Here is a 57,167-nt window from a genome sequence, read left to right on the forward strand (position 1 = left end):
GGCTCCAACTGCTCCTCGTGCTGCTCGACCAGCCGAACGTCCTGATCCTTGACGAGCCGACCAACGACATGGACACCGACATGCTCGCCGTCATCGAGGATCTGCTCGACTCGTGGCCCGGCACCCTGCTCGTCGTGAGCCACGACCGGTACTTCCTCGAGCGCGTCACCGACCAGCAGTTCGCGATCCTCGGTCAGCATCTCAGACACCTCCCCGGCGGCGTCGACGAGTACCTGCGCCTGCGCGCACGCGAGGACAAGACTGCACCGGATGCCCCGGCCGCCGCACCGGCGAACGACGCGCTCTCGGGCGCCGAGCTCCGCAATGCGCAGAAGGAACTCGCGTCCGTCGAGCGCCGCCTTGCCAAGCTGCAGGACCAGACCACGGCCGCGCGCACGGCACTCGCTGACCACGACCAGTCCGACTACGTGGGACTCGCGACCAAGATGGAGCACATCACTGCGCTCGAGGCCGAAGCCGAGGAACTCGAGGGCCGCTGGTTCGAGCTCACGGAACAGCTGGGCTAGCCCACCAGGGCGCCCAGCCGGCTGCTCAGCCGATGACGCGCGCGCCGTGCACCGGGCCGGTCACCCGATGCGCGTGCAACCCGGCCGCCGAGAGCGCGATCTGCAGGCCGAGGGCTCCGTCGTGGTCCTCCGCGAGGAACGCCACAGTCGGCCCCGACCCCGACACGAGACCGGCGAGCGCACCGGCGCGCTCCCCCGTCTCCAGCACCTTCGCCAGCTGAGGCGCGAGGTGAATGGCAGCCGCCTGCAGATCGTTCGTCAGGACCTCGGCGAGCAGATGGGGGTCGCCGGCGCGCAACGCCTGCAGCACTGCGGGTTCGACGACGGGCGTCCGTCTGGTGCCGAGTTCCGCACGGTGTCGCTCGCGGTGACGATCGAGCTCCGCATAGACCTCGGGCGTCGACAGCTCGATGTCAGGCAGCGCGAGCACCCATTCGAAGGTTCCGTGCGCGAGTGCCGGCGAGAGCTCCTCGCCGCGGCCAGTCCCGATCGCAGTGCCACCGGCCAACGCGAACGGCACGTCGGCGCCGAGATGCGCGGCGAGCTCGTGCAGCTCATCGCGCGGGACCGCCGTGCCCCAGAGAGCGTCGCACGCCACGAGCGCGGCCGCGGCATCCGCCGACCCGCCGCCCATGCCACCCGCGATCGGGACATGCTTCTCGATCTCGAGTCGCACCCCGCCCGCATAGCCGGTGTGCGTGGCGAGGATCCGTGCCGCCCTGAGCGCCAGGTTCGTCTCATCGGTCCGCAGACCGCTCGTGTCGATCGGGCCGCGGAACGACACCGTGAAGTCGGCCGCCTCCGTGGCGTACAGCTCCTCGTAGAGGCTCACTGCCTGGTATGCAGTCGCGACCTCGTGATAGCCGTCGCCCAGCACCTCGCCGACACCCAGGAACACGTTGATCTTGCCGGGTGCGCGCACGTGCACGCGACCCGCACGCGTCTCGCCGCCTATCTCGACCGCCTCGGTCATGGCAGTTGCCCCGCGACCCGCACGAACGCGTCGATGTCGAGCTCTTCACCCCGCGCCGTCGGCGAAACCCCCGCTGCCTCGAGCGCCGCCGCGGCGGCCGCCGAACCGCCGAACACACCGGACAACGACTGCCGCAACATCTTGCGGCGCTGCTGGAACGCACCGTCGACGACCGAGAAGACCCGACGCCGCAGAGCCTCGTCACCGGGTGCCTCGCCCTTCTCGAACGCCACGAGAATCGAGTCGACGTTCGGCACCGGCCAGAACACCTGACGGCTGACGTTCCCCGCCGTGCGGAAGGTGCCGTACCACGCCGCCTTGACGCTCGGCGCGCCGTAGACCTTCGACCCCGGCGGCGCCGCGATGCGCTCCCCCACCTCGGCCTGCACCATGACAACGCCCGAGCGCAATGACGGCACGCGCTGAAGCAGATGCAGCAGCACCGGCACCGACACGTTGTACGGCAGGTTGGCGACGAGACGCGTCGGGTCGCCGGGCAGCGATTCGACCGCGAGGGCGTCCTGGTGAATGACGGTGAGGCGACCGGCAGCCGCCGCACCGAGCTGCGCTTCGACCGTGCCGGGTAGCTGGGAGGCGAGACGACCATCGATCTCGATGGCGACGACGGATGCCTCGGCCTCGAGCACCCCGAGCGTGAGCGACCCCAGCCCCGGCCCGACCTCCACGACCGTCTCGCCCGGCGCGACCTCGGCGATGCGCACGATACGCCGCACGGTGTTCGCGTCGTGCACGAAGTTCTGGCCGAGCTTCTTCGTCGGGGTCACGTCGAGCAGATCGGCGAGATCACGGACCTCGGCGGGGCCGAGCAGCCCGGGCATCAGACGCCGCCCTCGACGGAGCCGCCGCCCGCAGCATCGATGGCCTCGAGTTCGCTGTCCCACGACCCGTAGACCCTCTCGGCGTTCGCCGCGAGCTGCGCTGCGAACTCGTCGACCGGAACGCCGAGTTCGGCGGCCATGAAACGCACGGTGTACGGAACGAGGTACGGCGCATTCGGCCGCCCGCGATACGGCATCGGGGTCAGGTAGGGAGCATCCGTCTCAACGGTGATCAGCTCGCGCGGCACCACGGCGAGCGCCTCGCGCAACGCCGGTGCGTTCTTGAAGGTCACTGTTCCGGCGAACGACAGGTACCAGCCGTGCTCGGCCGCGAGTCGCGCGAGTGCGGCATCGCCCGAGAAGCAGTGAAAGACGGTGCGCTCGGGGGCTCCGACGCACAGCAGCGTCGCGACGACCTCGTCGTGCGCGTCGCGGTCGTGGATCTGCAGCGCGAGGCCGGCCCGCTTCGCGATCGCGATGTGCGCTTCGAAGCTATGGAACTGGGCGTTCCGCGCCGCCTCGGCGGAAAGACGACCGCCGCGGCCGTCACGATCGCCGGGGGCATCGGGGCCGCGCGGGTCATCCAGCCGGGAGAAGTCGAGCCCCGTCTCACCGACGGCCCGCACGCGTGGCCGAGCGGCGAGCTCGGCGATCGTCTCGATGGCGGCGTCGAGGGTGCCGGATGCCTCGAGCTCCGGCGCTTCGTTCGGGTGCAGAGCGACAGCTGCGAGCATCCGTCGGTCGCGCACCGCGTGCTCCGCGCTCCAGATCGACGTCTCGACATCGACGCCGACCTGCACGACTCCGCGCACGCCGGCGGCGGCCGCGCGATCAAGCTGTTCGCGCCAGCGGAGCTGCTCGAGACCGGGTTCGTCGCGGTGGATCGCCGGATCGAGGTGCGTGTGGTCGTCATACACCGCGACGCCGAGAGCCTCGGGCAGCGGTGGGTAGGACCGATCGGATGCCATCGGAATCAGCGTATCGGCGCTGAGCCGGGCCGGAACGCGAGCACTCGCGCCGAGTCGCCTAAGCGGCCTCGATGCGCGGGAAGAGCGGCTCGAGCTCCCCGACGACCGTGCCCGGCTGCACCTGACCCCAGACCCCCGCTTCGCGCACGAGCTGCGCCGTGAGCGCCCCGAGCGTCGGCTCCACGCCGAGTGCCGTCCAGAGCTTGGGCGTCGCCTTGGTGAGCACCGGTGACAGCAGGACGGCGAGCACGCGCAGGCCTTCCGCGGTCGAGTACAGCACAGTGCCGAGGCGTCCGCGCTGGGCTTCGTCCTTCGCGAGCGCCCACGGCTCCTGCTCGGTGATGTAACCGTTCAGCGCATCGACGACCGTCCAGATCGCGGCGACCGCGTCGTGGATCGCGAACCGCTCGATCGCGGCATCCGCTGCCTGCACCGCGTCGGCGACGGTCGACTGCAGCGCGGTCTCGGCCGGCGAGTACTCGGCCGGGGCCGGGATCTTGCCGTCGAAGTACCGCTTGACCATCGCGATCACGCGCGACGCGAGGTTGCCGAAGCCGTTGGCGAGCTCCGCCTGGTAGCGGGCAGCGAGGTCCTCCCACGAGAACGACCCGTCCTGACCGAACGAGATCGCGCGCATGAAGTAGTAGCGGAACGCATCCGATCCGAACGTGTCGGTGATCTCGTTGGGCGCGATGCCCGTCAGCTTCGACTTCGACATCTTCTCGCCGCCGACGAGCAGCCAGCCGTGGCCGAACACGCCCGCCGGCACCGGCAGGCCCGCCGCGAGCAGCATCGCGGGCCAGATGACGGCGTGGAATCGCAGGATGTCCTTGCCGACGATGTGCCGGGCCGGCCACCGGCGCTCGAAGTTCGCGTCGTCCTCGCCGTAGCCGATCGCCGTCGCGTAATTGAGCAACGCGTCGACCCACACGTAAAGAACGTGCGACGGGTCCCACGGGATCGGGATGCCCCAGTCGAAGCTCGAGCGCGAGATCGAGAGGTCGTTGAGACCCTGCGACACGAACGCGACGACCTCGTTGCGTGCGCTCTCGGGCTGCACGAAGTCGGGGCGCTCCTTATAGAGGTCGAGCAGCTGCTGCTGGAAGGCGCTCATGCGGAAGAAGTAGTTCTTCTCCTGCAACAGCTCGAGCGGCCGGCCGTGGATCGCGCACACCTTCTGCCCCGCGTACGCGTCGGTGCCGTCGACGATCTCTGACTCGGGCTTGAACTCCTCGCAGCCGACGCAGTAAAGGCCTTCGTATTCGGCCTCGTAGATGTGCCCGGACTCGCGCAGCTTCTCGATGAACAGCTTCACGCGGCGCTCGTGGCGCTCATCGGTCGTGCGAATGAAGTCGTCGTTCGCGATATCGATCGTCTTGAGCAGCGGCTTCCACGCGGTCTCGACGAGGCGGTCGGTCCACTCCTTCGGGCTTGCGCCGTTCGCGGTCGCCGTGCGGAGGATCTTCTGTCCGTGCTCGTCTGTGCCCGTGAGCAGCCAGGTGTCGTCGCCGGACTGACGGTGCCACCGCGTCAGCACGTCCGCAGCCACCTCGGTGTAGGCGTGGCCGATGTGCGGCACGTCGTTGACGTAGAAGATGGGCGTAGTCAGGTAGAACGGGCGGCCTGCGGGCATGAAACAAATCCTAGAGGCGAGAGTCGCACGCCCCGTTTCGGGCCCCGTTACGTTGCAATGGCGGCTCAGATCCTTATCGGAAACTTGGGCATCGTCATGTTTCGCCGCGCCCGTGCCGGTCTACGGTCGCCGGGTGAGCACGCCGAACGACCCCGAGAACTCAAAGCCCGCCGCGCCGCAGTCGCCGCCCGAGCCGACCCCGCCGTCGGCACAGCCCGCGCCCCCGTACCCGTACCCGGCCCCGGCCCCGGCCCCGCAGCCGACACCGCCGTACGGCGCACCGGGACAGCCGCAACCCGCGCCAGCCAACGCCGGGCCGCAGCCGCAGCCGCAGTACCCAACCTCCCCCTACTCGGCCACCGGATACACATCCGGCGCATACACGTCCGCCCCGCACGCATCCCCCGGCCGCAGCGCCCTGCCGCCGTTCAACGTGATGGCGCTGATCACGTTCATCGGCGCCTTCGTGATCCCGGTCGTCGGCATCGTGTGCGGCCACATCACCCTCGGCGAGTACCGCAAGGGGCTGCCCGAGCGGGGCCGCGAATACGCGCTCGCCGGCCTGATCCTCGGCTACATCTTCACCGCGCTCTGGGTGGTTCTCGCGATCGTGTGGATCGTCTTCGCGTTCACGCACTTCGGGCATGCGTCGAGCGGAGTTCGCCCGGGCGGCGGCAACTTCCAGCGCTTCGGCGGCGGCACCGGGGGCGGGAGCGGCAACGGGGGCGGCGGATTCCAGTTCCCGACGCCGGGCGCGACACCGGGAAGCTAGCCCCGCTGCCGCAGGGCGGTCTCGTAGAGCTCGCGGCGCGAGAGGCCGGTCGCGGCGGCGACCTCGGCGGCGGCGTCCTTCAATCGGATGCCTGTGGCCTGCAGCTCGACGACGCGCGCCACCCCGGCGCTGAGGTCGGCGACCACTTCGGCTGCGCCCTCGGTCACGATCACGATCTCGCCGCGCACCCCGTCGGCCGCCCAGGCAGCGAGTTCGGCAGCCGTGCCGCGGCGCACCTCCTCGTGCAGTTTGGTGAGCTCACGCGCGACCACGACGCGACGCGACGCCCCGAAGTGCTCCGCGATGTCCGCGAGGGACGCCGCAAGCCGGTTCGGCGATTCGAAGAACACGAGCGTGCGACGCTCATCGGCGAGCGAGGTCAGCAGGCGGCTGCGCTCGCCTTCCTTGCGGGGCAGGAACCCCTCGAAGCAGAAGCGGTCGGTCGGCAGCCCCGACACGGCGAGCGCCGTGAGAACTGCTGACGGGCCGGGCAGCGCCGTGACCGTGACGCCCGCGGCGATCGCCGCCTGGACCACATGGAAGCCGGGGTCGCTGACCGTGGGCATTCCGGCGTCCGACAGCACGAGCACGTCGCTCTCGGCGGCCAGCGCGACGAGATCGGACGCCCGGTCGCGCTCGTTGTGGTCGTGCAGCGCGATCAGCCGCGGTCGATGCTCGACGCCGAGGCCCGCGAGCAGCCGCTGGGTCACCCGCGTGTCCTCCGCTGCGACGACGTCGACCGTCGAGAGCGCATCGACGAGTCGCCGGGTGGCGTCGCCCAGATTCCCGATGGGCGTGGCCGCGAGGATGAGCATGAGGGGCAGTTTATTGAGGTGAGCAGTTGATCTTCCCCCACGCTCGCGCCAACGGCGGCCTTGGGAAGCACCGCTACCATGGCGCGGGTGAGCGAGCCCGAGGTCGACGTCGATGACCTTCCCGACTACGACGACGACGCGCCCGAGCCCACCGGGACGCGCCTCGACCGCTGGTGGGGTCGCGTGCTGTCCAACCGGCGGAACAAGCGGATCTGGGACTGGGGCGGCCCCGGTGCGGTCACGCTCCTCGCGGCCGTCCTGCGGCTGTGGCACCTGGGCTACCCCCACGCGCTGGTCTTCGACGAGACCTACTACGTCAAGGACGCGTGGACGCTCTCGCATCTCGGCTACGAAGGTTCATGGAGCAACAACGCCGACACCTACTTCAACGCGGGCGACGCGAGCCACTGGACCAAGGCGCCCGAGTTCGTCGCGCACCCTCCGCTCGGCAAATGGCTGATCGCGCTGGGCGAGCACCTCACGGGCATCGACAGCGCGGTGGGCTGGCGCCTCACGACGGCGGTCGTGGGAATCCTCGCCGTGGTGGTCGTCATGCTGATCGCGAAGCGCCTGTTCAACGGATCGACGGTGCTCGCGATGATCGCCGGGCTGCTCATGGCCGTCGACGGCAGCGCCATCGTCATGAGCCGGGTCGCTCTGCTCGACAACATGGTGATGTTCTTCGCTCTGCTCGGCGTCTGGGCGATGATCCTCGACCGCGATTACCGCGACAGACGGATTCTTCGCTCGAACGGTGCCGGGCCCGTGCTCTGGCGCCCCTGGCTGCTCACCGCGGGTCTGCTCTTCGGTCTGGATGCGGGCGTCAAATGGTCCGGCTTCTACTTCCTCGCGGTGTTCGCCGCGTACTCGGTGTGCTCGGACTGGTTCGCCTACCGCAAGGCCGGCGTGCTCCACGTCACCGAGGGGGTCACGCAGGCGATCATCACCTTCGTCACGATGGTGCCCATCGCTTTCGCGGCCTACGTCATGACCTGGATCGGCTGGCTGGTGACGAGCGGCGGCTGGGACCGGCACTGGGTGGAGTCGAACCCCGCGAACAACGCGTGGCACGGGCTGCTCGCCTGGGTGCCGTACTGGGCACAGGATCTGTGGCACTACAACACCGAGCTCTACAACTATTCGATCAACCTCCACGTCAGGCATCCGTATCAGTCGAATCCGCTCGGCTGGACCCTCATGCTGCGCCCGACGAGCATGTACTACGTCGGCAGCGCGACGGGTCAGAACGGCTGCACCGCCGGCGGCAACGGCTGCTCGTCGGCGATCACCGACCTCGGCAACCCGCTGATCTGGTGGGCCGCGTCGCTCGCACTACTCCTGCTCATCTACGTGTTCGCGCGGTACCGCGACTGGCGCGCAGGCCTGCTGCTCGCGGCGATCGGCGCCGGGTGGCTGCCGTGGGTGATCCTGTACCACGGCCGCACGATCTTCACCTTCTACGCCATCGCCTTCGAGCCGTACCTGATTCTCGGGCTCGTGTACTTCATCGCGGCGGTGCTCGGCAAGGCGACGGATTCCACGTACCGCCGCACGCGCGGCATCATCGCCGTGGCCAGCTATCTCGTGCTCGTGCTCGCGGCAAGCGCGTTCTTCTGGCCCATCTGGACGGGCGTCCAGACGAGTTATGACTATTGGCACGCGCACATGTGGCTGCGAAGCTGGATCTGATGGCCGGCAATGACGTGGGCGGGTTTGCGCGCAAGGTGATCCTCGACTGCGATCCGGGGCACGACGACGCCGTCGCGCTGCTGCTCGCACAGGCGAACCCCGCGATCGAGCTCATCGCTGTCACAACCGTCGCGGGCAACCAGAGCCTGCCGAAGGTGACGCACAATGCCCTCGGCATCGCGACGCTCGCGGGCATCACGGCGCCGATCGCGGCCGGGGCAGACGGCCCCCTCACGCGGCAGGCGAGTTTTGCGACCGACATCCACGGCGAGAGCGGGCTCGACGGTGCGACGCTGCCCGAGGCATCCGTCACCCTCGACCCGCGCCATGCCGTCGACCTGATCGTCGAGCTGGTGATGTCGCACGAACCGGGCGAGATCACCCTCGTGCCGACCGGCCCGCTCACCAATATTGCGCTCGCGGTGCGACGCGAGCCGCGGATCGTCGATCGCGTGCGCGAAGTCGTGCTGATGGGTGGGGCGGCCCGCACGGGCAACCGCACGCCGGTCGCCGAGTTCAACATCTGGTTCGATCCCGATGCGGCCGACGTCGTGTTCTCGGCGGGGTGGCTCGTGACCATGGCCGGGCTCGACGTCACGCATCAGGCGCTCGCCACGGCCGAGGTCGCCGAGCGCATCGCCGCCGGCGACGGACCCGTGGCCCGCTTCACGACCGAGCTGCTCGCCGAGTTCGGGCGCCGCTACCACGACGTCGCCGGGTTCGCCGCGCCGCCGGTGCACGACCCCGTCGCCGTTGCGATCGTCATCGACCAGGAAGAGACCGCGCGGGCGCAGGCGCGTCTGGTGCAGCAGGATCCTGCGCAGTCAGAGCCGGCGCGGTCAGACGAGCACGTCGAGCACGTCGAGCACGTCGAGCACGTCGGCATCGTGCGTGCGCCCATCACGATCGAGACAGCTGGGCGGCACACGACGGGGATGACCGTCGTCGACCTGCGCCCGTCCGCGCCGCGCGACGTGCCGACGGCGGTCGCGCTCACCCTCGATGCGGGCTGGTTCTGGGGCCTGATCATCGACGCCGTCACGACGCTCGACACGGCGCGCTCCTGAACCGCCCCCGAGCTGAATCGTCCCCGAGCTGAATCCTCGCCGAGACGATCCTCGCCGAGAAGCTGCGTGCCGAGAATCCCGCACCGGGGGGCGGGCCGTCACTGGAGCGTGACCGACTCCATCCCGCTGTACCGGGGGCACCCGGAGTGCACTCGGTAGGCTGATTCGGTGGCGAAGACGGGCGTGGGCGCGGCACGCGTCCAGGTACTCGGGCCGGTACGGGTGTCAACCCCGGGCGGCGCGATCGTCGATGTGCCCGGCACCAACGGCAAGGCGCTGATCGTCTCCCTCGTGCTCGCGAAGGGCGCGGTCGTGTCGGTCGGCTCGCTCGTCGACGACATCTGGCAGGACGAGCCGCCTCGAAACGCGCGGGCCGCCCTCCAGACGCTTGTGTCCCGCGTGCGAGCGGTCGCTGGCGACGAATTGATCGAATACGTGGCCGGCGGCTACCGGCTGGGTACGGATGCCGTCGATCTGTGGGTCCCCGGTGCCGCGCGGCGCGGGGAGCCCGGCGCCGACCTCGGCGACACCGAGCTCGCCGATCGTCTGCGCGAGACGGCGCACGCCGTGCGCACTCGCGCGCTTGAATCGCGGGTGACGGATGCCTTGAACTCCGGCGCCTCGACCGCCGCCGTCGACGCGGCACGCTCGCTGGCCGCCGCCGCACCGTTCGACGAGCACGCACAGTTGCTGCTGATGAGGGCACTCGCCGCCGACGGGCGACGCAGTGAAGCGCTCCACGTCTTCGCCGACTACAAGCAGCGCCTCGGCGATGAGCTCGGTGCGCGCCCCGGGCCTGAGCTCGTCGCCGCGAACGCGGCCCTGCTGCGTGGCAACGCGGGCTCTCCGGACACCAGCGGCGACGCGAGCACGGGCGCTGGCACTGGCGCAGACCCGGGTGCGGACGCAGACCTCGGCCTCAGAGGCGCAGCCGCCCCGGGCACCGCACCCGTTCCGGGCACCGCTCTGGCCCCCGGTACCGAGCCTGCGCCACGCACCCGCACCGGCCCAGGCACGGCCTCGAGCACAGGCACAGGCACAGGCACAAGCACAAGCACAAGCACAAGCACAGGCACAAGCGATCACGCGGGTCGGCCACAGGCATCCGCCTGGGGCGGTCCGGATCCGAGCAGCGCCGACGAGAACCGGCCAGCGCGCACCGCACCGAAGCGCGTTGCGATCGGACTGCGCGCGGCTCCGAACCAGCTCATCGGGCGCGACAGCGACGTGGCCGCACTCGAAGAGCTCATGCGCAGTTCGCGCCTCACGACGATCCTCGGGCCCGGCGGCCTCGGCAAGACCCGCCTCGCTCACGAGCTCGCGAACCGTGCGGCGCAGACGACTCCGGGGGTCGTCGTGGTGGAGCTCGCGGGCATCCGCGAAGCAGAAGACGTGCCGCTCGCCGTCGCCGCCACCTTCGGCATCGGCGAGGTGGGCTCTGCGCGAGTGAGTCTGCGCGACCCCATCATGCTGCTCGAGGTGCGCACGCGCATCCGTGCGGCCCTCGCCGAACGCGAGACGCTGCTCGTGCTCGACAACTGCGAACACGTCATCGAGGGCGCAGCGCAGCTCGTCGACCAGGTGCTCTCCGAGGTGCCGAGCGTGCGCGTGCTCGCCACGAGCCGCGCGCCGCTGCAGCTCGGCGCGGAGAGCGTGTACCCGCTGGGCTCCCTGTCGGCGAACGACAGCCGCGGCCCTGCCGTCGAGCTCTTCGTGGAGCGCGCCCGCGCCGCGCGTCCCGGGGCGGCACTCCCCCTCGACGCGGTCGCACGCCTGTGCGAGCACCTCGACGGCCTGCCGCTCGCGATCGAGCTGGCGGCAGCACGCATCCGCTCGATGTCGGTCGACGAGATCGAGCGGCGCCTCAGCAACCGGTTCGCGCTGCTGCGCGGCGGGGACCGCAGCGCGCCCGAGCGGCACCGAACGCTCATCGCGGTCATCGACTGGAGCTGGAACCTGCTCACCGAATCGGAGCGACGGATGCTGCGCCGCCTGTCGCGTTTCCCCGACGGGTTCTCGGCCGCGGCGGCGACCGACGTCGCCGTTGCCGAGGGCAGCGTCGCACCGACCGACGCCGCACCGACCGATGCCGCCGCCGCCGCGGGCGAAGAAGGCGCAGCAGACCCAGCAGACGCAGCAGACGCAGCAGACGCAGCAGACCCAGCAGACGCGGCGCGCGTAACGCGCGCGGGAACCGCGGCGAGCAGGACGGACGTGACGGGTGCGGCCGTCGCCACAGGCGTGAAGAGCGCGACGAACGCGACGAACGCGACGAGCCGCAACCCTCCGGTGACCGAGGAAGCGCGAGTACAGGCATCCGATGATCTCGATGCGCTCGTGACGCAGTCGCTGGTGTCGGTCTCGGAGGGCCGCGCGGGGTTGCGCTACCGGATGCTCGAGACCGTGCGTGAGTTCGGTGACATGGCGCTCGTCGACGCCGGCGAGGACACGCTTGTCGCCGCCGCGCAGGCGCGCTGGGCGCGGGGCTTCTGCCTCGACACCCTCGCGGCGCTTCCCACGCCGGGCCAGACCGGTGCGGTCCGCTCGCTTGAGGTCGAGCACGACAATCTGGTCGCCGTGCTGCGCGCCGCCATCGAGGCGGAGGACGCGGACACGATCGTGCCGATCTTCGCCGCGCTGCTGTTCCACTGGCTGGTGCGCAATCAGTTCCGCGAAGCGCTGTCGTTCACGCCGGCCGTCGCCGAGCTGGTCGCGAAGAGCGAACTGCCGGCCGGCGCACCCGACGCGGCCGCCGTGACGTTGCTCTTCGCCACGATCATGGGCGTGGCCGGCTCGCGTGCGCCGCGGCCGGGGTCCGGCCGGGGCCCGATCCCGAGCGCGTCCGAGCCGCACAGCTCGGGCGATCTCGCCCGGCGCCCCGGCGATCGCGCACCGACGATTCAGCGGCAGCAGGCGCAGCTGCCACCCGAGTTCGAGGCGCTGAATCAGCTGCCCGCCGGAGAGCTGTTGCGCGCGGGCGTCCGCGCCGGGGTACGCCTGCGGCGCCTGGTCCGGTCCGGCACCGTGTCGCCGTGGCTCGCGGAAGGCACCGAGCTGATGATCGCGGGCGCGCACTCCCCGCACGCTGCGGTGGTGCGACTCGAGCAGCTGCGCGAGTCGCGTGACGAGATGGTGCAGCTGATGGCCTACCTGTTCAGCGGCGTGCTCACCGAGAACAGCGGCGACCTCGAGCGCGCTCTCGGCTACGCGCGCGAGGCGTGGACGGTCGCTGAGCGGCTCGGCCTCGACTGGATCGCCGGCCAGGCCGCGCAGTTGCTCGCCAACCTCACGAGCCAGGACAACCGCCCCGAAGAGAGCCTCGCCTGGGCCGCGAGCGCCCGCGACCACCTCACGGCGATCGGTGCGGTCGAGGAGATCAACCAATCCGACTGGACGGCCGGCATCAACAAGCTCAAGCTCGGCCGCCGCGACGGCGTCGTGGCCGCGTTCGATCGTTTCGTCAGTGACGAGCACGCCGCGCAGCAGGACGGCTTCGACGTCTTCGACGTCCGCGCGATCGGCTGGGCGGGACTCGCGGAGATCGCGGCCGTCGACGGGAACACCGACGAAGCCATCGAGCTCTATCGCCGCGCCGTGAGCGTATACGGAGCCCGGCCGGGCGTCTCAGCGACCGGCGCGTGGTACCTGATCAGCAGCGCGGGCGCGATCGCGGCATCCGTCTACCTCGATCGCGTCGACGACGCGACGCTCGCGATCTGGCGGAGCCTGCGCATCGGTGCGCGAGTCGAGGTGCGCCAGCGGGGCGGCCCCGACTTCGTGGATCGACCGGTGCTCGCCACGGCGGCGCTGGGTCTCGCTCTCGGTGTGCTCGCTTTCCCGCAGGCGACGGATGCTCAGCGCACGGTCGCCGCAGAGCTCATCGCCCTCGGCGATCGCATGCACTCCCGGCAGGACCAGCCGATGCTCGTGCGCGAGCGGGCCTTCGCCTTCGCCGAGCGGGTGCTCGGGGAATCCGCCGTGGCCGACGCCCGAGCCCGCACCGCGGCTCGCGCCGATCTCGCGGCCTGCACCGCGCGCGTGGACGACCTTCTACGTACGACCAGGCTGTGACGTGACGGCCGCGAGGCGCGAGGCGCGAGCGGCACACGAAGCGCCCGGGCGCACACCGGAATCCGATTCCTGTGTGCCCCCGGGCGTGAAGTGTGCCGCCCGCGTGCGCGCCCCCGACGCGCCGCGGCCCGCCGCAGCTAGGCCTTGCGCATGTACGCACGCACGGTCAGCGGTGCGAAGACCGCGACCATGACGGCGGCGCCGAGCAGTGTCCACCAGACATTCGCGCCGACCGGCTGCGCCGCCACGATGTTGCGCATCGCGGTGATCACGTGCGAGACCGGGTTCACGTCGGCGAAGGCGCGAAGCCAGCCCGGCATCGTTCCGGTGGGCACGTAGGCGTTGGAGAGGAACGTCAGCGGGAAGAGCACCATGAACGAGATGCCCTGGACCGAGCTGGCGGTGCGCGCGATCACGCCGAAGAAGGCGAAGATCCAGCTGATCGCCCAGGCGACCGCGACGATGAGCAGGCCGGCGAGCACGAGACCGAAGAACCCGCCCGCGGGGCGCCAGCCGATCACGAATCCGGTGAGGAACGTGATGATCGTCGCGATCGCGTACCGCAGGGTGTCCGCGGTGAGCGCTCCGGCGAGCGGTGCGATGCGCGCGATCGGCAGGGACCGGAAGCGGTCGAACACACCCTTGTCCATGTCCTCGCGCAGCTGCACGCCCGTGACGACGGAGGAGGTGATCACCGTCTGGGCGAGCACGCCCGGGATGATCGTCGGCAGGTAGCCCGAGATGTCGCCGTGCGTGCCGGTCACGGCACCGCCGAACAGGAACGTGAACATGACGGTGAACAGGATCGGCTGCAGCGTCACGTCGAAGAACTGCTCCGGCGTGCGCCGGAACTTGACGAGGCCGCGGTAGGCCATGATCAGCGAGTTGGAGAGCGTCTGGGCGATGCTCGTGTGGTTCTTCAGTTTGCGCTCGGCGGCGGGCACGATGCGCGTGGTGGCGAGGGTGGTCATGCGAGCACCTCCTCTGCGGGCTCGTCGGTCGCGGTTTCGACACCGTGGCCGGTGATGGTCAGGAAGACCTCGTCGAGCGTCGGCTTCTGCACCGAGAACTCGTCGAGGCGGATGCCGGCCTCACGGAAACGGATCAACAGATCGGTGACCGTTTCGGGGTTCGACATGGGGGCGGTGATGCGGCCCGCCTCAGGTGTCGGCGTGCCCTGCACCCCGAACACCTCGGCGATGAGGCGCAGCGCCTCGCCGGTGTCGTTGCGGTCCGTCAGACGCAGGATCAGCGAGGACGTGCCGACGGATGCTTTGAGCTCGTCGGCCGTGCCCTCGGCCACCACCTTGCCGGTGTCGATCACGGCGATGCGGTCGGCGAGCTGGTCGGCCTCGTCGAGGTACTGGGTCGTGAGCAGCACGGTCGAGCCGGTGGCGACGAGGCTGCGGATCGTGTCCCACATCTGGCCGCGCGTGCGCGGGTCGAGGCCGGTGGTGGGCTCGTCGAGGAAGATGAGGGGCGGCTGCGCGATGAGCGACGCGGCGAGGTCGAGGCGGCGGCGCATGCCGCCGGAGAACTTCGCGAGCGGGCGCTTGGCGGCGTCCGTCAGTCCGAAGGCCTCGAGCAGCTCGGTGGCCTTCGCCTTCGCCTGCTTGCCCGACAGACCGAGGAGTCTGCCGAAGATGTAGAGGTTCTCGTTGGCCGAGAGCTTCTCGTCGACGGACGCGTACTGGCCTGTCACGCCGATGAGCTGGCGCACGACCTGCGCCTCGCGCAGGACATCGTGGCCGAAGACGCGGGCGCTGCCGCCGTCAGGCTTGAGCAGCGTCGCGAGCATGGAGATGGTCGTGGTCTTGCCGGCTCCGTTCGGGCCGAGCACACCGTAGACGGTGCCCGCCTGGACGTTGAGGTCGACGCCGTCGACCGCCCGGTTGGACCCGAACACCTTGACGAGGCCTGTGGCCTCGACGGCGAGTTCGGTGGAAGTCATGTCTGGGTCCTTGCTTGAGTGAATCGAACTGGATGTCTCGATGATCGGATGCCGCACTTTCACGGCTCTGTCGGGGCGCTTACACGCGCGCTTACATGCGCTGACGTGGGCTTTCAGGGATGGAGCTGAGGGCGTGGAGCAGAGCGTCTCGGTCGAAGCCGCTCACTGCGAGTGCGCGCGGCACGGTGCCGAGCTCTGCGGTGAGGATGCCGATCGCGACATCGGTGTAGCCCATGGTGTGACGCCGTTGCGTCGATGAGAAGCGGTGGCCGCGCGCGAGGGCGTCGCGGAAGGAGGCACCCAGTCGCGATCGCCGGTCGCGTTGGGTCGAGGCGAGCCGTTCGGGCGCGAACGGCTGGATTCCTGCGACCGAGAGCGCGCGGGCTCGCTCTGCCTCGAGTGCGGTCGCGATCGCGGCGTAGTCGAGGCCGAGCTCGGCGAGCGCACGGGCGGCAGGGTTCGCGCGGTGGAATGCGATCGCGAGCAGCAGGTGTTCGGCCTCGATGACGTTCGAGCCGCGATTGGATGCCTCGACGGCCGCCAGCTGAACGATGCCACGCACATCGGGGCGCATGCGCTGTTCCTCGACCGACCCGCCCTGGTGGCGGCTAACCGCGGGCATTGCGCCTCCTCAGGTCGATGTCTGAGCCGGCCAACCGGCTGAGGTGCTTCTTGTGGACCGCCTGTCGTGTGACGCCGAGCGCTTCGGCCACCTGCGCCCACGACCATCCATCGCGCAGCGCGCGCTCGACGGCGGAATCCTCCAGACGGTCGGCGAGTTCGCGCAGGGCGACGACGGCGGCCAGGTCGTCTGCTGCGCCGCCGACGGGATCCGGAGGGCTGACGTGCATGGGTAGCAACTTATGTTGCTTACGCCGTTGTGTCAACTCTGGTTGCTTATCAGAGATCGACACGAAAAATGTCCACCGCAAGGCCCTTAACGGTCACTGAACATCGCGTCTAGCATGGCGCTCGTGCAACAGCCACTGTTCGACGGACTCCCTGAGACACCGCTCGTCCCCACGGAATGGCTCGCGGACCATCTCGGCGCAGACGGCCTCGTGGTGCTTGATGCAACCGTTCTCACCGTCGACGGCTTCGGCGGAGGCCGCGCTTACGTCAGCGGCGAAGAGCAATACCTGATCAACGGGCATATTCCCGGCGCCGTCTTCGCCGACCTGTTCGATGACTTCAGCGACCCCGAGGGCGAGTACGCCTTCTCGCGGCCTGGCGTGCGCCAGTTCGAGCGCGAGGCGCAAGCGCACGGCATCGACAACGACACGGCCGTCGTCGTCTACGACACGAATCACGGCATCTGGGCGGCGCGCCTGTGGTGGCTGTTCAAATCGCTCGGCTTTCCCGTGCGGGTTCTCGACGGCGGATACCGCAAATGGGTCGCTGAAGGCCGCCCCACGCAGGTCGGCGACGTGCGACCGCGGCGCGCGGGCGAGTTCTCCGCCTATGAGGCGTCAGACGCATGGGCGTCGAAGCGCGACGTCGAGGCGGTCGTGGCGGGTGACGAGGACGCCGTTCTGCTGTGCGCTCTGCCCACCTCGGACTTCCTCGGCGCGTCCGGGGCCCGCGCGAGGGGCGGCCACATCCCGGGATCCGTCAGCGTCCCGGCGCACGAGCTGACCGACCGCGAGACGGGCGCGTACCTGCCACTCGGCCGGTTGCGCGAGCTCCTCGAGGACGTGGCTACGGCTCCCGACCCGATCATCGCGTACTGCGGCAGCGGCATCGCCTCCGCGGGCGACGCTCTCGCCCTCGACCTCATCGGGCGCGACGACGTGCGCATCTACGACGGATCGCTCAGCGAGTGGAGCGCCGACCCCGCCGCCCCGCTCGAGACGGGCGAGCCGGGCGACCGCCAGCTGGCCGCTGCGGGCGCTCGCCTCCATCGCCACTCCGCGGCCCAGCAGTAGAGCCCTTCCCGCGACCGCCGCGCTTGTCGGTGGTATTTCCCGCAGCCTGCCCGTCGGCGCCGCTCCCGCCCACACCCCGGGATGAGTTGGCCGTACGGCCGCGCACGATGCCGACGAAGTCGTCAACGCGCGGCTCGTCGCAGGCGCGCGGCCACGCGATGCCGACCCGCCAGCCTGGAGCGTCGGTGACAGGCCGCGCGACGACGTCCTTGCGTGCGTAGAGTCGCGCGATCGACTGCGGCACCACCACAACCCCCACGTTGGCGGCGACGATCTCGACCGTCATCGCAATGTCGTCGTCGAACGGATGCCTCACCTCACCGTCGAGGTCGGCGACTGTGATCTCGCTCGCCGCCTCGATCACGTTGCCCTTCGCGGCGACGGCGAACGGCAGCTCGTCGTAGAGCGCGATGAAGTGGACGTCCTCGGGGCGCGCACCACGCGGCCACGCCGGCTCGCCGGCATCGCTCATGGGCAGCCGGAGGAACACCAGCGCGGCTTCGCCGTTGCGCACTGCCGCGAGCTGGGCGTCGACATCGGTCACAGCGGTGCCCAGTGCCAGCTCGAGCGGGGTGCGCGGGAATCGCTCGCCCCAGATCCGCGCCCACTTGCCGGGCGTGACTCCCCGCGGGTAGCTGATGCGAAGGCGGCCGGGCACGTGCCCAGGCTACGCGGCGCGCCTGAGCGGGCGCAGGCTGGGCCGGCGAGGCTGAGCGCACCGGCTGAGCGGACGCGGGTCGAGCCGGCGCGGGCCGAGCGGGCGAGGCCGAGCAGGCCCCGGTTGGGCGGCGCGGGCCGAGGGGGCGCGATGGCCACGGCACGAAACCCGGCTAGCCTTGGGACCCATGAGCGACAACGAGCCCCGAGCCGCCGGCCCCGACGCCATGAAGCCGGCGACGGCCGCGAAGAAGCTCGGCATCTACCTGCCGGCGGCGCCCGAGTCGTTCCAGGCCAACGCGCTGACGCGGGCCGAGTTCCAGGAGCTGCAGGAGACCCCGCCCGAATGGCTCGTCCAGCTGCGCCTGAACGGCCCGCACCCGCGTGACGTCGTCGCCCGGAAGCTCGGCGTCTCCGTGTCGGGTCTCGCCCGCTCGGAGGTGACTGAGGCGCTCACGACGGCCGAGATCTCCGCGCTGCTCGCGAGCCCGCCCCCGTGGCTCGTGCGTGAGCGTGCCACGCAGGCCGCCGTCCGCGCCGAGAACGCCCGCGCAAAGCAGGCGCGTGCCGACGAGGCCGCACGAACCGCAGACTGACCGGGCGGCACAACCCCGCGAACCGCGGGCCGACCGTCCGGTACCACCGGACGAACCGTGGCCCGACAAGCCGACGCACCGCACCTAACCGGCGCAGGCTACGCGCCGTCAGCCCAGAGCGAAGAACGCCGTGACCGCGGCAGCGAGCGCAACCGGGTCGGCCACGTGGCACAGCTCTCGCGCCGAGTGCATCGACAGCAGCGCGATACCGACATCGACCGTCGCGATACCGAGACGCGTCGCCGTCAGCGGACCGATCGTCGACCCGCACGGCACCGTGTTGTTCGATACGAACTCCTGATACGGAACCCCGGCCGTCTCGCACAGCTGAGCCCAGAGCGCGGCGCCCGCCGCGTCGGTCGTATAGCGCTGGTTGGCGTTGATCTTGAGGAGGGGCCCACCACCGGCGAGCGGCCGATTCACCGGGTCGTGCCGTTCAGGGTAGTTGGGGTGCACCGAGTGCCCGGCATCCGCCGACACGACCCAGCTCGCGGCGAACGCGCGTCGACGATCGGATGCCGTCGCGCCGAGCCCTTCCGAGACACGCGTCAGCACATCTTCGAGGAAGGGCCCGGACGCGCCGGAGCGCGAGGCCGAGCCCAGTTCCTCATGATCGAAGGCGGCGAGCATGGCGATCTGTGCGGCGCCGTCACTGCGTCCCGACTGCGCCTGCGCCGCCGCGATCAGCGCGACGACACCGGCGTGGACCGAGCTCAGATTGTCGAGGCGACGGCTCGCGAACAGGGTGCGATCGAGGCCGAAACGCGCCGGTGTCTGCGTGTCCGCGGTGAGGATGTCGTAGCCGAGCACGTCGCCGGCCCGCGCGCCCGCGACCTCGGCGAGCAGGCCGACGAGGTCGCCACCGGCAAGGGGCGCGTCCGCCGCAAGACCGAACACCGGCTGCGTGTGCCGCTGCTTGTCGAGGGTGAGCCCGTCGTTGTTGACCCCGCGATCGAGATGGATGGCGAGCTGCGGAATACGCAGCAGCGGCCCCGTGCGCACCAGGTGCTCGCGCCCGTCACGCGTGACGATACGACCGGCGAGCTCGAGCTCGCGATCGAGCCACGAGTTGAGCAGCGGACCGCCGTAGACCTCGACGCCGGCCTGCAGCCAGCCCGACGACTCGACCGTCGGCTTCGGCTTCAACTTGAACGCCGGCGAGTCGGTGTGCGCACCGAGGATGTGGAACGGAGTCGTGGCCGCGGCCCCCTCGGGCACGACCCACGCGATCACAGCTCCGTCTCGCACGACCACGTAGCGGCCGGGGCTCACCGGCCACGCCTCGGTTTCCGCCAGCCGGGTGAATCCGGCGTTCTCGACGCGGCGCGCCACCTCGGCCGCCGCATGGTACGAGCTGGGCGACGCTTCGATGAAGGCGGTCAGGTCGGCGATGTATCCGTCGATTGCGCTGTCGGTCACGTCCCCCACGCTATCGTTCGCCGACGTCGTCGCTCAGCCGGCCGCCCGCTCGATCTCGAGGTCGGCGAGCGGTGTGAACTCCTCCGCGCTGAGCGCACGCACGCCGAAGTCGTGACTGATGAGCTGAGAGCGCACCGGCACGCCCGCGTCGGCACACGCCCAAGCGAGCTCGGCGGCCGACTGCTTGTCCGCCGCGTTGGCGATCGGGCCGCCGGGCCGCTCCCACACGAGGATCACCGATTCGATCGGAGTGCCCGCGATCGCCTGCCGCAGCATCGCCGCGATCGCCGCCGCCGGCTCGGCCCCGAGCGGCGACGGCAGCTCGTCGTTCGGCATCAGCGTCGGCAGCATGCGCGAGTGGTCGTCGAGGAAGAGCAACCAGAGCTGACGCCGGTACGCGCGCCCGATGAGGAGCGCGATGCGCTGCGTGATCTCGTCGTCGCTGCGCAGCGGCGCGGCGGGGTCGATCTGATCGATCTCGTCGATCTCGTCGACGCGGTCGGTCTCGTCGATCTCGCCGATCTCGCCGATCTCGTCAATGGGGCTGCTGCGGTCAGTCCGGTCGGTCTGGTCGGTGCGGTCGGTCTCGTTGCGATCCATGACGGCCATGTTGCCGGGCACCGTCCGGGTACCTCGGGCCGAGGCATCCGTTCTGTGGACAACTCCGCGCACCGGCGGATTGTGCTGGGCGAGACGACCGCCTCAGCGCGCCAGTTCCGGCCCCACGTAGCGCGCCGACGGCCTGATGATCTTCGAATCCCGTGCCTGCTCGAGCACATGAGCCGTCCACCCGACGGCCCGCGCAACGGCGAACGTCGGTGTGAGCATCTCGCGCGGCAGCCCGCACAGCTCCATGACGATCGCGGCGTAGAACTCGACGTTGGCATGCAGCGGACGCTCGGGCCTGTACTCCGCGAGCACCCGCTCGGCCGTCTGCTCGAACGCGACCGCGAACTCCACTCGCGGGCCGCCGAACTCGAGCGCAACCGATTTGAGCAGCGCCGACCGCGGGTCGACCGTGCGATAGACCGCGTGCCCGAAACCCATGATTCGGCGCCCTCCGGCGAGCTCCCCGCGAAGCCACGACTCGATGCGGTCGACCGATCCGACGGCGTCGAGGCTGTCGAGCGCCCGGGCGGGCGCGCCGCCGTGCAGCGGCCCCGAGAGCGCGCCGAGCGCTCCCGCGAGACATGACGCGACGTCGGCCCCTGTCGATGCGATCACCCGCGCAGTGAACGTCGAGGCGTTGAAGCCGTGGTCCATCGCGGCGATCAGGTAGGCGGTCAGGGCGCGCTCGTGCTCGGCGTCCGGCACGTCGCCCGTCACCTGGTACAGATAGTTCGCGACGACACCACGCTCCGGCAGGACCTCACGTCGACCGCCGTGCAGCGCGGCGAGCACGACCGGGGCGAGAGCGGCCAGCTCGATTGCATCCGCGAGCCGCTCATCGTCGGCGAGGTCGTACAGGGGCCGCGAACCTCGCGCAGCGGCCACGAGCGGCCAGGCGGCTTTGAGGCCCGCGAGCGGGCTGACGGATGCCCCGCCGACTCCCCCGCGCAGCGTGTCGATCACACGGTCGAGCTCGGGCGAGTTCTGCGCCGCGAGGATCCGGGCTCGGAACACCGCGAGCTCAGCGGCGTCCGGAAGCCTGCCGACGACGAGCAGATACCAGACCTGCTCGAAGCTCGCGGTGCGCGCGAGCTCAACGGCCGAGTACTGGCGGTACTGATAGTACCCCGCGGCGCCGTTGACGTCGCTGATGGCTGTTTCGGCGACGGCGACGTTCGCGAGCCCGCGCGGCACATCGATCAGGGTCGTGTCCATGGGCTCAGTGTGGGAACATGATCATGTTGTAGTCAATATTGATCGGATCAATATGGATGCTCTGCCGCGTCTGAGCGCCGCCGAAGCAGCGGCGCGCCTCGGCGTGAAACCGGCGACGCTCTACGCCTATGTGTCGCGCGGCCTGCTCGCCCGCGAACGCTCGGCCGCCGGCTCGAGCTTCGACCCGCTCGAGATCGAGGCGTTCGCTCGTGCCCGGCGGCGCGACCCGTCGGCGGCCACGACCCGCGCCCCGGCGCAGCCCGGCACCCCGCTGATGGTCCTCGACACCGACATCGCGCAGATCGACGACGACGAGTTGTACTACCGCGGTCGCCCGGCGGTCGCTCTGATCGACAGACCGGTCGAAGACATCGCCGTATGGCTCTGGGGCGCAGAGGACCGGCAGCCGGATTCGCAACCCGACGCGCAGGCGATCGCGACGGCGCGCGCGCTCATCGCGGCGCTCCCGCCGGGTGCGACAGAACTGGATCGCATCCACGCGGCGATCACCGGTCTCGCCGCCGCCGACCCTCTGCGGTACGACGCCACGCCAGAGAGCCTCCGCCGCGCGGGCGCCCTTCTGCTCGCGGGAATCCCACGAGCCCTCCTCCCCGCCGGCATGCACGACGACCATGGCCGCGACTCTGGATCAGACCCAGACCCAGACCCAGACCCAGACCCAGACCCAGACCCAGCCGAGTCGGTCGCCGCAACACTCTGGCGCGCACTCGGCGGCACTGCGACCGGTGCGGCAGGCATCCGTGCCGTCAATGCGGCGCTCGTTCTGCTCGTCGACCATGACCTCGCGGTCTCGACCCTCGCCGCACGCATCGCCGCGTCGGCGCGCGGATCGGGGTACGCAGTCGTGACGGCCGCGCTCGGCGCCTTCGACTCACCCCTGCACGGGAACGCGAGTCGCGCGGCCGCCGCCCTGCTCGCCGATGTGGTCGCGGGCTCGGCACCCGATGCCGCGCTGGCGCGCGCGGTTCGCGACGGCGGCCGCGGCGTGCCCGGCTTCGGGCATGCGCTGTACTCGGGTACGGATGGCCGGGCCCGCGCCCTGCTCCCCCTCATCGCCGAACTGCCCGGGGCGGCACCGATCCTCGCGGCCGTCGACGCGGTGTCATCCGAGGTGCTGCGTCGCGCCGGCATCCACCCGAATGTCGACCTCGCACTCGCGGCGCTGACGCTCTCGGCCGGGCTGTCCGCCGACGCGGGCGTCGCTATCTTCGCCGTCGGGCGGGTCGTGGGGTGGATCGCCCATGCGCTCGCCGAGTACGAGGAACGCCCGCTGCGGTTGCGCCCCCGGGGAAGGTACGTGGGGCCGTAGCGGTCTCGCCGCCGACGTCGAACCATAGCATCGGGGCGGCCAGCAGTGGCTTCGAATATCGGTCAGATCGATGGCGTATCGTGACCCGCATGGCCGGGGGTGAGGACCTTGAGATGCGTCGCCGTGAGGCACGCGACGAGCTCTCAGCTCTCATCGAACTCAAGTGCCGTCTCGGCGACGATCCTTGGGAATTCCTGCCAGACCTGCCCACCGTCGACGAGCAGGTGGTGCTGACGCTGCGGCTCGAGCGCATCGAGGCACAGGGTCTCGACGAAGAGCGCGCACGCGCCTATCACCCGTCGGCACCGCACACCGCAGCCGAGCGATTCGAGTACGGCGTGCTGCGCAGCATCGCTCTCGAGCACCCCGACCTGACGCGTGCCGTGTGGGGACTGCTCGGCCGCCTGCACGACGCCGCCTGACGTTACGGTGCCACGCGGCTGACACCGCAATAGAGTCTGCACATGCACAAGGCATGGAAGGACGATCCTGCCGTCGCGCTCGCTGCGCTGCCCGGCACGAAACTCGCCGATATCGATCCCGCGTCCACCCCCGGCTTCAAGGGTGACAAGAAACTGGGCGACAAGGCCACCGGCCAGCAGGTTCTCGATGCGGGACGCGCCCAGCTCACCGAGCTGCAGCAGCGCCTCTACGCGCGCGGCGTCGAGGGCGACGAGCGGCGCGTGCTGCTGATCCTGCAGGGCATGGACACCTCCGGCAAGGACGGCACCGTCAGGCATGTGGTCGGGTCGACGCACCCGGAGGGAGTGGCGCTCACCTCGTTCAAGGCGCCGACTCCGTGGGAGCGCCGGCACGACTTCCTCTGGCGCGTGTCGCGCCGGGTGCCGAAACGCGGCATGCTCGGTGTCTTCAACCGCTCGCACTACGAGGACGTGCTGATCCAGCGCGTGCACCACCTCGCGCCGCCGGCCGAGATCGAGCGCCGCTACGGCGCGATCAACGAGTTCGAGAACGGCCTCGCCGAGCGCGGCATCACGATGGTCAAGGTGATGCTGCACATCTCGCCCGAGGAGCAGAAGGAGCGCCTGCAGGAGCGCCTCGACCGCCCCGACCGGTACTGGAAGTACAACCCGGCCGACGTGACCGAACGCGGCTTCTGGAACGAGTACCAGGAGGCGTACGAGCTGGCGATCACGCGCTGTTCGATCGACGCGGCGCCGTGGTACGTCGTGCCTGCCGACAAGAAGTGGTACGCCCGCATCGCGGTGCAGCGCCTGCTGGTCGGTGCGCTCGAGAGCCTCGACCTCAGCTGGCCGCCGCCGAGCTTTGACGTGCAGGCCGAGAAGAAGCGGCTGAAGCAGTCCTGAGACATCCGATTTCGGCTCGCCGCCGCGCTCACGGCATCCTGTGGGAGTGAGTTTCGAACCCGCCCTGCCGCTGCCCCAGCTCCGGCGCTCGCGCTCGAGCATCAAATGGCGCCGCTATCCGGAGGACGTGCTACCGCTCTTCGTCGCCGAGATGGACTTCGGCGTCGCGCCCGAGGTGATCGAGGCGGTGACGGATGCTCTGGCCGCCGGCGACACGGGCTACCTCGACGGTCCCGGCCCTCTGGCACCGGCGTTCGCCGCGTTCGCGGAGGACTCCTGGGGCTGGCGCGTCGACCCGGGCCACGTGCATCTGGCGACCGATGTGACCGTCGGCGTCGTCGAGACGCTGCGGCTGGTGGTCCCCCGCGCAGGCGGCAGCGTCGTCATCACGCCGCCGGTCTACAGCCCGTTCTATGAGATGGTCGGCGAGACGGGGGCGCGGCTCGTCGAGGTGCCGCTGCTCGAGGCATCCGATTGGTCGCTCGATCTCGCGGGGCTCGAGACGGCGTTCCGCGCGGGGGTCGACGCGATGATTCTCTGCCACCCGCACAATCCGACCGGGCGCACGCACGACCGCGCGACGCTCGAGGCACTCGCGCGCCTGGCCGCGGCGCACGACGTCGTGATCGTCAGCGACGAGGTGCACGCGACGCTCGCGCACCCCGGCACCGATTTCGCTCCGTTCGCACCGATCGCGTCGGCCGCCGGGGCTCTCAGCGTGACCGTGACCAGCGCAAGCAAGGGCTGGAATCTCGCGGCGCTCAAGTGCGCGGTGATCGTCGCAGCGGATGCCCGTGCCGAGGCCCTGCTCACCGGGTTGCCCGACGAACTCGCGGCGCGCACGAGCATCCTCGGCCTGCACGCCAACCTCGCCGCACTCGGGGCGACGGCGTGGCGGGACGCAGCCGTTGCGCAGATCACGCGGAACATCGAGCTGCTGGGGTCGCGGCTCGCGACGGAGGCGCCGTCCGTCAGCCTCGTGCGCCCCGACGCCGGCTATCTCGTGTGGCTCGACTTCCGGGCCACTGGTCTCGGTGACGACCCGGCGGTGTCGCTGCGCGAGATCGGTCGCGTCGCGTTCAACTCGGGGCCGAGCTTCGGCGCGCCCGGCCGCGGTTTCGTGCGCGCGAACCTCGCCTGCGATCCGGCGACGGTCGCGGAGGCCGTGCACCGCATCGCCGCGTCGATCGCCTAGCGCGGGGCAGGCACGCGCTGCTCGGGCACGCGCTGCTCGGATCCGCGACCCGCTGCTCGAACCCGAGGCGCGCACACCGGATCCGGGCAGCGCGTGCGCATCAGGCGGTGGCCGCGCTCAGCCCGCGCTCCAGATCCGTGATGATGTCGCGGGCGCTCTCGATGCCGATCGAGAGGCGCACGAGGCCGGGAGTGATGCCGCCCGCGAGGCGCTGCTCCTCGCTGAGCTTCAGGTGGATCGTCGACCCGAGATGGATCGCGAGCGAGCGCACGTCGCCGATGTGAGTCATCGGCGTGATGAGCTCGAGCGCGTCGACGAAGGCGCGCGCCGCATCGCGGCCGCCGGCGAGGTCGATCGAGACGATCGATCCCGCGCCGAGCGGCAGATATTTGGCAGCGAGCGCGTGGTACGGACTCGATGCGAGACCCGGGTAGAAGACGGATGCCACACCCGGCCGCCCTTCGAGCCACTCCGCGGCGGCGCGGGCATTCGCGACGTGCCGCTCCATGCGCAGCGACAGCGTCTCGATCCCGTGCAGCAGCAGGAAGGTGCTGGTCGGCGGAACGGTCGGGCCGTATTCGAGCACGACGACCGAGCGCAGGTACGCGCCGAGAGCGCCGGGCCCGAAGCGCTCGACGAACGACCCGACCCCGGGCCGCGGCGGCGCGGTCAGCTGGGGGAAGCGCCCGCTCGCCCCCCAGCCGAAGCGCCCGGCGTCGACGACCGCGCCGCCGATGACCGAGCCGTGCCCCGACAGCCACTTCGACGTCGAATGGATCACCACGTCGGCCCCGAACTCGATCGGACGCTCGAGGTACGGCGTCGGCACCGTGTTGTCCACGACGAGCGGCACACCGTGCGCGTGCGCCAGCGCCGAAAACCGTTCGAGGTCGGTGACCTGGCCGAGCGGGTTCGGCAGGCTCTCGGTGTAGATGAGCTTGGTGTTGGGGCGGATGCGTGCGGCCCATTCCGCGTCGCTTGCCGACTCGGGCACGTACTCGGCCTCGATCCCCTGGCGCGCGAGGACTCCGCGGAACATCTCGTTCGTGCCCTCGTACAGCGACGCCGTGATGAGCACGTGGTCGCCGCTGCCCGCCAGCGCGGAGACGGTGACCGCGATCGCCGCCTGACCGCTCGCGACGACGATGCCGTCGACGCCGCCCTCGAGGTCGGCGATACGCCGGCCGGCGACGAAGTTGGTCGGGTTCTCGTTCCGCGAGTACGCCCGGCCCCCGCGGCCCGCGAAGCGCGTTTCGCCGTCGTCGAAGCCGTCGAACACATAACCCGCCGTCTGATAGATCGGGGTGACGCGCGCCTGGGCCTCGGCGTCGACGATCGCACCGGCGTGGATCTGGCGCGTTTCGAAGTCCAGCGGTCTCGACATGGCGACAACTGTATTGGGTCTCACGCGGCGGGGAATTGTGTGCCCCTCACAAGCGGCACAGCCGGAGCGCACGCACCGATTAGCGTGGCGAGGTGGCAACAGAGCATCGCATCACGGCCCCGGACGGCACCCACACCGTCGTCGATGAATACGGGCCGGCGGATGCCTCATCAGCCGTCTTCTTCCTTCCGGCGCTCGGCGTGCCCGTCGGGTACTACCGCCCTCTGTTCGAGCGGGCCGCGGCCCGCGGCATCCGTGTGTTCGGCATCGAGTTCCGCGGTCGTCCGCGCAGTTCGACGACCGATGTGCGCCGATATGACTGGGGCTGGGCCACACTCATCGAGCAGGACCTGCCTGCCGCGCTCACGCAGACGCCGCTCGCAGACACCCCGCGCCTCACGGTCGTCGGGCACAGCCTCGGTGGCCTGCTCGCACTGACCGCGACCGGCGCGGGTGTGCTGCACCCCGAGCGCATCGTCACCGTCGCGAGCGGCGCCGCGCACTACACCTCGCGCGACGGCGCGGTCGCGAAGCTGCAGCGGCGCCTCATCACGCCGACGGCGCTCGCCATCACGAGAGCGCTCGGCTACTTCCCCGGCGACCGGCTCGGCTTCGGCGACCGGCAGCCGCGGACGATGATCGCGGACTGGCACCGCGAGGCGCGCACCAACCGCTTCATCCTGTCGAACACCGACGTCGACTATGAGGAGGCGCTGCACCACGTGGAGCCGCCCGTGCTGCAGCTCTCGTTCGACGGCGACACGCTCGTCTCGTCCCGCGCCGTCGACATGCTGGCCGATCGGGTGGGCCCAGAGCATCCGGACCGCGTGCACGTCGACCGCAGCGCCAACGGCGGGGTCGCGTGGGACCACGTGCGCTGGCCGCGCCAGAATCCCGATGCGGTGCTCGACGTGATGCAGGACTGGGCGCGCACGCATCCGGCCCCGGTCGCCTGAACCGCTAGCGGGCATCTGCTCGCGCTGCGCCCGTTCGCATCACGCCCGTTCGCATCGCATCCGCTCGCGTCGCGGCGCACTCGCGCGCTATACCGGTTTGGGCGCGTGCACGAGCTGCACCACGACCTCCTTGTTCATCTGCCACCGCTCGTTGACGCGGAAGCCGACCTTGGCGAGCATCGAGATGTCCGCCGGCGCCTGGTGCGATTGCACCGTGGTGAGCACCCAGACGTAGTTGGCGCCACGCGTGCGGCTGAGCACCGCGTCGAGCGGGCGGCTCGTGTCCCACAGGCTGTGGGTGCGGTCGTAGGACTGCGCGAGGGTGATGTCGTCCATTCCGCGGAACGCCTGCGGGTACAGGTCGCCGATCACCTGTGAGGTCGCGACCTTGTGGGCGTGCGCCGCGCCGAAGACGACGACGTTGCGCGCCCCCTTCGGCTCTTCTTTGCGCTCGGCGGTGATGACAGCGGCGATCTGGTTCCAGGCATCCGCTTCTTTCGAACCCGGCGTGCGCTGCGCCGCCCAGGTCGGCGCGACCAGCGCGAACACCGCCGCAATCGCCACCGCCGTCCACACGGTCTGCCGGCGCCGCCGGACCCACTCGAGCGACGCGCGACCGAGCGCGGGCACCGGCAGCCGCCACAACCACGTGAACGGCACAGCGATGAGCAGCGCCAGGGCCGGCGCGCTGAACGCGACGTAGCGCGGGTAGTACAGGTGGTGGCCGAACGCAGTCGCGACGAGCAGCAGGGTGGTCGGGATGAGGAGCCAGGGCAGCGCGACCGACGCGACACGACGGGCCGGTGAGCGGATGCCTCGCCGCCACGCCACGACGCCGGCAACGCCGCCCGCGATCGCCGCCAGCCAGCCGACGACGGCGAAGAACGGCGCACCGGGGAAGAACTGCGACACCAGGACCTGGTCGGCGGTGCCGAGCGTGATGCCGGTGATCCAGGAGACCTGGCCCTGCTCGTGCACCTCGAGCACCGCGAGCGGCACCCATGCCACGACGGCGCACCCGACGGCGAGCCCGAACCGCCCGAGCGAGCGCAGACCGGCGCGCGAGCGGGTCGTCCGCCGCAGCAGCGGCAGCACGAGGAGTACCGCCAGGCCGATGTCGACCATGAACAGATAGCCGAAGATGTATTGGCTGACGATGCTGAGCAGACCGTAGCCGCACCACCACGGCCACGAGCGCTCCCCGTGAATCGTGCGGCGGTGCGCCACGAGGAATACCAGCACCATTCCCGTGGCGAGCGCCATGCTCGCTTCGTACTGCCGCCCTTCGAACCCCATCCACATGCTCTGCGGCAGCACCGCGAAGATCAGACCGGCGACCACGCCGTGCAGGCGCCCCGCGAGGCGCGTGCCGAGCACCACGAGCAGCGCCGCAGTGACGCCGGCTGCGATGCTCGCCGGAATTCTCAGGGTGAGGGGCGTGTAGCCGACGAGGTCGAACCAGAGGTGCATGAACGCGTAGTAGCTCGCGTGCACCGCGTCGACATGGTGGATCTCCTGCCATAGCGCGGGCCACGGGCGCAGTGCGGAGATGACGGTGGCCGCCTCATTGAAGTCGAGCGACGGAATCCAGCTCAGAGCGAACGAGACGGCAAAGCCGAACGCGCCGACGGCGAGCGCCGGCCACAGCCGGGGGTCGCGTGAAATGCTCATACGTGGAGAACGCACACTTAAATGCTGCGCGGCTCTCTCGAAGGATCGGCACAGAAGCCGATCTCAGTCAGGTCACGGATGTCGCGAGACCGTGATTTGAGCGCCCCCGCCTGGGTGTAGCGCGCTCGGCGTACCACCCGTGGGAGACTGGAGGGCGCATGCCCGAGCCGCAGACCCTTCCCCAGATCACCTTTCCTGACGAGCTCCCCGTCAGCCGGAAGCGCGATGAGATCGCGGCGGCGATTCGAGATCACCAGGTCGTGATCGTCGCCGGTGAGACAGGCTCGGGCAAGACCACGCAGCTGCCGAAGATCGCGCTCAGCATCGGCCGCGAGCGCATCGGGCACACCCAGCCGCGGCGCCTCGCGGCGCGAACGATCGCCGAACGCATCGCCGATGAGCTCGGTGAGTCCGTGGGCGAGACCGTCGGTTACAAGGTGCGGTTCACCGACCAGGTGAGCGCGACGACGCGCATCAAACTGATGACCGACGGCATCCTCCTCAACGAAATGCATCGGGACCGTGAGCTGAGCGCCTACGACACGATCATCATCGACGAGGCGCACGAGCGCAGCCTCAACATCGACTTCCTGCTCGGTTACCTGGCGCGTCTGCTGCCCCGGCGCCCCGACCTCAAGGTGATCATCACCTCGGCGACCATCGACCCCGAGTCGTTCGCGAAGCACTTCGCGGCCGCCGACGGCACGCCTGCGCCGATCGTCGAGGTGTCGGGGCGCACCTATCCGGTCGAGGTGCGGTACCGACCGCTTGTCGCGGACGAGGTCGACGATGAGGACGTCGACGGCGGGGCGGCCCAGGCGGATCGCGACATGAATCAGGCCATCGTCGACGCCCTCGATGAGCTCGGCCGCGAGAAGTCCGGCGATGTGCTCGTGTTCTTCTCCGGCGAGAACGAGATCAGGGACGCGGCGGATGCCGTGCGCGGCCACCTCGCGCGCCACGGGAAGGCCGACAGCACCGATGTGCTGCCCCTTTACGGGCGCCTCAGCGCCGCCGAGCAGCACCGGGTGTTCGAGCCGAGCTCGCGGCCAGGGATCCGTCGCCGCATCGTCCTCGCGACGAACGTGGCGGAGACGAGCCTCACGGTCCCCGGCATCAAATACGTGATCGACACGGGCACCGCCCGCATCTCGCGGTACTCGACGCGCGCCAAGGTGCAGCGGCTGCCGATCGAGGCGATCAGTCAGGCCTCCGCGACGCAGCGCAGCGGGCGCGCGGGTCGTACGAGCGACGGCATCGCGATCCGGCTCTACTCGGAAGACGACTTCGCGAAGCGGCCGACGTTCACCGAGCCTGAGATCCTCCGCACGAACCTTGCCGCGGTCATCTTGCAGATGATCTCGCTCGACTTGGGCGATATCGACGGATTCCCGTTCCTCACCAAACCCGATCCCCGGGGCGTCAAGGACGGTCTCGATCTGTTGTCCGAGCTGGGGGCCGTGACGAACAGATCCCTCGCGAGCGCAGCTCGCTCGGCGCGCGACGCACGACGACCCACTGGGTCGTCGCCGGACGCGAATCGCGCGCGCCTCACCCGCGTCGGCCGCGAGCTCTCGCGCCTGCCGATCGACCCGCGGTTCGCGCGCATGGTGATCGAGAGCCGGCGCCACGGCACGACCCACGAGGTGATGGCGATCGTCGCGGGTCTCACCATCCAGGATCCGCGCGAGCGGCCGGTCGAGCGCCGCGGCACCGCCGACCAGCTGCACGCACGCTTCGTCGACCCGACGAGCGACTTCCTCACACTGCTGAACCTCTGGAACCACCTGGAGGAGAAGCAGCGCGAGCTGTCGAGCTCGGCATTCCGCCGCCTCTGCAAAGCCGAATTCCTGAATTACCTGCGCGTGCGCGAATGGCAGGACGTGTACCGGCAGCTGCGGCGAGCGCTGCCGCCTGAGGGAGGGGGCGCCGCTGGCCGTCGCGCCGAGCCTCGTGCCGAGGCGCGTCCCGAGGCCCAGGATCCCGGGGTGCTCGCAGACGGCATTCACAAGTCACTGCTCGCGGGGCTGCTCTCGCACCTCGGGCTGCGCGATCTGCAGAAACGCGACTACGCGGGCGCTCGCGGCACGCGCTTCGTCGTCTTCCCGGGCAGTGCCCTCGCGAAGAAGCAGCCTCCCGCGCTGATGAGCGCCGAGCTCGTCGAGACGAGTCGTCTGTTCGCGCGGGTGAACGCCGCGATCGACCCCGCGTGGGCCGAGCCGATCGCCGGCGATGTGCTGCTCAAGAGGCAGTACTCGGAGCCCCACTGGGAGAAAAGCCAGGGCGCGGCCGTCGCCTACGAGAAGGTCACGCTGTACGGCGTGCCGATCATCGAGCGGCGGCGCGTGCAGTTCGCGCGCATCGACGCGCCGTTCGCGCGCACGCTTTTCCTCCGGCACGGACTGGTCGAGGGCGAGTGGCCGGGCGAGCGCAAGGGCCCACTGTTCGAGTTCGACCGCAAGAACCGCGCGCTCCTGAAGCGCCTCGCTCAGCTGGAGGAGAAGACGCGGCGGCGCGACATCCTCGACGGTGACGAGGCGGTGTTCGCCTTCTATGACGAGCACGTGCCGCGCGACGTGACCGACACGCGCGGCTTCGAGCGGTGGTGGCGCGAAGAGCGGCAGGAGCACCCCGACCTGCTCACGATGACCGAGCGGATGCTTCTCGGCGAGGAATCCGCCGACGAGCTCGTCGATCACACCGCCTTCCCGACGATCTGGCGCCAGGGCGACCAGCGGTTCCAGCTCAGCTATCGCTTCGAACCGGGTGCGGCCGACGACGGCGTCACGGTGACCGTGCCACTGCCGCTGCTCGCCCGGCTCTCGCCCGAGGGCTTCGACTGGCAGGTGCCCGGGCTGCGTGTCGAGCTCGTGACCGCGATGATCCGATCCCTGCCGAAGGCGCTGCGGCGCTCGGTCGTGCCCGCGGCCGATTGGGCCACGAGGATCGTCGGCGAGCTGCCCGACTCCCCCGACGGGAAGCCCTTCACCGAGGTGGTCGGCGCCGCGATCAAGAGGCTCAGCTACGCGCCCGTCGACGCGGACGACTTCGACCTCGAGCGCGTTCCCGCGCACCTGAGACCGACCTTCGCCGTCATCGATCAGCGCGGCAAGCGCCTCGGTGCGTCGAAAGACCTGGCCGAGGTGCAGAAGCGCTTCGCGGGCAAGGCGCGCGACTCGGTTGCGGCCGTCGCGACCGCGCGCGTTCCGAACGCGCTCGAGCGGGCTGACGTGCCCGAGTGGGACATGCGCGAGCTGCCCCGCCAGGTCGACACGACGGTCGGCGGTTTCCAGAACACGGTGCGCGGCTACCCCGCCCTGGTCGACGAGCGCGGGAAGGTCGCGCTGCGCATCCTCGCGACGCCTGCCGAGCAGGAGCAGCTGCACCCGCGCGGCGTGCGCCGGCTGCTGCTGAACGAGACGCCGTCGCCCGCGTCCTACGTGCAAGAACACCTCACGGCGCAGGAGAAGCTCGCGCTCGCGACCGCTCCCTACGCCAGCACGCCCGCGCTCTTCGCCGACTGCCTGGCCGCGGTCATCGATGACGTCCTCGCGAGCGACAGCTCACGCGGACTCATCTTCACCATGGAGGACTTCGCGCGGGTGCGCGACCGCGTCTCTGCGGTCGTCGTCGACGCCATGTTCGACACGGTCAAGCAGGTCGCCGCGAGCCTCACCGCCGCGCGCGCAGCCGAGAAGTCGATCAGCGCGGTCACCAGCATGGCTCTGCTCGGCGCGCTCGCCGACGCGAAGCAGCAGCTCGCCCAGCTCGTCTACCCCGGCTTCGTGTCAGCGACGGGCCGCGCGCAGCTCGCGCACCTGCCGCGCTATCTCAAGGGCATCGCGTGGCGCATGGAGAAGCTGCCCGAGAACCCGGGTCGCGACCGCGTGTGGCTCACTGAGGTGCAGAAGGCGATCGCGAGATACACGGATGCCGGGGGCAGGCTTCCCCTCGATCCCGCGGCCCGGCCAAGCATCCGCCACGCCCGCTGGATGCTCGAGGAGCTGCGCATCAGCCTGTTCGCGCAGCCGCTCGGCACGGCCGAGAGCGTGTCGCTGCAGCGCATCACCCGAGCGCTCGCCGAGTAGCGCCCACGACCCGCCGAACGTGCTGTCGGACACAGAAACACGCCCGTAATCCGCCAGTTCGCGTGGCGACCCCCGCTCCAAGTAGCCTGACGGCGTGAGCGTCTCCCAGCCCGATCCGGCCGCGTCCGCTGCCACGCCCGCCCGTCGTCGCCAGTCCGTCCGGGCCGAGGTCGACGAGTCGTTGCGCACTGATGTGCGCACGCTCGGTGCCCTGCTCGGCCGCGTCCTCGCCGCGAGCGACGAGAGTCTGCTCGACGACGTCGAGCGGCTGCGCGCGCTGACCATCGCCGCGTACGAAGACGACGACCCGCAGCACTTCGAGGCCGCGGAGGCCCTGGTCGCCGGTTTCACCCCCGAACGCGCCGAGCAGGTGGCTCGTGCGTTCACGACCTACTTCCACCTGGTGAACCTCGCCGAGGAGCAGCACCGCATCCGCCGCCTCCGCGACCGCGATGTCGCCGGCCGCGCCGAGACGCGCACCGACACCTTCGCCGGGGCGATCACCCAGCTCACCGCCGAGATCGGCGCAGACGAGACCGCGCGGCGCGTCACGTCGCTGCGCTTCCACCCGGTGCTCACCGCACATCCGACCGAGGCCCGCCGCCCCGCGATCTCGGGCGCGATCCGCCGCATCGCCGAGCTGCTCGCCGAGCACGACGACCCTCGGCTCGGCTTCGCAGCAGGCGTCCGGAACGAGCGCCGGCTGCTCGAGGAGATCGACACGCTGTGGCGCACGAGCCCGCTGCGCGCGACCCGGCCGACGCCGGTCGACGAGGTGCGCACGGCGATGAACGTGTTCGACACGTCGTTGTTCCAGGTGCTGCCGCAGGTCTACCGCGCCCTCGATGACTGGCTGCTCGGCTCCGACGCCGGGCGCGTGCCCGCGGCCGCCCCCGCCTTCGTGCGTTACGGCACGTGGATCGGCGCCGACCGCGACGGCAACCCCTACGTCACGGCGAAGATCACCCGCCAGGCGGCCGAGATCGCGAGCGAGCACGTCCTGCTCGGCTACGAGCACGCGGCGACGCGCATCGGCCGCACGCTGACGCTCTCCGCGGAGGACGCACCGCCATCGGCCGAGCTCGATGCTCTCTGGGTGCGCCAGCGCGCCCTCGGCGGATTCGCCGCCGACGAGCTCGAGCAGCGCTCGCACACCGAGCCGCACCGTCGCGCGCTGCTGTTCGTCGTGCGCCGCGTCGTGGCGACCCGCAACCGGCACGCCGACCTCGCCTACAGCGATCCGGAAGAGCTGCTCGCCGACCTGCGGGTGATCCAGTCGTCGCTGCGCGCGGGCGGTGCCGAGCGCGCAGCGTCCGGCGAGCTGCAGCACCTCATCTGGCAGGTCGAGACGTTCGGATTCCACCTCGCCGAGCTCGAAGTGCGGCAGCACTCGAAGGTGCACCGCCAGGTGCTCGCAGAGTTGCGATCGGATGCCTCGCGCTCCGAGCTCGCCGACGAAGTGCTCGAGGTGTTCCACACGATCGCCGGGCTGCAGAAGCGCTTCGGTGTCGACGCGGCGCGGCGCTACATCGTCTCGTTCACGCAGTCTCCCGAGGACCTCGCCAACGTCTATGCCCTGGCCGAGCACGCCCTCGGCGCGGCGGCGCCCGTGCTCGACGTCATCCCCCTGTTCGAGACGTTCAACGACCTGAACAACTCGACCAGCATCCTCGACGAGGCGATCAAGCTGCCGGCGTTCCAGGCGCGGCTCGCGGCGACCGGTCGCCGCCTCGAGGTCATGCTCGGCTACTCGGACTCCTCGAAGGACGTCGGCCCTGTGTCGGCCACCCTCGCGCTCTACGACGCCCAGAGCCGCATCGCCGAATGGGCGAAGAACAACGACATCGAGCTCACCCTCTTCCACGGGCGCGGCGGCGCCCTCGGGCGCGGTGGAGGCCCCGCGAACGAAGCGGTGCTCGCCCAGCCGCCGCACTCCGTCGAGGGGCGGTTCAAGATCACCGAGCAGGGCGAGGTCATCTTCGCCCAGTACGGCGACCGCACCATCGCCGCCCGCCACCTCGAGCAGATGGCGAGTGCGACGCTGCTGGCCGAGGCGCCGTCGAACCAGGAGCGCAACGCGCGGGCATCCGTCGCCTACGCCTCGCTCGCGGCGCGACTCGACGAGGTGAGCCGCGCGCGGTTCTTCGAGCTCGTCGGCGCCGACGGCTTCGCCCAGTGGTTCGGCCGTGTCACCCCGCAGGAAGAAGTCGGGCTGCTCGCGCTCGGCTCGCGGCCCGCACGCCGCGGACTGTCGCTCGAGTCGCTCGAGGACCTGCGCGCGATTCCGTGGGTGTTCGCCTGGTCGCAGGCCCGCGTCAACCTGACGGGCTGGTTCGGGCTCGGCTCGGCGCTCGCCGCCGTCGAGGACCGCGAACTGCTGCACGCGGCCTACCGCGAGTGGCCGCTGTTCCGCACCATGGTCGACAACGTCGAGATGTCGCTCGCCAAGACCGACGAGCGTCTCGCGCGGCGCTACCTCGCACTGGGCGACCGCGACGACCTCGCACAGCTCGTTCTCGATGAGATGGCGCTCACGCGGGAGCAGGTGCTGTTCGCCTCCGGCCACAGCGAGCTTCTCGCCGACCGCCTCGTGCTGCAGCGCGCGGTCCAGCTGCGGTCGCCGTACGTCGATGCGCTCTCGTTGCTTCAGCTGCGCGCGCTGCGTGAGATCAGGGCGACCGGCTCAGCGGACGCCGAGGACCGCCCGCATCGCCTCATGCTGCTCGCCGTCAACGGGGTCGCGGCCGGCCTGCAGAACACGGGCTGAGCCGGCCGCGCGCCGTTAGGCGTGAACGGATGCCTGCGGCGCCGGCACCGGCGAAACGAACTCGCGCGCCACCGGGGCCGGGGCGACGGGTGCGACCGCTGCGACCTTCCGCGCGTCCTCGAACTCGGCGATCGCCGTGCGCAGCATGTCGATCAGGCGATCGTCCGCGTCCCACACGCACGCCTCAGCGATGCCGCACGCGGCGACCCTGATGATCTCGAGGCCGGCCCTCTCGTGCCTGCCCTCGGGAATCCGCCCGTGGTACTCGGGGTGTCGGTCGACCCAGTCGACGGCGCCCGGCGCGGCGGCCAGGGCCGCGTCCGCGCGCTCGCGCAGCTCAGGTGCCGCCACGCCCGCGTCGTCAAGCGCGCCGACGACGGCACGCAGCCCGACGGCCAGTGCGTGCTGACGGTGCATGCTCGAGACCGGAAGCGCCGTGATCGCGGCGCTCGCGGCGACCCGGAGCGTGTCTGTCGGGGAACCCGTCAGCCCGATGACCCGGGGCACATCGCCGAGCAGCTCCTGGCGTCGCGCGTCGCTGACCAGGTCGTTGACGGCGCGCGCGAGCGCGGCGAGCACCGGATCGGTGCACGCGGGGTGATCGCTCCATCGTTCGCCCGCCAGGAACGAGGCGAACTCCATGAAGCAGGCGCCGCGTCGCGGCGTACGGTGCCGGCCTGCACCCAGGCGAGGCAGGTAATCCGGTGTCGAAATGCGTGAATTCATTGCGACCTCGCACAGTCTTGATGGTCTCTAGATCATCACCCCGTCAGCGAGCGGCGGCAAGGGGTCGGGCGATGCGAGCGGCACATTTCGCGTCGAAGGGCACACGAATCCGCCGATTCGGTGTGCCGTTCGGCCAAAAGTGTGCCGCTCGGACCCCGGCGCGTCGCGACGCGCTCACGGCGACCGGCAGCTCGGGCCCCGGCGGGTTGCTACGCGCCGGTCGCGACCGGCAGCTCGGGGTGATTGGACCACTGACTGAACGAGCCGGGGAACACCGCGGGATCGAAGCCGGCGAGCGTCAGCGCGATCGCCTCGTGAGCGGCCGTGATGCCGCTGCCGCAATAGGCGCCGACGGCCGAGGCATCCGTCACCCCGAGCTCGGCGAAGCGCGCCCGAAGCTCGCTCGCGGGCAGGAATCGGCCGCGTTCGTCGACGTTCGTCACCGTCGGCAGACTGACGGCGCCTGGGATGTGCCCGGCGCGGGGATCCACCGGCTCGTTCTCGCCGCGGAAGCGGTCGCCGGCCCGCGCATCGATGAGCACACCCGATTCGGCGAACCGCAGCACGCCGTCGAGCGGAATGACGGGGAGCGCCCCGTATTCGACCTTCACATCTCCTGGCGCAGGCAGCGCGGCTGTTCCCGTGACGATCGGCTTCCCGGCGCTCTGCCACTCGCGGAAGGCTCCGTCGAGCACGCGCACATCGCCGACTCCCGCGTACCTCAGCAGCCACCACGCGCGCGCCGCCGACGTGCTCTTCGCGTTGTCGTAGACGACGACCGTGTCGCCGTCGCTGATACCCCAGCTGCGCGCGGATTGCTCGAAGTCGGCGGCGGCGGGCAGCGGATGTCTGCCCTCTTCGGGTCGACGCTGGTCGGGTACCACCGCGAGCTCGGTCTCAAGGTCGACGTACACGGCACCGGGAACATGGCCGGCCTCGAACTCGGCACGCCCGTCGGGGCGGTCGAGTCGCCAGCGCACATCGAGCAGCCGCACCGGACCGCCATCGGCATAACGGCCGTCACGCAGCGCGGCCTCGAGCTCGTCGGGTGTCGTCAGCGGCCACCGCTGGACGGCGGCGACCCGATGGGTCGCCGTGCGGTGGTCGTCGCGCGAGCCGTGCTCGCGAGGATGAGTGCTCACCCCTCGACGCTACGACGGCCCGAGGCCGGCCGTGAGGCACGTGACGCGGTATGAACCCCGTGGATCAGCTCGACGCCTTCGCGTTCGACTCGTACGACGTGTTCGTCGACTCGAAGAAGTTGACCAGCTCGAGCGTGTCGTTCGCCGTCGCCATCCACTTCGCGGGGTTCGACACCTTGTACTCGGGCTCGAACCCGAGCTCTTCGAGGCGCCGATCGGCGAGGTACTTGACGTACTGATTGATGTAACTGGCGTTGAGGCCGAGGATGCCGCCCGGCAGCAGATCCGTGTTGTACTGCTCTTCCATCTCGACCGCGTCGAGGATCATCTGCTTGATCTCGTTCGCGAACTCGGGCGTCTGCAGGTCGGGGTTCTCGTCGAGGACCGTGAGGATCAGGTTCATGCCGAACTTCAGGTGCAGGGACTCGTCGCGCACGATCCAGTCGACGAGCGAGCCGAAGTTGCGCAGCAGGTTCCGCTGACGGAACGAGAGGGCGACCATGAAGCCCGAATAGAACCAGATGCCCTCGAGGATGATGTTGTAGGCGACGAGATTGCGGATGAAGTCCTGCTTGCCCGCGGTCGTCGTGATGTCGAGCGTCTCCTCCGTCATTCGACGGATGAACTTCACCTCGAACTCTTCCTTCTTGGCCATCGACGGGATGTCGACGTGTGCGTTGTACGCCTCGTCGCGATCGATCGGGAAGGTCTCGAGCACGTACTCGAACGACATGCAGTGGTTCGCCTCTTCCCACATCTGCTTCGCGAGGTAGAGGTGCGCCTCGGGAGCGTTGACGTAGGGGTACACGCCGAAGGCCAGCGCCTTGTTGACGAGCAGCTCGTTCGGGTTGAAGTACGAGATCAGGAACGTGACCGCGTGGCGCTCCTCGTCGGTCATCTTCTTGAAGTCGGCGAGGTCTTCACCGAGCTGGATCTCGTTCGGGAACCACGTGTTGGCGACGGCCTGATCGTAGAGATCCATCGCCCACTTGTAGGTGATCGGCTTGAGGAGCAGACCGTCCTTGACACCGGTGCCGAGGATTCCCATTACTTTCCTTCCGAATCGTTGCTCGTGGTCGCGGGCGAGGTGAGCCCGCCGAAGCCGAACCCGCGGCGAGCCGGCGCGCCAGCGGCGGCGGGCTCAGGGGCGGCGGCGGTCGAGGGGGCGGATGCCTGGCCCGAGGCGGCCCCGAAGCCCTTGCGCTGACCGCCGATCTCTTCGCTCTTGTTGACGCGCACGGTGGACTGCTCGGCCTGGTGGCGCGGCTTCATGTGCAGGTAGTACGTCGTCTTCACGCCGCGCTCCCACGCTGCCGAGTAGATGTCGACCATGTCGGTGAGGTCGCGCGTCTCGAGGTACATGTTGCGGCTGATCGCCTGGTCGATCCACTTCTGGGCGCGGGCCGCGACGTCGAGGAACGCGTACGGCGAGAGCTGGAAGCTCGTCTTGTACACCCGCTTGATCTCGTCGGGGATCGCAGCGATGTCCTGAATGTCGCCCTGGCTGCGCAGCACCTGCTCGCGCACCTGCTCCCACAGGCCGCGCTCCTGAAGGGCGGCGACCAGGTTGCGGTTCACCTCGAGGAACTTGCCATTCGACGTGGAGCGGCTGAAGATCTGCGAGAACTGGGGGTCGAAGCCGGGGGTCGTGCCCGCGACGAGGCCGATCGACGCGGTCGGCGCGACGGCCATGAGGGTGGCGTTGCGCACGCCGCCCTTGACGCGCTCACGAAGCGCGTCCCAGTCCATCGTGCTGCGACGGCTGACCTGAATGGGCACGCCGCGGTCCGCCTCGGTCAGAGCGAGCGTGTCGAAGGGCACGAGGCCCTGGCTCCACCGCGAACCCGCGAAGTTCGGGTACGCCCCGCGCTCGGCGGCGAGGTCGGCGGACTCACTTATCGCGTAGTACGAAATACGCTCGGCGACCTCGTCGATCAGGTCATAGGCGGCCTCGGAGTCGTACGGCAGGCCGAGCTTCTCGACGACGTCGGTGTAGCCCATGATGCCGAGGCCGATGGCGCGGTTGTTGAGGTTCGCGCGGTCGGCTTCCGGAACGGACGACATGGTGATGTCGATCAGGTTGTCGAGCTGGCGCACGGCAAGGCGGGCGGAGCGCTCGATCGAAGCCCAGTCGAAGGTGCCGTCGGCGCGAAGGTGGCGGGGCAGGTTGATCGAGGCGAGGTTGCAGACCGCGATGTTGTCGATGTCCTGCGGGAGGCAGATCTCGGTGCACAGGTTCGACAGGTGGATCGTGCCCGTGTTGTTGTTCAGGGCACGGTTGTTGATCGTGTCCTTCCAGGTGAGCCACGGGTGGGCCGTGGTCTGCAGGCTCATCAGGATGTCCTTGAACTGCTGGCGCGCCGGCAGCTTCTTGAACATGCGCAGACGGCCCGCCTCGGCCTCGGCGGCGTAGTGCGCGTAGCGCTCGGAGAACGCCTTGCCGTACAGCTCGTTCAGGTCGCCCACCTCGAGCGGGTCGAACAGGTACCAGGGCTCGTCGTTCTGGACGCGCTTCATGAACTCGTCGGAGATCCACACTGCGGTGTTCGCGGTGCGAGTGCGGCGGTAGGGGTCACCCGAGTTCTGCCGGAGGTCGAGGAAGTCGGGGAAGTCGAGGTGCCAGTTCTCCATGTAGAAGGCGAGGGCGCCGAACTTCTTACCCCCGCGGCTGACAGCGCGCAGGACCGAGTCGATGGTGTGCATGAACGGGATCGGGCCGGTCGAGACGGTGTTGTTCGAGCGGATCGGCGAGCCCTGCGACCGCAGCTTGGTCACCGAGAGGCCGATGCCGCCGGTGCCCTTCGTGATCCACATCACGTCGCGCACCGACTTGGCGATGTGCTCGATGTCGTCGTGCATCTCCATCACGAAGCAGTTGGAGAGCTGCGGGAACTTCGTGCCGGCGTTCACGAGCGTCGAGCCCGCGGCGAGGTAGTCGAGGCGCGACATCGTCTCGTAGAACTCGAGCGCGATCGCGGTGGGGTCGGCCTCGTTGAGCGACAGGCCCATGGCGATGCGCATCCAGAAGAACTGCGGCACCTCGAGCGGCTCGCCGTTGCGCGCCTTGATGCCGTAGCGGTTGTTCAGGGTGACCAGGCCGATGTACCGCAACAGCTGGTCGTTTGCCGGCTCGAGCGCGTCGGCCAGCCGGTCGAGGTCGAAGAGCTCGGGGAAGCGGGGGTCGAGCAGCTGCTCCTCGACGCCGCGCTCGACGTAGGCGCGGAACTGGTCGTGGTGCTTCTGCTTCAGTTCGGGAGCGCTCTCGTAGTCGCCGAGCACGCGCTTGTAGAGCGTCTTCAGCAGCAGGCGGGCGGCGACAGTGTCGAACGCGGGGTCGTCCTTCACGTTCTGCAGCGCGACCTGGATCACCGCTTCGTCGAGCTGCTGGGTCGTGATGCCGTCGAAGAGCGTGAGCTCGAGCTCGCTCGCGATCTGCGTCACCCAGGTGATGTTCTCGTCGAGTCCCTCGGCGGCCTTCTCGATCGCGAGATTGATCTTGTTCGCGTCGTACGGCTCGCGCGTTCCATCACGCTTGACAACGGTGATTGTCACGACTTTTCTCCTTCGTCCCCTGGTTTCCCCGAATTGGCTTGATCACTATATAGCGGGTCTGGTCCCGACCTTGGGCACCACATCTAGTGGGCGTGTCACTCACAGATGTGCATAACTTGTCCCCACTTTCCACAGGCTAGAGCCGACCACCGACACGGGACGCCGAGGCCGTTTCCGCGCCGCTCGTCGTGGCTACACTGACCGAAGTGAGTGCCTATTCGAGCGTCCTGAGGTCTCCCGGCGTCGCCCGGATCATCGCCGCGCAGCTCACCGCGCGATTCCCTTCCGGCATGCTCTCGCTGGGCATCCTGCTTCACGTCGAGCAGGTGCACCACAGCTACGGCGCCGCCGGGCTCGTGCTCGCCGGCTCCTCGGCCGGTCAGGCGATCGCGGGCCCCCTCACGAGCCGTCTGATGGGGCGCATCGGCATGCGGCCGGTGCTCGCCGTGACGACCGCAGTGTGCGCCGCAGGCATCCTGATCATCGCGCTCGCCATGATGTCGGTGCCGCTCACGATCCTCGTGTCGTTCATCACGGGTCTCGCGAACCCGCCCGTGCAGCCGGCGGTTCGCACGATCTATCCGAAGCTCGTCACGAGCCAGCTGCTCACCCCGCTGTTCTCGCTCGACGCGAGCGCGCAGGAGATCATCTGGATCGCGGGCCCCGTCGTCATCACCTTCATCGCCACACAGGTGTCGACCGTGCTCGGCCTCGTGTTCTGCGCGGCCGTGATGCTGGGCGGGGGGCTCTGGTTCATCCTCTCCCCCGAGCTCGGGCGCGTGCGCGTGCCCCGCTCTCGCCGGAGGTTCGGCGCCGTGCTCGGGCGGCCCGTCGTCACCATCTCGACGATCGTCGGAATGCTGCTGATCGCCTCGTGCTCCGCGGTCGAGGCGGGCGTCGTAGCGAATTTCCAAGGCACGGGGACGGATGCCTCCACCCACAGCTACGAGTCCGGCGTCGTCCTCGCCATCTGGTCGCTCGGCTCGCTGATCGGCGGGTTCTCCTTCGGCCACCTCCCGCTCGGCCCGTGGGCGCTCGCGCGGCGGATGACGCTCATGTTCGTGGGCGTCGCCCTCGCGGGCATCTGGCTGAACCCGATCTGGATGATCGTGTGCCTGCTGGTCTCCGGCGCCGGCATCGCCCCCGCGCTCGCCGCCATGTTCGCGATGACGTCGTCGAGCGTGAAGTTCAGCGACACGGCCGAGGCGTACGGGTGGATCGGCACCGGCCAGCTGATCGGCGCGGGCATGGGCTCGGCGATCGCCGGCTTCATCATCGACGGTCACGGAGCCCAGGGCGCATTCTGGGTCTCGGCGCTGTTCGCTCTGCTCGGGGCGCTCGTCGCCGCGGCATCCGTTCGCACCCTGCCCGACCTGCGCGGCCGGGACTCGAGCCCGATCCCCGACACCGAGCCGATTCAGATCCAGCCGAGCTGACGCGCCCCTCCCCGCGCGCCGCGTCTTCGCGCCCGCGCAGCCGGCGGAAACTGTGCCCGAATCGCGCAGCTGTGCCCAGTGCAGCGGACGCACTTGCGCCGTCCGGACACTATTTGCCATACCAGCGCAATCAGATCAGGGGCCGCCGCACCACACGGATGCCGAGCCGCTCGAGCTTCGGGCGCAGAAGGCGGCGCGGCGCGCGAGCCTCGCGCCAACCCCACCGCGTGAAACCGTTGCCTTCGTCACGCAGGAAGTCCTCCCGGACCTTCTCGGCGAACACGATCTCCGCGGGCTCCAGTTCGCCGCGAACGTCGTCGTTCAGGTACTTCATCATGCCGTCGAACTCGCCGATCGACGGCGGCCGGGTGGGTGACCGGGGCCACTTGAAGTCGACCTCGTAGTAGCCGCTCGGATGCCGGTGCCGCACCTGAAGGTCGGGCATCTCGAAGCCGAGCTGAAAGATCCCGACGCGGCTGAGCGACTCCCCGGCGCTTCCCGACCTTCCGTCGGCGAACTCGAGCACGGCCTCGGCGCGTGCCGCCCCGCGGGCACTGTTGGAGCGCTCGAGCACCTCACGAACGGCGTCCTTCGTCAGCCGTTGCCCCGCGGTCGCGCGTCGCGACAATGCGTGGTCGAGCGCGATCACGGATGCGGTGAACGCCGGCGTGCGCGCCAGATCCGCGAGCGTGCGAGCCGCTGTCGTGACGTAGTGGTCGCCCCACGGGACCACATCGGCGGCATCGAATGCAGATCGATGCACGATCACGCCGTTCTTGCTGCGTCGCGCCGAGCTCGGAGGCTCCAGCAATTCGACCACCCCCGGCCAGCCGTCGATCACGGGAAGGTCCCAGATCGCCAGCGCCGCGAGCCCCGTGAACACCACCTGTCCCTTTCGCGTCTCGGCGACGGCAAGAATCTGGTCCAGGTAGCGTCGCCGCAACTCGGGATAGCGCTCAGCGCGATCAACGAGTTTGAGCGGAACAGGCGCCGGACGGGCGACGCCGCGGCGCACCCGCTCGAGGTCGCCGGCGCGAACGCGTCGCGAGAGGTCCTGATGCGAGATCGGCGCGAGGGGCCCCCGGACGGCACGGATCAAACGCGCACGGTCGGGTTGCGGTGCGGTCATCCGGCAATTGTGCGGCGGCGCTCGCGTCGGGCGTCGGGATTGTCCACAACGGTGCCGCCGACTGTGCCCGAATGGCCGTGGACAGTGCCCGATCGGCGCAATAGTGCCCCCTACAGCGGGCACAGTTGCGCCATTCGGACACATCGCCGCGCGGGGATGGGTGGGTGGGTGGGAGGGAAGCGGCGCGCGGCGGGCGCTACGCGGGCACCGTGTCGACCGCCGCGATGACGCGGTGCAGCGCGTCGCGAAGGTCGCCGAGCTCGTCGGCGCTCATGCGCAGCAGGCCCATCACGGCGGGCGGGATCTCGAGCGCCCGCGACCGCAACTCCCGCCCGGCGGGCGTCAGCTCGACCCGCAGCGCGCGCTCGTCCTCCGGGTCGCGGCCGCGGCGCAGGTAGCCGATCGCCTCGAGCCGCTTGAGCAGCGGCGACAGCGTGGCCGGCTCCAGCCGCAGCGCCTCACCGAGCGCGCGCACCGAGTGCGGGCCGCGTTCCCACAGCGTGAGCATCACGAGGTATTGGGGATGCGTGAGACCGAGCGGCTCGAGCAGCGGCCGGTACATGCCGATGACACTGCGCGAGGCGACGGCCAGCGCGAAGCACACCTGATTCTCGAGTTTCAGAAGATCGTCGGACGAGTTCACCCGCTGGGCTGCATCGGACATATGATGAGTGTACAGATAGTTAGTGTGCTAATCATTAGGAGGCACAGCGTGGCGAAGGGCTTCTGGGGCTTCTATCAGCGGGCGAACGCGGTCGTGCGCACGTTCACCGGCCCCGCCGACATCGGCGCAGGGCACCCCGAACCGCCCGACGTGCGGCGCGCGGATGCGAGCTGCCCGATCTGCGGCAAGCCGATGGACACGCACACCGTGGTCCGGGCATCCGATCAGCGCGAACCGACCCGCCTCGTCTGCCCCTGACCTCTACCCGAGCACCCTCACCACTTCGAATGGACCGTCGCCCGGAAGTACTGGTCGTAGATCGCCCGCACGCGCGCATTGAACTCGGCGCCCAGCTCGGGCACGGATGCCGCGGCGGCATTGCCCAGCGCCTGATCGGGGTTCCGCGCCCCCGGGATCACCGTCGAGACCCCCGCCTGCTGGGCCACCCACGCAAGCGCCGCCTTGGCCGGCGTGAGCAGCGCGTGGTTCTCGACTTTCCACTCCTCACGCAGCTCGGTGACGAGCTCGGAGAACTCGTGCGCGGCAGCGACCCCGGCCTCGAAGTCGACGCCGGAGAAGGTCTCGCCCTGATCGAACGCCTCGCCGTGGCGGTTGTAGTTGCGGTGATCGGACTCGGGGAAGGTCGTGTCCTTCGTGTACCGGCCCGAGAGCAGACCCGACGCGAGCGGCACTCGCGCGATGATGCCGACGCCTGCCGCCTTGGCCGCCGGCAGCACCTCGTCGAGCGGCTTCAGCCGGAAGGCGTTCAAGATGATCTGCACTGTCGCGACGTTCGGCCGCGCGATCGCGATCAGCGCCTCGGCTGTCGTCTCGACGCTGACCCCGTAGTTCGCGATGACGCCCTCTGAGACCAGCTGGTCGAGCGCGTCGAAGACCTCATCGTTCGAGTAGACGGGCGTCGGCGGGCAGTGCAGCTGAACCAGGTCGATCGTGTCGACGCGCAGATTCGAGCGCGAGCGGTCGAGCCAGCTGCGGAAATTGGCCAGCGTGTAGTTCTCGGGGACCTGGTCGGCGCGGCGGCCCATCTTCGTGGCCACGGTGATTCCGCCGTCGGGGTGCGAGGCCAGGAACCGCCCGATCAGCGACTCGCTGCGCCCGTCGCCGTAGACGTCGGCGGTGTCGAAGAACGTGACGCCTGCCTCGACGGATGCTTCGAGCACGGCCAGCGCGTCGGCCTCGCTCACGTTGCCCCAGTCGGTGCCGAGCTGCCACGTGCCGAGTCCGATGACGGAGACGGAACGCCCCGTCCTTCCGAGCGTCCTTAGCTGCATGGGTTCTACTCTATGTGGGGCGTGCGGACTAGCTTGAAGAGCGTGGCCGAACTCATTCCTGGCGTCTCCCTGCTCTCCGACGAGCTGCTCGCACGCATCCGTTCGCGCGCCGCGCGCTACGACCGTGACAACGCGTTCTTCACGGAGGATCTCGACGAGCTCGCCGAGGCCGGGTATCTGAAGGCCTTCGTCCCGGCCGGCTACGGCGGGCTCGGCATGACGCTCGCCGAAGTGGCGCGCGAGCAGCAGCGGCTCGCCGGGGCAGCCCCGGCGACGGCGCTCGCCGTCAACATGCACCTCGTGTGGACGGGCGTGGCGAAGGTGCTGCGCGACCGTGGCGACGACTCCCTCGATTTCGTGCTGCGCGAGGCGGGCGCCGGCGAGGTGTTCGGCTTCGGCATCAGCGAGGCGGGAAACGACCTGGTGCTGTTCGGGTCGACGACGGATGCCTCGCCGCAGCCCGACGGCGGCTACACCTTCACGGGAACCAAGATCTTCACCTCGCTGTCGCCCGGGTGGACCCGGCTCGGCGTCATGGGGCTCGACTCGACGAGCGAGGACGCGCCCCGCGTCGTCTACGGCTTCATCACGCGTGACGCCGTTGCGGACGGAACCGTCGAGATCAAGGACGACTGGGACACCGTCGGCATGCGCGCCTCGCAGTCGTGCACGACCGTGCTCAAGGGCGCGTACTCCCCCGCCGACCGCATCGTGCGCCGGCTGGCGCCGGGCCCGAGCCCCGACAGCCTCATCTTCGGCATCTTCGCCAACTTCGAGGTCCTGCTCGCCTCGGTCTACGCGGGCATCGGCGCGAGGGCGCTGGAGCTCGCCGTCGAGACGGTGAAGCGACGCACGTCGCTGCGCACCGGGAAGCCGTATGCGCAGGATCCCGACATCCGATTCCGCATCGCTTCAGCCGCGATCGAGCAAGACGCGCTCGCGCCGCAGATCCATGCCGTCGCGAACGACGTCGACAATCTCGTGAACCACGGCGGCATGTGGTTCCCGAAGCTGGTCGGCGTGAAGATCCGCGCGACGGAGACCGCGCGCGAGGTCGTCGACAAGGCGGTCCGCGTGTCGGGCGGCTCGTCGTACTTCAGCTCGTCCGAGCTGGGGCGCCTGTACCGCGACGTGCTCGCGGGCATCTTCCACCCGTCCGACGACGAGTCGGCGCACAACACCGTCGCGAACGCATGGCTGGGACCGATCGAGTAACACCTGACAGAGAACAGCGCCGTGCCACCCGGTGGCTGGTGACGGATGCTCCGTGGCTCTTCGTGCTCGTCGCGGCCGGATCGTTCCAGATCGGTCGCGGCGCGCCGATCGAGGGCATCCCGTTCGTACTCGGCGCGGCCGCACTGGTCGCGGACGAACTCGGCTGGCTGCGCGCCGTCGATCGCACGTTCGGCACGCCGCGTGCGCCCGGCTGGGTCGTCGCGGTCGCGATCACCGTGAGCGCCGCCGTGATCGGGATCGCGCCGGAGTTCGGGTGGGTCGCGGCGCTCCTCGTCGCAGCCGGCGGCGCGGCGGCGATCCGGCCGATGTGGGGGCGGCGCCCGGCGTTCGTCGTAGACGAGGACGGCCAGCGAGGAATCCGCCGCGCCGCCATCTGGTGGGCAGGCATCGCGATCGCGCTCTGCCTCTGGGAGCTCGCGTCGTTCTTCCTCGGGCTGCCCTCCGCGCGCGCCGACTGGGAGCACCCGGCCCTGTCCGATCTCGTGAAGCCCGCCATCGACGCGCCGTTCGCACGAGCGGTGCTCTTCGGTCTGTGGGTTGCCGTCGGCTGGGCGTTCGCGCGCCGCGGGTGGAGCGCTTCCGACGACGTGGCGGATTCCGGCGAGCCGCACCGTTCGGACGAGTCGGGCGCCGAGCCGGCTTCGGGCAGGGACGCCGATGCGGATGCGGTGAACGGCAGTGCTGCCTCATGATGCGCGACCTCACCATCGCCGGCTACGTCGCGATCGGACTCGCAGGGGTCGCGCTGGCGGTCTTCTCGCGCGTCCGGCCGCGGCGGATCGCGCCGCTGGGCAAGGCGCTCGGCCGCGTCTTCGCCTCCCGCCCCGCCCGGGTCGTACTCACCGTGTTCTGGTTCTGGCTGGGCTGGCACTTCTTCGTCGCGGGCGCCTGAGGACGCGCGCCGGCAGGCCCTAGTGCCCCCGGAGCCGCTCGATCGCGCGGCGGTCGCGTTTGGTGGGACGCCCCGCACCCCTCTCGCGCACGACGGGGGCTGCCCGCTCCTCCTTCGGCGGGAGTGCCGGTGTGCGGTCGTCGACGGCCGTCGCCGCGATCGCAGCCCCGACGCGCTTCGTGAGCAGCTGCTTGGCGAACACGATGTGCTCGCGGTCCGTGACTGCGCGCACCTCGTCCCCCACTTTGACGGGCTGCGCCGGCTTCGCGCGCTCCCCGTTGACGCGGATGTGCCCTGCCTTCGCCGCGTCCGTCGCCGCCGAGCGGGTCTTGTAGAGCCGCACCGACCACGCCCACACGTCGACCCGCACGCTCGACGGCTGTTCCGCGGCCATCAGCGCTCGGAATCCGTGATCGCGTAGCCCGCCCCGGCAGCGGAACGTTCCGAACCGGCAATCGCGCGGGCCAGCTCGTCGCGGTCGGCGTAGGACGCCTGCGCGCCCCGGCGCGTGGTGCTGAGGGCAGCCGAGACGGATGCCTGGCGCGCGGCATCCGCGAGGGAGTCACCGGCGGCGAGCCGCAGGGCGAGCGTGCCGGTGAAGGCGTCCCCAGCACCGGTGGTGTCGACGGCGCTCACCGGGGACGGCTCGATCTGTGCGGCTGCCGGCCCGTCCACGGCGACCGAGCCCTGCGCGCCGAGAGTCACGACGAAACGCGTGACGCCGTGCGGTGCGAGCGCCTCGCGCAGAGCCGGGGCGCCGTCGACCGCCACGAACGACTGGGCCGGCCCGAGCAGCTGCCCGGCCTCCAGCTCGTTGACCACGAGCACATCGACCGCATCGAGCAACTCGTCGGGCAGCTCACGGAACGGCGAGGGGTTGAGAATGACCGTCGCGCCGGCGGCGTATGCGCGCACAGCGGCGTTCACGACGACCTCCATCGGCACCTCCAACGACAGGCAGACGACGCTGGCTCCGTCGTATGCCGCGTCGGGAATGTCCCCCGGCGAGATCGCACCGTTCGCTCCGGGGATCAGGATGATCGCGTTCTCGCCCGCCTCGTCGACGGGGATGATCGCCTGACCGGTGCCGACGGCCGGCAGCACGGCGACGAACGCGACGTCGACGCCGTCGGCCTTCGCGCGGTCGCGGAGCATCCGCCCTGCCTCATCGTCGCCGACGGCGCCGACGAGCCGCACTCGGCCGCCGAGGCGGGCCGCCGCGACCGCCTGATTGGATGCTTTGCCACCCGGTGACGTCTCGACGTCACGGCCCGCGACCGTCTCACCGGGGGCGGGCAGCTTGGCCACTCGGATTCCGAGGTCCGCGTTGAGGGCCCCGACCATGACGATGAGTTCGGTCACGCCTCAAGGAAAGCACGACCACCGCAGGCTGCGCAGAAGCGGCGGCGCCCCATGACACGCCGGTGCGCCATTCCTTTCACTGCGCGTCACTGCGCGACTTCTCGACGCGGCCGGCCCCGCGAAATGCGAGCAGGAGCTCGCGGACCGACCCGAGTTCGGCGCCCAGCTCGGCGCCGAGCTCGCGCGATGGGGTGAGGGCGAAGCCCTCGAGGCTCTCGCCCAGCGCCGTCGCGCGATCGATGAGGTCGGCGGTGCGACGCGCTGCCGGGCTGCGGCCGGATGTCACGAACCGCAGGGCATGGAACGGCGGCGCCAGCTGTCGTACGCGCGCCGAGGCGTCCGGCACCCGTGCGCGCAGCTCCGGATACGCGGGGTCGGAACGATCGGCGGTGAGGATCTCGCGCCCGAGACCGAGCAGATCCGCCGTGCGACGTCGCACCACATCGATCGAGCGCACCGGCACGACGAAGTAGCTGGCCGCGATCGCGACCGCGCCGCCGATCAGGATCGCGAGCAGCCGCTCGCCGAGGAACGACACACCGCCCTCGCCGAGGTACCCGTAGAGCAGGGCGAGCGCGCCCGTCATCGCCGCGGCCCACCACGCGTAGCTCGCCGGGCGCAGCAGCGCGCCGATGCCGAGCACGACGAACATGGCGACCAGCGCACCCGAGTCGCCCGGATCGAACAGCGTGCCCACGGCAGTCGCCAGGATCGTGCCCACCCCGGCCCCGACGAGTCGCTGCACGCCCTTGTAGACGACGTCGGCCCGGCCGCGGTTTCCGCTGTTGACGATGAACGCCGTGAGCACGAGCCACCCGAGGTGTGCGGGCAGCAGCCACCAGCCGAGCAGGATCGCCGCCGCGAGTGAGATGGCGAGATGGATCGCCATGCGATCGCTCGCCGCGAGCCTGCGCGAGCCGGCTGCGGGCCGGCCCCTCGTCGCGAGCGCAGCTCGCTCCCCGGTGGGCGCGGCGGCGGCCGAGGCGGAGACGAGCCACCCGAGCACCGAGCCCCACGCCACCGCGATCAACGCGGCGAGCGCGCCCCACCACACGCCGGCGCCGCGTGTGATCGCCGCAGCGGGCGTGACGAGCGACGCGATGAACGGGAAGGACCACAGGGAACCGAGCCGGGTCCAGACGGGCCCGAACCGCCGGACCCAGATCGCGAGCACGAGCGGCACGCCGATGAGCGCGAAGCCGAGCTCAGGATCGTCCGGCACGAGCCGCCCGAGCACGGTGCCGAGCAGCGCGACGAGGGGCACCATCGCCAGCCGGGCGAGCCACAGCGCCCACGCCGGCATCCGCTCACCCCCGCCGGCGCCTGCTGCCGACCGTCTCTCGTCGCTGCGCACGATGGACAGCGCGATGATCACGCCCGAGATGCACAGCTGCACCACGAGCGCGTCGTGGCGCGCGAAGTACGCGATCGTCCAGAACGAGAGCAGCGCCGCGACGACTGAGGCGACGGCGAAGCGCGCGCCGTCTCGGACCCGCGCCCCGAACGGGCTGCTGTTCACGGGCCGCTATTCGAAGGGCAGCTCGAGGCGCGTGACCCACTGCTCCTCGGGCAGCGGCCGCGCCTTCACATGCACCTCGCGTGCGTAGCCGGCCGAGTGGCCACCGTGCTCGTGCACCCAGTCGAAGAGCTCGTTCCACGACTCTCGAATGCCGGCCATCGGCCCGTAGTGGATCCCCACGGCGACGTTCTCGGCCCCGTCGAGCACGACCGGGGAGATCTCGCCGAAGGCGTTGCCCTCGACGATGTAGCCGACCCAGACGCGCTGGCTGTGCTCGCCGAACTCGCCCGTCATCCGCTCGTACCACGCGACGCCCGTCTCGGGCGGCTCGACGCCGATCTCGATCAGGCGGCCGGCCAGCAGGTCGAAGAGGCGGTACGTGACCGGCGGGATCTGCTCGCGCGGAATCGGCGCCGGACCTGACGACATGGCATAGACGTGGAGCGGCTCAACCTTCTCGATGCGGATCTCCATCGACGACCTTCCCCGCTGCAGTGAATATCATCCGAGGTATGGCCGCCGATCAGCGCACCCCCGAACACCAGCGTGTCGAAGCGGCCGATTCCGGGCAAGCGGAATGGCGCGATTGGGGTCCCTATGTCGCCGAGCGCGCCTGGGGAACCGTTCGCGAGGACTACAGCGCCGATGGCGATGCGTGGCGCTTCTTCCCCTACGACCACGCGCGCAGCCGCGCGTACCGCTGGAACGAGGACGGCATGGCCGGCTTCTGCGACCTGCAGCAGAACTGGGTTCTGTCGCTCGCGCTCTGGAACGGCCGCGACGACCACCTGAAAGAGCGGATGTTCGGCCTCGCCGGGCCTGAGGGGAATCACGGCGAGGACGCGAAGGACTACTGGTGGTATCTGGACGGCACGCCGACCCACTCGTGGCAGAGCTGGCGCTATCACTACCCGCAGGCCGCGTTCCCCTATGAGGAGCTGCGTGCCGAGAACACGCGGCGCGGCGTGCTCGAGCCCGAGTACGAGCTGGTCGACACGGGCGTGTTCGACGAGAGCCGCTACTGGGTCGTCTCGGCCGACTACGCCAAGGCGGGTCCGCACGATCTGCTGCTGCGTCTGACCGTCGAGAACGCCGGCCCCGCTCGGGCGACGATCGACGTGCTGCCCACGCTCTGGTTCCGCAACACCTGGAGCTGGGAGGTGCCGACGGGCGAGAAGCCGGTGATCGCCCAGGGCGACGGCGCGCTGCTCGCGGGTCCGCTGACGCTGGCGTATGAGACGGCGGATTCCTCAGCCGGCGTCGCCGCGACCGAGACGCTGTTCTGTGACAACGAGACCAATGCGGTGAAGCTGTTCGGCGAGGGCGCCACGAACCTGTCGCCGTACCCGAAAGACGGCATCAACGACCACGTCGTGAGCGGGGCGGCGACGGTCAACCCGGGCAGGACCGGCACGAAGGCATCCGTCCGCTACACCCTCACGCTCGACCCGGGTGAGACGCGCGTGCTGCGCCTGCGCCTCAGCGACAGCGGCGGGCGCCCCGGCTTCGACGACTTCGACGTCCTGGTCGCGCAGCGGCAGGCCGAGGCCCACGCGTTCCACGACAACGTCGCGCCCGCCGGGCTCGACAACGACCGCAAGCGCGTGCTGCGGCAGGCGCTCGCCGGTCTCACCTGGTCGAAGCAGTTCTTTCACTACGACGTGCGGCGCTGGCTGACCGGCGACCCGGCGTACCCCGCGCCGCCGGCCGGGCGCGGGAGCATCCGTAACGGCGCGTGGCAGCATCTCGCGGCCAAAGACGTGATCCTGATGCCGGACGCATGGGAGTACCCCTGGTTCGCCGCGTGGGACCTCGCCTTCCACTGCATCACCTACGCGCACATCGACCCCGAGTTCGCGAAGAGCCAGCTCGTGCTGCTGCTGCGCGAGTGGTACACCCACGCGAGCGGCCAGCTGCCCGCGTACGAATGGGACTTCGGCGACGTGAACCCGCCGACGCAGGCGCGCGCCGCGCTCGCGGTGTTCCGCCTCGACGGCGGCACCGACTTCACCTTCCTGGCCCGCGTGTTCCACAAGCTCATGATGAATTTCACCTGGTGGACGAACACGAAGGACGCCGGCCAGGACGACCTGTTCGAGGGCGGGTTCATGGGCCTCGACAACATCGCGCCGGTGAACCGCTCGAATCTGCCGCCCGACGCCGGCCGCATCGAGCAGGCCGATTCGACGGCCTGGATGGCCGTGTATGCGCTCGACCTGCTCGAGATGGCCCTGACGCTCGCGCATCATGAGCGGGCCTACGAAGACGTGGCGGTGAAGTTCTTCGAGCACTTCACGCGCATCGCGCAGGCCGCGAACGACGAGGGGCTATGGAGCGAGGAGGACGCGTTCTACTACGACGTGCTCACGACGCCGGACGGTTCCAAGCATCCCTTGCGGGTGCGGTCGCTCGTCGGGCTCGTACCCGTCACGGCGTCGCTCGCGCTCGACGGCATCGCAGACGGTCTGCCCGAGTTCCAGGCATCCGTTCGGAATTTCCTGCGCCGGCAGCCGGGTGCCAGCGAGACCGTGACGTTCGCCCCGCGCGCCTCGGCGCCGGAGCAGCGCGAAACGTCGACGGCACCCCACCTGCACCCGCGCGGCGGCGGCACGACGCTGCTCGCGCTGGTCAGCCCGGAACGGCTCGAGCGGGTGCTCGCCAACGTCTTCGATGAGAGCGGGATGCTGTCGCCGCACGGCATCCGCTCGATCTCCGCCTGGCATCGGGACCACCCGTTCCACATCTCGATCGCCGGTGTCGACAGCCAGGTGGACTACGAGCCGGGCGAGTCGACGAGCCACCTGTTCGGCGGCAACTCGAACTGGCGCGGACCGGTCTGGTTCCCCCTGAACGCCCTCATCATCGACTCGCTGCGCGACTACGAGAGCAACCTCGGCGAGTCGCACACGGTCGAATTCCCCGCCGGCACCGGCCGCCGGCTCGGCCTCGGCGACGTTGCCGACGAGCTCGCCGAGCGACTCATCTCGATCTTCCTGCCGGGGCCGGACGGAGCACCGCGCCCGTCGGATGCGCGGTACCCGCTGCTGTCGACGGATGCGCGCTGGAAGGACCAGCTGTTCTTCTACGAGTACTTCCACGGCGACACCGGTGAAGGGCTCGGTGCGAGTCACCAGACCGGCTGGACGGCGCTCGTCGCTCACCTGATCCTGCGCACGAAGTCCTAGACGACGAGCAGTGCGACCGGGCGCGAGGCGCGCATGCAGGCTTAGGCTCGAACGGTGAGCAGCGAGCTGATCCACGACACCGACGCGCACCGCTACGTCCTCAAGATCGACGGCAAACTCGTCAGCGCCGCCGACTACACCGTCAACGGCGACCGCATCTCGTTCACGCACACCTTCACCGACCCGCGGCAGCGCGGCGCGGGCTTCGCGGCCCAGGTCGTCGACTTCGCGATCGACGACATCGAACGCAACGCGCCCGACGCGAAGGTGGTGCCGATGTGCTGGTACGTCGCGAAGTGGTTCGACCAGCACCCCGAGAAGTCGGGGCTGCTCGCTGCCTGACGACGACGCGGCCCATGCTGAGCTGATCGCGCGCCTGCGTGCGGCGGGCTGCGTGTTCGCGGAGGACGAGGCCGAGTTGCTGCGAACGGCGACCTCGGATGCCGGCCAGCTCGAGCAGCTCGTGACCCGGCGCGTCGACGGCGAACCGCTCGAGTACGTGCTCGGCTGGGCCGAGTTCGCGGGCCTGCGGCTGCGAGTCGCGCCCGGGGTGTTCGTGCCCCGGCGACGCACCGAGCTGCTGCTGCGCCTAGCGCTCGCCTCGCTCCGCGGCGACCCGAGCCTCCCCCACGCGCAGAGCAGCCGGCGCGCGGAGCCCACACCGCGCGCTGAGGGGTCTGCCCAAGCACGCGAGGCGCCACACGTGCTCGAGCTCTGCTGCGGCGTCGCGCCCGTCGCGACGGCGGTTGGGGCGCGGATGCCTGAGGCATCCGTCATCGCCGCCGACATCGACCCCGACGCGGTCGCCGTCGCCACCGAGAACCTCGCGCCGCTCGGCGGCCGAGCGATCGAGAGCGACCTGTTCGCGGCGCTGCCCGCAGGGACGCAGTTCGATGTGATCGTGGCGAACGCGCCCTACGTGCCGAGCGCAGAACTCGTGCACATGCCGCGCGAGGCGCGGGAGTTCGAGCATACGATCGCGCTCGACGGCGGCCCCGACGGGCTTCTGCTGCACCGCAGCATCGCGGCCGATGCGGCGGCCTGGCTGTCCCCCGGCGGCGTGGTCCTCGTCGAGACCAGTCGCCGGCAGGCAGACGCCGACCGTGAGATCTTCGCGACGCACGGCTGGCGCGTCGAGATCGTGCGCGATGACGACCTCGACGCGACCGCCGTGCGTGCGATGCGCTGACCGCCCTCGTGGCTAGAGGTTCGTCGATTCCGTGTGCAGGGCGCTCGCGTCGCTCGGAACCTCGGGAGCGCTGAAGTCGAACATCCAGCTCATGCCGAACTTGTCGGTCACGCTCCCGTAGTAGTCGCCCCACGGAGCGAGGTCGAGCGGCATGCTGACCTGGCCGCCTTCGGCGAGCTTGGCCCAATAGTCGCGGCCGGTGTCGAGGCCGCTCGCGTCGCCCGAGAAGCAGAGGGAGATGCTCGAGCCCTGGGTCAGGGGCATGGACTCGGGCACGTCGGCGCCCATGAGCGGCACCGGGCCGTCGATCTGCGAGTGCATGACCTCGTCGGGGTTGACCCCGTCGGTCATATTGCCCTCGGCGAACGTGGTGACGTTGAGCTCGCCGCCGAAGACGGACTGGTAGAAGCCCATCGCCTCGCGGGCCTGGCCGCGGAACGAGAGGTAGGGAGTGAAGCTGACGGACATTTTCGTGCCTCCTGAGCAGATAGGAATGGCTTCTGTCGCGCACATGATCGCGCTGGGTGCGGGGCGCGGCAAGAGGCAGTTTCCAGGGCGTTCGCCGGCCGTGTCGGCGCCCCGGCGTAGGGTGAGCGGACCGAATCGGGGAGGATCGCGTGCGCGCTGCCGTCGCTGTTGCACAGAGCATGGAAGACCCGCTCGCGGGCCTGTCGCTGGAAGAGGTGGCCACGCCGCAGGCGCAGCCCGGCTGGACCCGGATTCGGGTGCGGGCGGCCTCGCTCAACCCGCATGACATCTGGACGCTGCGCGGTGTCGGTCACCCCGCCGAGCGGATTCCGATGGTGCTCGGCTGCGACGGCGCGGGCGTGACCGATGCGGGTGACGACGTCGTCATCCATCCGGTGCTCGGCGACCCGAACCGCGGCGGTGGTGACGTCACTTTCGACCCCCGTCGCGCGCTGCTCACCGAGACCGTGAACGGCGCGCTGGCCGAATACGTGCTCGTGCCCGACAGCTGCGTGGTTCCGAAGCCCGAATGGCTGAGTTTCGAAGACGCTGCGACCCTCGGCATCGTCTGGGGAACCGCCTATCGCATGCTGTTCACTCGCGCGCGGCTGCGGGCGGGCGATCGCGTACTCGTGCAGGGCGCCTCGGGCGGGGTCGGCAGCGCGGCGATCTCGCTGGCCCGCGCCGCCGGTGCGAGGGTGTTCGCGACGGCGCGCACGCAGGCGAAGCGCGACTTCGCGCTCGCGGTCGGCGCGCACGAGGTGTTCGAGTCGGGCGCGCGACTGCCCGAGCGGGTCGACGTGGTCGTCGACACCGTCGGCGAGGCCACGTGGGGCCACTCGCTGCGCTCGCTGCAACCGGGCGGCACGATCGTCACATGCGGGGCGACGACGGGGAACATGCCGCCTGCCGAGCTCAACCGCATCTTCT

General features: G+C 70.1%; 50 protein-coding genes (2 of these 50 cut by a window edge). 23 read left to right on the plus strand and 27 right to left on the minus strand.

All coding sequences use genetic code 11. The features are described from left to right. On the plus strand, nt 1–527 hold the 3' portion of the coding sequence (locus ACFOYW_RS01540; RefSeq protein WP_390226819.1) for an ABC-F family ATP-binding cassette domain-containing protein. Its footprint begins 1,261 nt before the window's first position; only the last 527 of its 1,788 coding nucleotides appear in the window; its start codon lies beyond the left edge, outside the window; its stop codon occupies nt 525–527. Nucleotides 528–552: 25 nt separating this feature from the next. Here ACFOYW_RS01540 and ACFOYW_RS01545 read toward each other — a convergent pair whose 3' ends face one another. From ACFOYW_RS01545 to metG, 4 genes are read right to left on the minus strand one after another with little or no spacing between them, the layout of a single operon-like run. Beyond that, nucleotides 553–1,500, minus strand: coding sequence for a 4-(cytidine 5'-diphospho)-2-C-methyl-D-erythritol kinase (locus ACFOYW_RS01545; protein WP_390226820.1), 948 nt, complete (start codon nt 1,498–1,500; stop codon nt 553–555). Further along, complete coding sequence (rsmA, locus tag ACFOYW_RS01550; protein ID WP_390226821.1) at nt 1,497–2,339, minus strand: 16S rRNA (adenine(1518)-N(6)/adenine(1519)-N(6))-dimethyltransferase RsmA; 843 nt, start codon at nt 2,337–2,339, stop codon at nt 1,497–1,499. Before rsmA ends, ACFOYW_RS01545 begins: the two co-directional genes overlap by 4 nt. Beyond that, nucleotides 2,339–3,307 (minus strand): TatD family hydrolase, encoded by a 969-nt coding sequence (locus ACFOYW_RS01555; RefSeq protein ID WP_390226822.1) that lies wholly within the window; start codon nt 3,305–3,307, stop codon nt 2,339–2,341. The genes rsmA and ACFOYW_RS01555 overlap by 1 nt, the downstream gene beginning before the upstream one ends. 58 nt (nt 3,308–3,365) lie before the next feature. Further along, a complete protein-coding gene (gene metG / locus ACFOYW_RS01560; protein ID WP_390226823.1) occupies nt 3,366–4,940 on the minus strand; it encodes a methionine--tRNA ligase in 1,575 nt (524 codons plus the stop codon). A 133-nt stretch (nt 4,941–5,073) separates the two neighbouring features. Between metG and ACFOYW_RS01565 the strand changes: the two genes are divergently transcribed. After that, a complete protein-coding gene (locus tag ACFOYW_RS01565; RefSeq protein WP_390226824.1) occupies nt 5,074–5,712 on the plus strand; it encodes a DUF4190 domain-containing protein in 639 nt (212 codons plus the stop codon). Here ACFOYW_RS01565 and rsmI read toward each other — a convergent pair. Beyond that, a complete protein-coding gene (gene rsmI, locus ACFOYW_RS01570) occupies nt 5,709–6,527 on the minus strand; it encodes a 16S rRNA (cytidine(1402)-2'-O)-methyltransferase (protein ID WP_390226825.1) in 819 nt (272 codons plus the stop codon). The two genes, ACFOYW_RS01565 and rsmI, sit on opposite strands and share 4 nt — an antisense overlap. 87 nt (nt 6,528–6,614) lie before the next feature. Between rsmI and ACFOYW_RS01575 the strand changes: the two genes are divergently transcribed. From ACFOYW_RS01575 to ACFOYW_RS01585, 3 genes are all read left to right on the plus strand, one after another. Next, the gene (locus tag ACFOYW_RS01575; protein ID WP_390226826.1) at nt 6,615–8,216 is read left to right on the plus strand and encodes a dolichyl-phosphate-mannose--protein mannosyltransferase; all 1,602 of its coding nucleotides are present in this window, start codon (nt 6,615–6,617) and stop codon (nt 8,214–8,216) included. Continuing rightward, the gene (locus ACFOYW_RS01580) at nt 8,216–9,283 is read left to right on the plus strand and encodes a nucleoside hydrolase (RefSeq protein ID WP_390226827.1); all 1,068 of its coding nucleotides are present in this window, start codon (nt 8,216–8,218) and stop codon (nt 9,281–9,283) included. Before ACFOYW_RS01575 ends, ACFOYW_RS01580 begins: the two co-directional genes overlap by 1 nt. Before the next feature lie 168 nt (nt 9,284–9,451). Then, nucleotides 9,452–13,354: an AfsR/SARP family transcriptional regulator gene (locus ACFOYW_RS01585; protein ID WP_390226828.1), complete on the plus strand. Its 3,903-nt coding sequence runs from the start codon at nt 9,452–9,454 to the stop codon at nt 13,352–13,354. 137 nt (nt 13,355–13,491) lie between these two features. Here ACFOYW_RS01585 and ACFOYW_RS01590 read toward each other — a convergent pair whose 3' ends face one another. The 4 genes from ACFOYW_RS01590 to ACFOYW_RS01605 all read right to left on the minus strand — a co-directional run bounded on the left by ACFOYW_RS01590 (nt 13,492) and on the right by ACFOYW_RS01605 (nt 16,156). After that, nucleotides 13,492–14,325 carry an ABC transporter permease gene (locus ACFOYW_RS01590; protein WP_390226829.1) on the minus strand — a complete coding sequence of 278 codons (834 nt, stop codon included), beginning with the start codon at nt 14,323–14,325 and terminating at the stop codon, nt 13,492–13,494. Next, nucleotides 14,322–15,305, minus strand: coding sequence for an ATP-binding cassette domain-containing protein (locus ACFOYW_RS01595; RefSeq protein ID WP_390226831.1), 984 nt, complete (start codon nt 15,303–15,305; stop codon nt 14,322–14,324). The genes ACFOYW_RS01590 and ACFOYW_RS01595 overlap by 4 nt, the downstream gene beginning before the upstream one ends. A gap of 91 nt (nt 15,306–15,396) precedes the next feature. Beyond that, a complete protein-coding gene (locus ACFOYW_RS01600; RefSeq protein ID WP_390226832.1) occupies nt 15,397–15,927 on the minus strand; it encodes a Clp protease N-terminal domain-containing protein in 531 nt (176 codons plus the stop codon). Continuing rightward, complete coding sequence (locus ACFOYW_RS01605) at nt 15,914–16,156, minus strand: helix-turn-helix domain-containing protein (RefSeq protein ID WP_390226833.1); 243 nt, start codon at nt 16,154–16,156, stop codon at nt 15,914–15,916. Before ACFOYW_RS01605 ends, ACFOYW_RS01600 begins: the two co-directional genes overlap by 14 nt. 123 nt (nt 16,157–16,279) lie before the next feature. On the opposite strand from ACFOYW_RS01605, the gene ACFOYW_RS01610 reads away from it, so the two are divergent. Next, entirely contained in the window at nt 16,280–17,230 is a 951-nt protein-coding gene (locus ACFOYW_RS01610) for a sulfurtransferase (RefSeq protein WP_390226834.1), read from the plus strand. Here ACFOYW_RS01610 and ACFOYW_RS01615 read toward each other — a convergent pair. Continuing rightward, the gene (locus ACFOYW_RS01615; RefSeq protein WP_390226835.1) at nt 17,118–17,888 is read right to left on the minus strand and encodes a LysR substrate-binding domain-containing protein; all 771 of its coding nucleotides are present in this window, start codon (nt 17,886–17,888) and stop codon (nt 17,118–17,120) included. The genes ACFOYW_RS01610 and ACFOYW_RS01615 overlap by 113 nt on opposite strands. Before the next feature lie 226 nt (nt 17,889–18,114). Here ACFOYW_RS01615 and ACFOYW_RS01620 point away from each other — a divergent pair, with 226 nt between their 5' ends. Next, on the plus strand, nt 18,115–18,483 hold the full coding sequence (locus tag ACFOYW_RS01620) for a DUF5997 family protein (RefSeq protein WP_390227355.1): 369 nt from the start codon (nt 18,115–18,117) through the stop codon (nt 18,481–18,483). A 108-nt stretch (nt 18,484–18,591) separates the two neighbouring features. On the opposite strand, the gene ACFOYW_RS01625 is transcribed toward ACFOYW_RS01620, so the two are convergent. The 3 genes from ACFOYW_RS01625 to ACFOYW_RS01635 form a co-directional block, all read right to left on the minus strand. Continuing rightward, nucleotides 18,592–19,902, minus strand: coding sequence for a M18 family aminopeptidase (locus tag ACFOYW_RS01625; protein ID WP_390226836.1), 1,311 nt, complete (start codon nt 19,900–19,902; stop codon nt 18,592–18,594). A gap of 33 nt (nt 19,903–19,935) precedes the next feature. Next, on the minus strand, nt 19,936–20,502 hold the full coding sequence (locus ACFOYW_RS01630; RefSeq protein ID WP_390226837.1) for a hypothetical protein: 567 nt from the start codon (nt 20,500–20,502) through the stop codon (nt 19,936–19,938). A gap of 102 nt (nt 20,503–20,604) precedes the next feature. Next, nucleotides 20,605–21,726 (minus strand): citrate/2-methylcitrate synthase, encoded by a 1,122-nt coding sequence (locus ACFOYW_RS01635; protein ID WP_390226838.1) that lies wholly within the window; start codon nt 21,724–21,726, stop codon nt 20,605–20,607. Between the two features lie 52 nt (nt 21,727–21,778). Here ACFOYW_RS01635 and ACFOYW_RS01640 point away from each other — a divergent pair, with 52 nt between their 5' ends. The 4 genes from ACFOYW_RS01640 to ACFOYW_RS01655 all read left to right on the plus strand — a co-directional run bounded on the left by ACFOYW_RS01640 (nt 21,779) and on the right by ACFOYW_RS01655 (nt 25,579). Continuing rightward, the gene (locus ACFOYW_RS01640) at nt 21,779–23,056 is read left to right on the plus strand and encodes a citrate/2-methylcitrate synthase (RefSeq protein ID WP_390226840.1); all 1,278 of its coding nucleotides are present in this window, start codon (nt 21,779–21,781) and stop codon (nt 23,054–23,056) included. A gap of 89 nt (nt 23,057–23,145) precedes the next feature. Then, entirely contained in the window at nt 23,146–23,478 is a 333-nt protein-coding gene (locus ACFOYW_RS01645) for a hypothetical protein (RefSeq protein WP_390226841.1), read from the plus strand. Between the two features lie 42 nt (nt 23,479–23,520). Continuing rightward, nucleotides 23,521–24,384 (plus strand): polyphosphate kinase 2 family protein, encoded by an 864-nt coding sequence (locus ACFOYW_RS01650; protein ID WP_390226843.1) that lies wholly within the window; start codon nt 23,521–23,523, stop codon nt 24,382–24,384. A gap of 46 nt (nt 24,385–24,430) precedes the next feature. After that, nucleotides 24,431–25,579, plus strand: coding sequence for a MalY/PatB family protein (locus ACFOYW_RS01655; RefSeq protein ID WP_390226844.1), 1,149 nt, complete (start codon nt 24,431–24,433; stop codon nt 25,577–25,579). Nucleotides 25,580–25,679: 100 nt separating this feature from the next. Here the strand turns inward: ACFOYW_RS01655 and ACFOYW_RS01660 are convergent, their stop codons facing one another. Beyond that, nucleotides 25,680–26,963: an O-acetylhomoserine aminocarboxypropyltransferase/cysteine synthase family protein gene (locus tag ACFOYW_RS01660; RefSeq protein ID WP_390226845.1), complete on the minus strand. Its 1,284-nt coding sequence runs from the start codon at nt 26,961–26,963 to the stop codon at nt 25,680–25,682. Nucleotides 26,964–27,055: 92 nt separating this feature from the next. On the opposite strand from ACFOYW_RS01660, the gene ACFOYW_RS01665 reads away from it, so the two are divergent. Next, the gene (locus ACFOYW_RS01665; protein WP_390226846.1) at nt 27,056–27,919 is read left to right on the plus strand and encodes an alpha/beta hydrolase family protein; all 864 of its coding nucleotides are present in this window, start codon (nt 27,056–27,058) and stop codon (nt 27,917–27,919) included. 87 nt (nt 27,920–28,006) lie between these two features. Here ACFOYW_RS01665 and ACFOYW_RS01670 read toward each other — a convergent pair whose 3' ends face one another. Beyond that, complete coding sequence (locus tag ACFOYW_RS01670) at nt 28,007–29,590, minus strand: glycosyltransferase family 39 protein (RefSeq protein WP_390226848.1); 1,584 nt, start codon at nt 29,588–29,590, stop codon at nt 28,007–28,009. 158 nt (nt 29,591–29,748) lie between these two features. On the opposite strand from ACFOYW_RS01670, the gene hrpA reads away from it, so the two are divergent. Then, the gene (hrpA, locus tag ACFOYW_RS01675) at nt 29,749–33,678 is read left to right on the plus strand and encodes an ATP-dependent RNA helicase HrpA (RefSeq protein WP_390226849.1); all 3,930 of its coding nucleotides are present in this window, start codon (nt 29,749–29,751) and stop codon (nt 33,676–33,678) included. 94 nt (nt 33,679–33,772) lie between these two features. Beyond that, a complete protein-coding gene (locus tag ACFOYW_RS01680; RefSeq protein WP_390226850.1) occupies nt 33,773–36,445 on the plus strand; it encodes a phosphoenolpyruvate carboxylase in 2,673 nt (890 codons plus the stop codon). Nucleotides 36,446–36,460: 15 nt separating this feature from the next. Here the strand turns inward: ACFOYW_RS01680 and ACFOYW_RS01685 are convergent, their stop codons facing one another. The 4 genes from ACFOYW_RS01685 to ACFOYW_RS01700 form a co-directional block, all read right to left on the minus strand. Next, complete coding sequence (locus ACFOYW_RS01685) at nt 36,461–37,087, minus strand: hypothetical protein (RefSeq protein WP_390226852.1); 627 nt, start codon at nt 37,085–37,087, stop codon at nt 36,461–36,463. Between the two features lie 293 nt (nt 37,088–37,380). Further along, on the minus strand, nt 37,381–38,313 hold the full coding sequence (locus tag ACFOYW_RS01690; protein WP_390226853.1) for a sulfurtransferase: 933 nt from the start codon (nt 38,311–38,313) through the stop codon (nt 37,381–37,383). A gap of 64 nt (nt 38,314–38,377) precedes the next feature. After that, complete coding sequence (locus ACFOYW_RS01695) at nt 38,378–39,361, minus strand: ribonucleotide-diphosphate reductase subunit beta (protein ID WP_390226854.1); 984 nt, start codon at nt 39,359–39,361, stop codon at nt 38,378–38,380. After that, entirely contained in the window at nt 39,361–41,865 is a 2,505-nt protein-coding gene (locus ACFOYW_RS01700; RefSeq protein ID WP_390226855.1) for a ribonucleoside-diphosphate reductase subunit alpha, read from the minus strand. Before ACFOYW_RS01700 ends, ACFOYW_RS01695 begins: the two co-directional genes overlap by 1 nt. A gap of 206 nt (nt 41,866–42,071) precedes the next feature. Between ACFOYW_RS01700 and ACFOYW_RS01705 the strand changes: the two genes are divergently transcribed. Beyond that, nucleotides 42,072–43,301 (plus strand): MFS transporter, encoded by a 1,230-nt coding sequence (locus ACFOYW_RS01705; RefSeq protein ID WP_390226856.1) that lies wholly within the window; start codon nt 42,072–42,074, stop codon nt 43,299–43,301. Nucleotides 43,302–43,431: 130 nt separating this feature from the next. Here ACFOYW_RS01705 and ACFOYW_RS01710 read toward each other — a convergent pair whose 3' ends face one another. Together ACFOYW_RS01710 and ACFOYW_RS01715 are read right to left on the minus strand one after the other, a co-directional pair. Continuing rightward, the gene (locus tag ACFOYW_RS01710; protein WP_390226857.1) at nt 43,432–44,430 is read right to left on the minus strand and encodes a type IV toxin-antitoxin system AbiEi family antitoxin domain-containing protein; all 999 of its coding nucleotides are present in this window, start codon (nt 44,428–44,430) and stop codon (nt 43,432–43,434) included. A 196-nt stretch (nt 44,431–44,626) separates the two neighbouring features. Then, nucleotides 44,627–45,094, minus strand: a complete 468-nt coding sequence (locus tag ACFOYW_RS01715) for a MarR family winged helix-turn-helix transcriptional regulator (protein WP_390226858.1) — start codon at nt 45,092–45,094, stop codon at nt 44,627–44,629. A 48-nt stretch (nt 45,095–45,142) separates the two neighbouring features. Here ACFOYW_RS01715 and ACFOYW_RS01720 point away from each other — a divergent pair, with 48 nt between their 5' ends. Next, the gene (locus ACFOYW_RS01720; protein WP_390226859.1) at nt 45,143–45,352 is read left to right on the plus strand and encodes a hypothetical protein; all 210 of its coding nucleotides are present in this window, start codon (nt 45,143–45,145) and stop codon (nt 45,350–45,352) included. A gap of 17 nt (nt 45,353–45,369) precedes the next feature. Here the strand turns inward: ACFOYW_RS01720 and ACFOYW_RS01725 are convergent, their stop codons facing one another. Beyond that, entirely contained in the window at nt 45,370–46,386 is a 1,017-nt protein-coding gene (locus tag ACFOYW_RS01725; RefSeq protein WP_390226860.1) for an aldo/keto reductase, read from the minus strand. A gap of 42 nt (nt 46,387–46,428) precedes the next feature. On the opposite strand from ACFOYW_RS01725, the gene ACFOYW_RS01730 reads away from it, so the two are divergent. The 3 genes from ACFOYW_RS01730 to ACFOYW_RS01740 are packed head-to-tail and all read left to right on the plus strand — an operon-like array spanning nt 46,429 to nt 48,514. Continuing rightward, on the plus strand, nt 46,429–47,601 hold the full coding sequence (locus tag ACFOYW_RS01730) for an acyl-CoA dehydrogenase family protein (RefSeq protein WP_390226861.1): 1,173 nt from the start codon (nt 46,429–46,431) through the stop codon (nt 47,599–47,601). A gap of 38 nt (nt 47,602–47,639) precedes the next feature. After that, nucleotides 47,640–48,314 (plus strand): hypothetical protein, encoded by a 675-nt coding sequence (locus tag ACFOYW_RS01735; RefSeq protein WP_390226862.1) that lies wholly within the window; start codon nt 47,640–47,642, stop codon nt 48,312–48,314. Next, nucleotides 48,311–48,514, plus strand: a complete 204-nt coding sequence (locus ACFOYW_RS01740; protein ID WP_390226863.1) for a DUF6186 family protein — start codon at nt 48,311–48,313, stop codon at nt 48,512–48,514. The genes ACFOYW_RS01735 and ACFOYW_RS01740 overlap by 4 nt, the downstream gene beginning before the upstream one ends. Before the next feature lie 19 nt (nt 48,515–48,533). Here ACFOYW_RS01740 and ACFOYW_RS01745 read toward each other — a convergent pair whose 3' ends face one another. The 4 genes from ACFOYW_RS01745 to ACFOYW_RS01760 all read right to left on the minus strand — a co-directional run bounded on the left by ACFOYW_RS01745 (nt 48,534) and on the right by ACFOYW_RS01760 (nt 51,869). Further along, nucleotides 48,534–48,908: an RNA-binding S4 domain-containing protein gene (locus tag ACFOYW_RS01745; RefSeq protein ID WP_390226864.1), complete on the minus strand. Its 375-nt coding sequence runs from the start codon at nt 48,906–48,908 to the stop codon at nt 48,534–48,536. Then, nucleotides 48,908–49,876: a ribokinase gene (locus tag ACFOYW_RS01750; protein ID WP_390226865.1), complete on the minus strand. Its 969-nt coding sequence runs from the start codon at nt 49,874–49,876 to the stop codon at nt 48,908–48,910. Before ACFOYW_RS01750 ends, ACFOYW_RS01745 begins: the two co-directional genes overlap by 1 nt. Before the next feature lie 76 nt (nt 49,877–49,952). Then, a complete protein-coding gene (locus ACFOYW_RS01755) occupies nt 49,953–51,395 on the minus strand; it encodes an FUSC family protein (RefSeq protein WP_390226866.1) in 1,443 nt (480 codons plus the stop codon). A gap of 6 nt (nt 51,396–51,401) precedes the next feature. Beyond that, entirely contained in the window at nt 51,402–51,869 is a 468-nt protein-coding gene (locus tag ACFOYW_RS01760) for a GyrI-like domain-containing protein (RefSeq protein ID WP_390226867.1), read from the minus strand. 38 nt (nt 51,870–51,907) lie between these two features. Between ACFOYW_RS01760 and ACFOYW_RS01765 the strand changes: the two genes are divergently transcribed. From ACFOYW_RS01765 to ACFOYW_RS01775, 3 genes are read left to right on the plus strand one after another with little or no spacing between them, the layout of a single operon-like run. Then, on the plus strand, nt 51,908–54,580 hold the full coding sequence (locus tag ACFOYW_RS01765; protein WP_390226868.1) for an MGH1-like glycoside hydrolase domain-containing protein: 2,673 nt from the start codon (nt 51,908–51,910) through the stop codon (nt 54,578–54,580). 54 nt (nt 54,581–54,634) lie between these two features. Beyond that, complete coding sequence (locus tag ACFOYW_RS01770) at nt 54,635–54,922, plus strand: GNAT family N-acetyltransferase (protein WP_390226869.1); 288 nt, start codon at nt 54,635–54,637, stop codon at nt 54,920–54,922. A 52-nt stretch (nt 54,923–54,974) separates the two neighbouring features. Next, on the plus strand, nt 54,975–55,769 hold the full coding sequence (locus ACFOYW_RS01775; RefSeq protein WP_390226870.1) for a N5-glutamine methyltransferase family protein: 795 nt from the start codon (nt 54,975–54,977) through the stop codon (nt 55,767–55,769). A 12-nt stretch (nt 55,770–55,781) separates the two neighbouring features. On the opposite strand, the gene ACFOYW_RS01780 is transcribed toward ACFOYW_RS01775, so the two are convergent. Beyond that, nucleotides 55,782–56,237 carry a VOC family protein gene (locus ACFOYW_RS01780; RefSeq protein WP_390226871.1) on the minus strand — a complete coding sequence of 152 codons (456 nt, stop codon included), beginning with the start codon at nt 56,235–56,237 and terminating at the stop codon, nt 55,782–55,784. Between the two features lie 149 nt (nt 56,238–56,386). On the opposite strand from ACFOYW_RS01780, the gene ACFOYW_RS01785 reads away from it, so the two are divergent. Further along, nucleotides 56,387–57,167, plus strand: partial view of a zinc-binding dehydrogenase gene (locus ACFOYW_RS01785; protein WP_390226872.1) — the 5' portion only. 203 nt of this gene lie beyond the right edge of the window; only the first 781 of its 984 coding nucleotides appear in the window; the start codon lies at nt 56,387–56,389; its stop codon lies beyond the right edge, outside the window.

Source organism: Gryllotalpicola reticulitermitis, assembly GCF_042651345.1.
GTDB classification, from domain to species: domain Bacteria; phylum Actinomycetota; class Actinomycetes; order Actinomycetales; family Microbacteriaceae; genus Gryllotalpicola; species Gryllotalpicola reticulitermitis.

Bases quoted from the DNA above. Each gene is read 5' to 3' on its own strand.
- ACFOYW_RS01545 (WP_390226820.1), bottom strand. From the start codon at position 1,500: ATGACCGAGGCGGTCGAGATAGGCGGCGAGACGCGTGCGGGTCGCGTG.
- rsmA (WP_390226821.1), bottom strand. From the start codon at position 2,339: ATGCCCGGGCTGCTCGGCCCCGCCGAGGTCCGTGATCTCGCCGATCTG.
- ACFOYW_RS01555 (WP_390226822.1), bottom strand. From the start codon at position 3,307: ATGGCATCCGATCGGTCCTACCCACCGCTGCCCGAGGCTCTCGGCGTC.
- metG (WP_390226823.1), bottom strand. From the start codon at position 4,940: ATGCCCGCAGGCCGCCCGTTCTACCTGACTACGCCCATCTTCTACGTC.
- rsmI (WP_390226825.1), bottom strand. From the start codon at position 6,527: ATGCTCATCCTCGCGGCCACGCCCATCGGGAATCTGGGCGACGCCACC.
- ACFOYW_RS01580 (WP_390226827.1), top strand. From the start codon at position 8,216: ATGGCCGGCAATGACGTGGGCGGGTTTGCGCGCAAGGTGATCCTCGAC.
- ACFOYW_RS01590 (WP_390226829.1), bottom strand. From the start codon at position 14,325: ATGACCACCCTCGCCACCACGCGCATCGTGCCCGCCGCCGAGCGCAAA.
- ACFOYW_RS01595 (WP_390226831.1), bottom strand. From the start codon at position 15,305: ATGACTTCCACCGAACTCGCCGTCGAGGCCACAGGCCTCGTCAAGGTG.
- ACFOYW_RS01600 (WP_390226832.1), bottom strand. From the start codon at position 15,927: ATGCCCGCGGTTAGCCGCCACCAGGGCGGGTCGGTCGAGGAACAGCGC.
- ACFOYW_RS01605 (WP_390226833.1), bottom strand. From the start codon at position 16,156: ATGCACGTCAGCCCTCCGGATCCCGTCGGCGGCGCAGCAGACGACCTG.
- ACFOYW_RS01620 (WP_390227355.1), top strand. From the start codon at position 18,115: ATGAAGCCGGCGACGGCCGCGAAGAAGCTCGGCATCTACCTGCCGGCG.
- ACFOYW_RS01630 (WP_390226837.1), bottom strand. From the start codon at position 20,502: ATGGATCGCAACGAGACCGACCGCACCGACCAGACCGACCGGACTGAC.
- ACFOYW_RS01635 (WP_390226838.1), bottom strand. From the start codon at position 21,726: ATGGACACGACCCTGATCGATGTGCCGCGCGGGCTCGCGAACGTCGCC.
- ACFOYW_RS01640 (WP_390226840.1), top strand. From the start codon at position 21,779: ATGGATGCTCTGCCGCGTCTGAGCGCCGCCGAAGCAGCGGCGCGCCTC.
- ACFOYW_RS01645 (WP_390226841.1), top strand. From the start codon at position 23,146: ATGGCCGGGGGTGAGGACCTTGAGATGCGTCGCCGTGAGGCACGCGAC.
- ACFOYW_RS01650 (WP_390226843.1), top strand. From the start codon at position 23,521: ATGCACAAGGCATGGAAGGACGATCCTGCCGTCGCGCTCGCTGCGCTG.
- ACFOYW_RS01660 (WP_390226845.1), bottom strand. From the start codon at position 26,963: ATGTCGAGACCGCTGGACTTCGAAACGCGCCAGATCCACGCCGGTGCG.
- ACFOYW_RS01670 (WP_390226848.1), bottom strand. From the start codon at position 29,590: ATGAGCATTTCACGCGACCCCCGGCTGTGGCCGGCGCTCGCCGTCGGC.
- hrpA (WP_390226849.1), top strand. From the start codon at position 29,749: ATGCCCGAGCCGCAGACCCTTCCCCAGATCACCTTTCCTGACGAGCTC.
- ACFOYW_RS01685 (WP_390226852.1), bottom strand. From the start codon at position 37,087: ATGGAGTTCGCCTCGTTCCTGGCGGGCGAACGATGGAGCGATCACCCC.
- ACFOYW_RS01695 (WP_390226854.1), bottom strand. From the start codon at position 39,361: ATGGGAATCCTCGGCACCGGTGTCAAGGACGGTCTGCTCCTCAAGCCG.
- ACFOYW_RS01710 (WP_390226857.1), bottom strand. From the start codon at position 44,430: ATGACCGCACCGCAACCCGACCGTGCGCGTTTGATCCGTGCCGTCCGG.
- ACFOYW_RS01715 (WP_390226858.1), bottom strand. From the start codon at position 45,094: ATGTCCGATGCAGCCCAGCGGGTGAACTCGTCCGACGATCTTCTGAAA.
- ACFOYW_RS01725 (WP_390226860.1), bottom strand. From the start codon at position 46,386: ATGCAGCTAAGGACGCTCGGAAGGACGGGGCGTTCCGTCTCCGTCATC.
- ACFOYW_RS01740 (WP_390226863.1), top strand. From the start codon at position 48,311: ATGATGCGCGACCTCACCATCGCCGGCTACGTCGCGATCGGACTCGCA.
- ACFOYW_RS01745 (WP_390226864.1), bottom strand. From the start codon at position 48,908: ATGGCCGCGGAACAGCCGTCGAGCGTGCGGGTCGACGTGTGGGCGTGG.
- ACFOYW_RS01760 (WP_390226867.1), bottom strand. From the start codon at position 51,869: ATGGAGATCCGCATCGAGAAGGTTGAGCCGCTCCACGTCTATGCCATG.
- ACFOYW_RS01765 (WP_390226868.1), top strand. From the start codon at position 51,908: ATGGCCGCCGATCAGCGCACCCCCGAACACCAGCGTGTCGAAGCGGCC.
- ACFOYW_RS01780 (WP_390226871.1), bottom strand. From the start codon at position 56,237: ATGTCCGTCAGCTTCACTCCCTACCTCTCGTTCCGCGGCCAGGCCCGC.